At 51.3% G+C, this 56,953-nt stretch carries 55 protein-coding genes (1 of these 55 running past the window's edge); 33 read left to right on the forward strand and 22 right to left on the reverse strand.

Annotated features, from left to right (window positions below; all coding sequences use genetic code 11):
• From DQW12_RS09635 to DQW12_RS09660, 6 genes are all read left to right on the forward strand, one after another.
• A protein-coding gene (locus tag DQW12_RS09635; protein WP_113907649.1) for an ATP-binding protein crosses the window boundary here: on the forward strand, window positions 1-1,334 show its end. Its footprint begins 2,347 nt before the window's first position; 1,334 of the gene's 3,681 nt are visible here — the last part of the coding sequence; its start codon lies beyond the left edge, outside the window; it ends in the stop codon at window positions 1,332-1,334.
• Window positions 1,331-1,951, forward strand: a complete 621-nt coding sequence (locus tag DQW12_RS09640; RefSeq protein WP_113907650.1) for a hypothetical protein — start codon at window positions 1,331-1,333, stop codon at window positions 1,949-1,951. The genes DQW12_RS09635 and DQW12_RS09640 overlap by 4 nt, the downstream gene beginning before the upstream one ends.
• Window positions 1,951-3,231, forward strand: a complete 1,281-nt coding sequence (locus DQW12_RS09645) for a hypothetical protein (RefSeq protein WP_113907651.1) — start codon at window positions 1,951-1,953, stop codon at window positions 3,229-3,231. Before DQW12_RS09640 ends, DQW12_RS09645 begins: the two co-directional genes overlap by 1 nt.
• Entirely contained in the window at window positions 3,228-4,091 is an 864-nt protein-coding gene (locus DQW12_RS09650; protein ID WP_113907652.1) for a DUF7281 domain-containing protein, read from the forward strand. The genes DQW12_RS09645 and DQW12_RS09650 overlap by 4 nt, the downstream gene beginning before the upstream one ends.
• 114 nt (window positions 4,092-4,205) lie before the next feature.
• Window positions 4,206-5,552, forward strand: a complete 1,347-nt coding sequence (gene trhP, locus DQW12_RS09655) for a prephenate-dependent tRNA uridine(34) hydroxylase TrhP (protein WP_113907653.1) — start codon at window positions 4,206-4,208, stop codon at window positions 5,550-5,552.
• A 1-nt stretch (window position 5,553) separates the two neighbouring features.
• The gene (locus tag DQW12_RS09660; RefSeq protein ID WP_113907654.1) at window positions 5,554-5,751 is read left to right on the forward strand and encodes a YfhL family 4Fe-4S dicluster ferredoxin; all 198 of its coding nucleotides are present in this window, start codon (window positions 5,554-5,556) and stop codon (window positions 5,749-5,751) included.
• Here the strand turns inward: DQW12_RS09660 and DQW12_RS09665 are convergent.
• Together DQW12_RS09665 and rnk are read right to left on the reverse strand one after the other, a co-directional pair.
• Window positions 5,738-6,415 (reverse strand): pseudouridine synthase, encoded by a 678-nt coding sequence (locus DQW12_RS09665; protein ID WP_232819942.1) that lies wholly within the window; start codon window positions 6,413-6,415, stop codon window positions 5,738-5,740. The genes DQW12_RS09660 and DQW12_RS09665 overlap by 14 nt on opposite strands.
• A complete protein-coding gene (rnk, locus tag DQW12_RS09670; protein WP_113907655.1) occupies window positions 6,412-6,795 on the reverse strand; it encodes a nucleoside diphosphate kinase regulator in 384 nt (127 codons plus the stop codon). The genes DQW12_RS09665 and rnk overlap by 4 nt, the downstream gene beginning before the upstream one ends.
• Before the next feature lie 420 nt (window positions 6,796-7,215).
• Between rnk and DQW12_RS09675 the strand changes: the two genes are divergently transcribed.
• The 5 genes from DQW12_RS09675 to DQW12_RS09695 all read left to right on the forward strand — a co-directional run bounded on the left by DQW12_RS09675 (window position 7,216) and on the right by DQW12_RS09695 (window position 16,151).
• Window positions 7,216-7,425, forward strand: coding sequence for a cold-shock protein (locus DQW12_RS09675; RefSeq protein WP_113907656.1), 210 nt, complete (start codon window positions 7,216-7,218; stop codon window positions 7,423-7,425).
• Window positions 7,426-7,558: 133 nt separating this feature from the next.
• Window positions 7,559-10,273, forward strand: a complete 2,715-nt coding sequence (locus DQW12_RS09680) for an EAL domain-containing protein (RefSeq protein ID WP_113907657.1) — start codon at window positions 7,559-7,561, stop codon at window positions 10,271-10,273.
• A 49-nt stretch (window positions 10,274-10,322) separates the two neighbouring features.
• Window positions 10,323-10,751, forward strand: coding sequence for a hypothetical protein (locus DQW12_RS09685; protein ID WP_113907658.1), 429 nt, complete (start codon window positions 10,323-10,325; stop codon window positions 10,749-10,751).
• Between the two features lie 64 nt (window positions 10,752-10,815).
• Window positions 10,816-12,549 carry an efflux RND transporter periplasmic adaptor subunit gene (locus DQW12_RS09690; protein ID WP_113907659.1) on the forward strand — a complete coding sequence of 578 codons (1,734 nt, stop codon included), beginning with the start codon at window positions 10,816-10,818 and terminating at the stop codon, window positions 12,547-12,549.
• The gene (locus DQW12_RS09695) at window positions 12,546-16,151 is read left to right on the forward strand and encodes an efflux RND transporter permease subunit (RefSeq protein ID WP_113907660.1); all 3,606 of its coding nucleotides are present in this window, start codon (window positions 12,546-12,548) and stop codon (window positions 16,149-16,151) included. The genes DQW12_RS09690 and DQW12_RS09695 overlap by 4 nt, the downstream gene beginning before the upstream one ends.
• Here DQW12_RS09695 and DQW12_RS09700 read toward each other — a convergent pair.
• From DQW12_RS09700 to DQW12_RS09715, 4 genes are all read right to left on the reverse strand, one after another.
• Window positions 16,132-16,806 (reverse strand): DNA-3-methyladenine glycosylase I, encoded by a 675-nt coding sequence (locus tag DQW12_RS09700; RefSeq protein WP_113907661.1) that lies wholly within the window; start codon window positions 16,804-16,806, stop codon window positions 16,132-16,134. The genes DQW12_RS09695 and DQW12_RS09700 overlap by 20 nt on opposite strands.
• 8 nt (window positions 16,807-16,814) lie before the next feature.
• The gene (locus DQW12_RS09705) at window positions 16,815-18,509 is read right to left on the reverse strand and encodes a GGDEF domain-containing protein (RefSeq protein WP_113907662.1); all 1,695 of its coding nucleotides are present in this window, start codon (window positions 18,507-18,509) and stop codon (window positions 16,815-16,817) included.
• A 98-nt stretch (window positions 18,510-18,607) separates the two neighbouring features.
• Complete coding sequence (locus tag DQW12_RS09710; RefSeq protein WP_113907663.1) at window positions 18,608-19,324, reverse strand: SIR2 family NAD-dependent protein deacylase; 717 nt, start codon at window positions 19,322-19,324, stop codon at window positions 18,608-18,610.
• 1 nt (window position 19,325) lies between these two features.
• A complete protein-coding gene (locus tag DQW12_RS09715; RefSeq protein WP_157957894.1) occupies window positions 19,326-20,378 on the reverse strand; it encodes an Rpn family recombination-promoting nuclease/putative transposase in 1,053 nt (350 codons plus the stop codon).
• A gap of 204 nt (window positions 20,379-20,582) precedes the next feature.
• Here DQW12_RS09715 and DQW12_RS09720 point away from each other — a divergent pair, with 204 nt between their 5' ends.
• Complete coding sequence (locus tag DQW12_RS09720; RefSeq protein ID WP_113907665.1) at window positions 20,583-21,182, forward strand: class I SAM-dependent methyltransferase; 600 nt, start codon at window positions 20,583-20,585, stop codon at window positions 21,180-21,182.
• Window position 21,183: 1 nt separating this feature from the next.
• Window positions 21,184-23,604 carry a DEAD/DEAH box helicase family protein gene (locus DQW12_RS09725; protein ID WP_113907666.1) on the forward strand — a complete coding sequence of 807 codons (2,421 nt, stop codon included), beginning with the start codon at window positions 21,184-21,186 and terminating at the stop codon, window positions 23,602-23,604.
• Between the two features lie 174 nt (window positions 23,605-23,778).
• Here DQW12_RS09725 and DQW12_RS09730 read toward each other — a convergent pair whose 3' ends face one another.
• The 3 genes from DQW12_RS09730 to DQW12_RS09740 are packed head-to-tail and all read right to left on the reverse strand — an operon-like array spanning window position 23,779 to window position 25,228.
• Window positions 23,779-24,441 carry a YoaK family protein gene (locus DQW12_RS09730; protein WP_113907667.1) on the reverse strand — a complete coding sequence of 221 codons (663 nt, stop codon included), beginning with the start codon at window positions 24,439-24,441 and terminating at the stop codon, window positions 23,779-23,781.
• Window positions 24,442-24,485: 44 nt separating this feature from the next.
• The gene (locus DQW12_RS09735) at window positions 24,486-24,677 is read right to left on the reverse strand and encodes a hypothetical protein (protein ID WP_113907668.1); all 192 of its coding nucleotides are present in this window, start codon (window positions 24,675-24,677) and stop codon (window positions 24,486-24,488) included.
• Window positions 24,678-24,703: 26 nt separating this feature from the next.
• Window positions 24,704-25,228, reverse strand: a complete 525-nt coding sequence (locus tag DQW12_RS09740) for a hypothetical protein (protein WP_113907669.1) — start codon at window positions 25,226-25,228, stop codon at window positions 24,704-24,706.
• A 378-nt stretch (window positions 25,229-25,606) separates the two neighbouring features.
• Between DQW12_RS09740 and DQW12_RS09745 the strand changes: the two genes are divergently transcribed.
• Genes DQW12_RS09745 through DQW12_RS09760 form a run of 4 tightly spaced genes read left to right on the forward strand, consistent with a single transcriptional unit; the run spans window position 25,607 to window position 28,403 of the window.
• Complete coding sequence (locus tag DQW12_RS09745) at window positions 25,607-26,827, forward strand: RNA-guided endonuclease InsQ/TnpB family protein (RefSeq protein ID WP_198683940.1); 1,221 nt, start codon at window positions 25,607-25,609, stop codon at window positions 26,825-26,827.
• A 54-nt stretch (window positions 26,828-26,881) separates the two neighbouring features.
• Window positions 26,882-27,358, forward strand: a complete 477-nt coding sequence (locus tag DQW12_RS09750) for a hypothetical protein (protein ID WP_157957895.1) — start codon at window positions 26,882-26,884, stop codon at window positions 27,356-27,358.
• Window positions 27,359-27,377: 19 nt separating this feature from the next.
• Window positions 27,378-27,836 carry a YccF domain-containing protein gene (locus tag DQW12_RS09755; RefSeq protein WP_113907671.1) on the forward strand — a complete coding sequence of 153 codons (459 nt, stop codon included), beginning with the start codon at window positions 27,378-27,380 and terminating at the stop codon, window positions 27,834-27,836.
• 12 nt (window positions 27,837-27,848) lie between these two features.
• Complete coding sequence (locus DQW12_RS09760) at window positions 27,849-28,403, forward strand: NUDIX domain-containing protein (protein ID WP_113907672.1); 555 nt, start codon at window positions 27,849-27,851, stop codon at window positions 28,401-28,403.
• On the opposite strand, the gene DQW12_RS13775 is transcribed toward DQW12_RS09760, so the two are convergent.
• Both DQW12_RS13775 and DQW12_RS09770 read right to left on the reverse strand, forming a co-directional pair.
• Window positions 28,315-28,677 (reverse strand): type II toxin-antitoxin system RelE/ParE family toxin, encoded by a 363-nt coding sequence (locus DQW12_RS13775; RefSeq protein WP_113907673.1) that lies wholly within the window; start codon window positions 28,675-28,677, stop codon window positions 28,315-28,317. The genes DQW12_RS09760 and DQW12_RS13775 overlap by 89 nt on opposite strands.
• 15 nt (window positions 28,678-28,692) lie before the next feature.
• Entirely contained in the window at window positions 28,693-28,950 is a 258-nt protein-coding gene (locus DQW12_RS09770) for a type II toxin-antitoxin system Phd/YefM family antitoxin (RefSeq protein WP_113907674.1), read from the reverse strand.
• Window positions 28,951-29,077: 127 nt separating this feature from the next.
• Between DQW12_RS09770 and DQW12_RS09775 the strand changes: the two genes are divergently transcribed.
• From DQW12_RS09775 to DQW12_RS09800, 6 genes are all read left to right on the forward strand, one after another.
• Window positions 29,078-29,878 (forward strand): CLCA_X family protein, encoded by an 801-nt coding sequence (locus DQW12_RS09775; RefSeq protein ID WP_113907675.1) that lies wholly within the window; start codon window positions 29,078-29,080, stop codon window positions 29,876-29,878.
• A 200-nt stretch (window positions 29,879-30,078) separates the two neighbouring features.
• The gene (locus DQW12_RS09780) at window positions 30,079-31,167 is read left to right on the forward strand and encodes a helix-turn-helix transcriptional regulator (RefSeq protein ID WP_113907676.1); all 1,089 of its coding nucleotides are present in this window, start codon (window positions 30,079-30,081) and stop codon (window positions 31,165-31,167) included.
• Between the two features lie 104 nt (window positions 31,168-31,271).
• Window positions 31,272-32,624 carry an NADP-specific glutamate dehydrogenase gene (gene gdhA / locus DQW12_RS09785; RefSeq protein ID WP_113907677.1) on the forward strand — a complete coding sequence of 451 codons (1,353 nt, stop codon included), beginning with the start codon at window positions 31,272-31,274 and terminating at the stop codon, window positions 32,622-32,624.
• Window positions 32,625-32,876, forward strand: coding sequence for a DUF1653 domain-containing protein (locus DQW12_RS09790; RefSeq protein ID WP_113907678.1), 252 nt, complete (start codon window positions 32,625-32,627; stop codon window positions 32,874-32,876).
• Between the two features lie 192 nt (window positions 32,877-33,068).
• Complete coding sequence (locus DQW12_RS13780) at window positions 33,069-33,152, forward strand: hypothetical protein (RefSeq protein WP_370444362.1); 84 nt, start codon at window positions 33,069-33,071, stop codon at window positions 33,150-33,152.
• Between the two features lie 8 nt (window positions 33,153-33,160).
• Window positions 33,161-33,463 carry a HigA family addiction module antitoxin gene (locus DQW12_RS09800; RefSeq protein WP_113907679.1) on the forward strand — a complete coding sequence of 101 codons (303 nt, stop codon included), beginning with the start codon at window positions 33,161-33,163 and terminating at the stop codon, window positions 33,461-33,463.
• Here the strand turns inward: DQW12_RS09800 and DQW12_RS09805 are convergent.
• A complete protein-coding gene (locus tag DQW12_RS09805) occupies window positions 33,460-34,089 on the reverse strand; it encodes a hypothetical protein (RefSeq protein WP_157957896.1) in 630 nt (209 codons plus the stop codon). The two genes, DQW12_RS09800 and DQW12_RS09805, sit on opposite strands and share 4 nt — an antisense overlap.
• Here DQW12_RS09805 and recC point away from each other — a divergent pair.
• Genes recC through recD form a run of 3 tightly spaced genes read left to right on the forward strand, consistent with a single transcriptional unit; the run spans window position 34,061 to window position 43,477 of the window.
• On the forward strand, window positions 34,061-37,759 hold the full coding sequence (recC, locus tag DQW12_RS09810; protein WP_113907681.1) for an exodeoxyribonuclease V subunit gamma: 3,699 nt from the start codon (window positions 34,061-34,063) through the stop codon (window positions 37,757-37,759). The two genes, DQW12_RS09805 and recC, sit on opposite strands and share 29 nt — an antisense overlap.
• Window positions 37,756-41,550, forward strand: coding sequence for an exodeoxyribonuclease V subunit beta (gene recB, locus DQW12_RS09815; protein ID WP_113907682.1), 3,795 nt, complete (start codon window positions 37,756-37,758; stop codon window positions 41,548-41,550). Before recC ends, recB begins: the two co-directional genes overlap by 4 nt.
• Window positions 41,543-43,477: an exodeoxyribonuclease V subunit alpha gene (recD, locus tag DQW12_RS09820; protein ID WP_113907683.1), complete on the forward strand. Its 1,935-nt coding sequence runs from the start codon at window positions 41,543-41,545 to the stop codon at window positions 43,475-43,477. The genes recB and recD overlap by 8 nt, the downstream gene beginning before the upstream one ends.
• A 148-nt stretch (window positions 43,478-43,625) precedes the next feature.
• Here the strand turns inward: recD and DQW12_RS09825 are convergent, their stop codons facing one another.
• The 5 genes from DQW12_RS09825 to DQW12_RS09835 all read right to left on the reverse strand — a co-directional run bounded on the left by DQW12_RS09825 (window position 43,626) and on the right by DQW12_RS09835 (window position 45,586).
• Window positions 43,626-44,285 carry a GGDEF domain-containing protein gene (locus tag DQW12_RS09825; RefSeq protein ID WP_113907684.1) on the reverse strand — a complete coding sequence of 220 codons (660 nt, stop codon included), beginning with the start codon at window positions 44,283-44,285 and terminating at the stop codon, window positions 43,626-43,628.
• Window positions 44,282-44,437: a CBS domain-containing protein gene (locus tag DQW12_RS13465; RefSeq protein WP_157957897.1), complete on the reverse strand. Its 156-nt coding sequence runs from the start codon at window positions 44,435-44,437 to the stop codon at window positions 44,282-44,284. Before DQW12_RS13465 ends, DQW12_RS09825 begins: the two co-directional genes overlap by 4 nt.
• A 10-nt stretch (window positions 44,438-44,447) precedes the next feature.
• The gene (locus DQW12_RS13470) at window positions 44,448-44,672 is read right to left on the reverse strand and encodes a hypothetical protein (protein WP_157957898.1); all 225 of its coding nucleotides are present in this window, start codon (window positions 44,670-44,672) and stop codon (window positions 44,448-44,450) included.
• An 89-nt stretch (window positions 44,673-44,761) separates the two neighbouring features.
• On the reverse strand, window positions 44,762-44,971 hold the full coding sequence (locus tag DQW12_RS09830) for a helix-turn-helix domain-containing protein (protein WP_113907685.1): 210 nt from the start codon (window positions 44,969-44,971) through the stop codon (window positions 44,762-44,764).
• 9 nt (window positions 44,972-44,980) lie between these two features.
• The gene (locus DQW12_RS09835; protein ID WP_113907686.1) at window positions 44,981-45,586 is read right to left on the reverse strand and encodes a hypothetical protein; all 606 of its coding nucleotides are present in this window, start codon (window positions 45,584-45,586) and stop codon (window positions 44,981-44,983) included.
• A 184-nt stretch (window positions 45,587-45,770) separates the two neighbouring features.
• On the opposite strand from DQW12_RS09835, the gene frdA reads away from it, so the two are divergent.
• Genes frdA through frdD form a run of 4 tightly spaced genes read left to right on the forward strand, consistent with a single transcriptional unit; the run spans window position 45,771 to window position 49,088 of the window.
• Complete coding sequence (gene frdA, locus DQW12_RS09840; protein ID WP_113907687.1) at window positions 45,771-47,570, forward strand: fumarate reductase (quinol) flavoprotein subunit; 1,800 nt, start codon at window positions 45,771-45,773, stop codon at window positions 47,568-47,570.
• Window positions 47,567-48,334, forward strand: a complete 768-nt coding sequence (locus DQW12_RS09845; RefSeq protein WP_113907688.1) for a succinate dehydrogenase/fumarate reductase iron-sulfur subunit — start codon at window positions 47,567-47,569, stop codon at window positions 48,332-48,334. Before frdA ends, DQW12_RS09845 begins: the two co-directional genes overlap by 4 nt.
• Complete coding sequence (locus DQW12_RS09850) at window positions 48,334-48,729, forward strand: succinate dehydrogenase/fumarate reductase transmembrane subunit (protein ID WP_113907689.1); 396 nt, start codon at window positions 48,334-48,336, stop codon at window positions 48,727-48,729. The genes DQW12_RS09845 and DQW12_RS09850 overlap by 1 nt, the downstream gene beginning before the upstream one ends.
• Window positions 48,726-49,088 carry a fumarate reductase subunit FrdD gene (gene frdD, locus DQW12_RS09855; RefSeq protein WP_113907690.1) on the forward strand — a complete coding sequence of 121 codons (363 nt, stop codon included), beginning with the start codon at window positions 48,726-48,728 and terminating at the stop codon, window positions 49,086-49,088. The genes DQW12_RS09850 and frdD overlap by 4 nt, the downstream gene beginning before the upstream one ends.
• 15 nt (window positions 49,089-49,103) lie before the next feature.
• On the opposite strand, the gene DQW12_RS09860 is transcribed toward frdD, so the two are convergent.
• The 3 genes from DQW12_RS09860 to DQW12_RS09870 form a co-directional block, all read right to left on the reverse strand.
• On the reverse strand, window positions 49,104-49,574 hold the full coding sequence (locus tag DQW12_RS09860) for a DsrE family protein (RefSeq protein ID WP_113907691.1): 471 nt from the start codon (window positions 49,572-49,574) through the stop codon (window positions 49,104-49,106).
• A 220-nt stretch (window positions 49,575-49,794) separates the two neighbouring features.
• Entirely contained in the window at window positions 49,795-50,322 is a 528-nt protein-coding gene (locus DQW12_RS09865) for a cytochrome b (RefSeq protein ID WP_113907692.1), read from the reverse strand.
• A gap of 64 nt (window positions 50,323-50,386) precedes the next feature.
• The gene (locus DQW12_RS09870) at window positions 50,387-51,400 is read right to left on the reverse strand and encodes a catalase family peroxidase (protein WP_113907693.1); all 1,014 of its coding nucleotides are present in this window, start codon (window positions 51,398-51,400) and stop codon (window positions 50,387-50,389) included.
• A 170-nt stretch (window positions 51,401-51,570) separates the two neighbouring features.
• On the opposite strand from DQW12_RS09870, the gene DQW12_RS09875 reads away from it, so the two are divergent.
• Genes DQW12_RS09875 through DQW12_RS09885 form a run of 3 tightly spaced genes read left to right on the forward strand, consistent with a single transcriptional unit; the run spans window position 51,571 to window position 54,514 of the window.
• Window positions 51,571-52,437: a pirin family protein gene (locus tag DQW12_RS09875; RefSeq protein ID WP_113907694.1), complete on the forward strand. Its 867-nt coding sequence runs from the start codon at window positions 51,571-51,573 to the stop codon at window positions 52,435-52,437.
• A 16-nt stretch (window positions 52,438-52,453) separates the two neighbouring features.
• Entirely contained in the window at window positions 52,454-53,353 is a 900-nt protein-coding gene (locus tag DQW12_RS09880) for a LysR family transcriptional regulator (protein WP_113907695.1), read from the forward strand.
• A gap of 27 nt (window positions 53,354-53,380) precedes the next feature.
• The gene (locus DQW12_RS09885; RefSeq protein WP_113907696.1) at window positions 53,381-54,514 is read left to right on the forward strand and encodes an SMP-30/gluconolactonase/LRE family protein; all 1,134 of its coding nucleotides are present in this window, start codon (window positions 53,381-53,383) and stop codon (window positions 54,512-54,514) included.
• On the opposite strand, the gene DQW12_RS09890 is transcribed toward DQW12_RS09885, so the two are convergent.
• On the reverse strand, window positions 54,504-56,072 hold the full coding sequence (locus tag DQW12_RS09890; RefSeq protein ID WP_113907697.1) for a glutamate synthase-related protein: 1,569 nt from the start codon (window positions 56,070-56,072) through the stop codon (window positions 54,504-54,506). The genes DQW12_RS09885 and DQW12_RS09890 overlap by 11 nt on opposite strands.
• Window positions 56,073-56,224: 152 nt before the next feature.
• Window positions 56,225-56,854, reverse strand: a complete 630-nt coding sequence (locus tag DQW12_RS09895; protein ID WP_113907698.1) for a hypothetical protein — start codon at window positions 56,852-56,854, stop codon at window positions 56,225-56,227.
• Between the last annotated feature and the right edge of the window lie 99 nt (window positions 56,855-56,953).

The raw sequence follows: 56,953 nt of genomic DNA on the forward strand, positions 1-56,953 counted from the left end.
TCGACAACGAAATTCGTGCAATAGACAGCCAGCGCGACCGTTTGAGCGAATACCAGCAGTTTATGCGCGTAGTTTGGCAGCAAGAGCGGCCACAATGGCTCCAGCAAGAGCAACACGACAAACAGCAAGTGCGTGAAACCAGCGCCGAATTAGAGCAGTTAGAGCGCGATTATAAAGCCGCGCAGAAGGCCGATCGGGCCCAGCAAAACCAATATAAAGAGCAAATTCAAAGGGCCGATAATCAGCTCAAAGACACGATCGAATTGTTACGCCGCTTAAATGGCTTGTCGGCGCCTTCCGTTGCACCAAGCGATGAGCGGTTAAATGCCGGTACAGCGGGCGATGTCATTGAGCGAATTGCACGCTGCCATCAACTGTTTGATGAGCAGGCTAAACTTGAGAAAAGCATTGAGGTAGAGCTTGGTGATTTGGAGCGGGAGCTGCGCAGTGGCGCGAACCCGAAATTCGCCGAATTTATTGACCAAGGCTTCGCCAATGTAACCGACAAAGAAGATTTGCAAGCGCGGGTAGCCGCCATTCACGAAATGATCTTAATTTTAGAAGGTCAGCAGCAACAAGTGGTTTATCAAGGCCATACCATAGGCAACGCGCTCGACAATTTCTTCTCGGTATTTAACGACATTCACAAGCGCGTGGGCGAGTACAGCCGACGCTTAACCGCCGCGGTTACCGACGAGTTAACGCTCGACGGCATCGACCATTCGGAAGTAAAAATAAGCTCCACCATAGACGAGCTGGGCTTTTGGCAGCCGTTGAAACAAACTATTGAACACTACCGGCAGTGGACCGCCTCTGGCCAGCTGTTACCGCCGCCTGAGTATTTGGACTATTTGCGCGACGTGGGCGAATTGCTGAAAGCAGACCAAGAATACAGCATCGAGTCGTTGTTAAAGTTGCAACTCAATATTGTGGAACAGGGCGCTGCGCTGGTGATTAAGAACGACCGGCAATTGGCTGAGTCGTCGAGCCACGGTATGGCGTACCTTATTTTGTGTAAGTTCTTGCTGGCATTTACCCGTTTATTGCGGCCGGAAAATGCGAATGTAGTGATTCACTGGCCTATCGACGAAATTGGCACCCTGGCGTACCACAACGTAGAAAAGCTTTTCGAGGCCTGTAACAGCAATCAAATTCATATTGTTGGTGCGTTTCCAAACCCCGAGTCCGACGTGTTGCTGTTGTTTAAGAATCGTTATTTAATTGAGCCGAGCCAAGCCCACCCGGGCAAAGGGCAATTAAAGCGTATTAAACCGAGGGTGTCGGCACTCGCGGAAAAGTTAGCTGAAAAAGTACAAGAGGAGACACCCGCATGATCCAGTTTCGTCCACTCCTCGAAACGCTATTGGCAGGGCAATTTATTTGCCCTGTAAGTGCACCTGAGCACTACAAAAAGTTGCAAGACATTGCTATTCGCGAGGCTATTGACGATTATCTGCAACCGCTGAATCGGCGGGTAGCCAGCAGCGACGACGAGAGCGTGTACTTCCTGGCTTACCGCGACATAGACAACAACGAAAGAGACCTTTTGAAGCAGCAACTAAGTGTGGTGATGAGTTCGTTGTTGCCGTTGCTCGAATGGCTTACCTATGTGCAAGAGGTGCAAGGCAGTGATGGCGCATTGTCGGCGGGCGACACGCTAAAATTGCAAGAGTTGATTCTTAAAACCGAAGACAACCCAAGTTTGCGCCAGCGCTTACAGGCGTTGGCCACCGACAAGTTTTTTAATTCACAGGCCGACTCCGTAGACGCCCAAGCGCGGCAAATTGCCAAGCGCTTGGTAGAGCATGGCTACTTGCTGCAACCCCACAAAGAGCGGTTGTATTTTCAGGTCACTGGAAAAATTGATTACCTCATTGAGCTTGTGCGTTTTATTAAAGACGAAGAGAACATTCCGTTAAGCGAAGAGCAGGTGCAAGAGGACTTGTTTTAATGGCCAATGACTTTAGCGACAAGCACCATGTGGGCTCTCTTTATGAGGTGGGCGTTGAGCGTTTAGCGCTTGTGGGTAAGCACGCAAAGGCGCTTATGCAGGGGTATTTGCAAGGTGAAGTGGAGCAAGAGGCGTTGTCTGAGCAGGCAGCGCGCAAACTTATCGCGGCGCGGGTGCTGTATCAGCCCGACGACAGCTTAGGCTATAAACTTCGACAGCCCGTTACCCAGCTGATTGCGGCCATGGTGACCGACGAAAACCGCCGCCAAATTAATGCCGACGTTGCCGACAAGCTCACGCAAATTAAAGCGCGGGTAGAGAGTTTCCGCGAGGCGCAGCGCGGCGGTGATTATGTAAAAGCTGAGCTGCAACTTCAGCTTATTCACGAAACCGTGCACGACTTAACCGGGCAATTTGAGGAAGCAATTCACAGTTTGTGGCACCGCTTGAACAGTAACTTTGGTTTTGTCAGCAGTTTGGCCGATAAAATTCGCGAAAACAGCCGCGCCCAAGGGCAAATTCAGCGGCTTATTGCCGGGCTTGCACTGGTCGACTTTAACGAGCTGATTGAGTTTGCCGAGGGCCATGCCGGTTTACGCAAATTGCTGGTTACCAAATTACAGGTGCAATTGAATGGTCACCATGGCAGTTTGCTGGAAGTGCAAAAGCGGCTGGTAGAGCTAATGGGGCGCTTTCGTGAACAACAGGCGCGTAGTTTGCTGGTGATGAATATGGCGAGCTTTTTACGCCAGCACCCGAACTTTATGGTGGGCGATTATTCCTATCGTAGCCAAGTGCCCAGGTTAGTGAACCAAGCGCCAGCAATGCCAATTGCGGCAGCAGTAAGCCTTGATCAGCGCGCGCAACAGCCGCTGGTGGTGAGCTTAGTGCAGCAACTTTACAAGGAGCTGCAGCTGAAAGCCTCGGTACAGCAAGCTACGTCGAATAGCGAGCAGGTGAGCGTACAACAGAAAGACCAAGAGGTAGAGGCGCGCCAGCAACAACTCAAGCAAGACACTGAGCACTTTTTTCTTGCGGCTCTCGACAGCCCAACCCCCTGTTCGGCACTCGACTATTTAGTGGAGCAGCAGCTGGAATGGCCGCCCGAAGCGTGGTTATTCCAAGTAATTGGTGAATACAACAGCTTGCCGCGCGCTCAGCAACAGTTGTTTCGCTTCCAACGCGAAGAAGCAAAAGCCCATGTTTTCAACGAACTCATGATTATTCACGACATTACCTTAGCTTATGTGGCCGAGCCGGCACGGCAGAGGTCGGCATGAAAGGTCAAGCCCTCACGCCGAGTGTTCGTAACTTAGCAAAGCGGCTCGAAAGTAAATGCTTACTGGCCGGCGGTTCTTTAGTGGTCACGTTGCTGCCAACTCACCGGCGCTTGCTACAGTGGTGCATTACTGAAGATTTGCTCAACGAAACGGCGCTGTATGGGCGCCAATTTACCTTCACCAGCGCCTTGTTTCAGAGCGTCAATGAACACCTTGAGCATTTGGGTGAGCCGCGTTTAGAACAGGAGCTTGCTCGCACTTCAATGCAGCAAGCACGGCAAGGCGCAAGCGAGCAGAAAAGTGTTCGCGAAGGGCCTCGCGCACATCGCGTGCTCCGTGCCGTTCAAGTAGGCCAAGCCCAGCATACTTATACCTTTATCGACACCGACTGGCGTGATCTGGACCTAAACGACTACAGCGAACTGGTGGTGGTAGAGAACCTCGACTGTTTTTATGCGCTGCACGAATTCTCGCTACCCCTTGCCGCAAATGCCTTGGTTATCTATCGCGGCGACAGTGTGTACAGCGAAGGCGCAAGTAAGTTGCGGGAGCGCTGGCAGGCCACAGCTAAACCCAGTAAATATTTTGGCGACCTCGACATTGAAGGCTTTCGTATTGCTCAGCATGGCGGTTTTCAGTACATAGCGGTGCCGCCTTTAGCATGGTTTTCGGCAAACCTTGTGGCAGCGGCTTACACACCCGAGCAGCACGAACGTAGGCTGCAATTACAATTAAGTGCCGCCGCTCAAGCTTATCTCGATATGATGGTGCGTGAACAAAAAGCCATGCTACAGCAGCGGCTGAGCAGGGATATTTTGCCCGACCCGCTCATGTGGATACCGGTAATTTCGAATCAATAGCCCGTGCTAAAGTTTGCGATAGATCAACGCAGCCCTACCCCAAAGTAACTACAATTGCGCCACTTTTTTTAGCAACCCGGTTGCTTACTAGAACCTGCGCAAAGAGTAGTAACTATGCACACCAGCCCTGAACTTTTATCGCCAGCCGGCTCACTGCGCGCTATGCGTATGGCTTTCGCTTATGGTGCCGACGCCGTTTATGCCGGGCAACCGCGCTTTAGCTTGCGCGTTCGGAACAACGAATTCGACTTACCAACCCTCGCGATCGGTATTGCAGAAGCCCATGCACAAGGCAAGAAATTCTATGTGGTGTGCAACATCGCGCCGCATAACAGCAAGCTGCAGAACTTTGTGGCGCACATTGAGCCTGTAGTAAAGCTCAATCCAGACGCACTTATTGTGTCCGATCCCGGCGTTATTTTTCTCCTGCGCGAGCATTTCCCTAACATGCCCCTGCACCTTTCGGTACAAGCCAATACGGTGAATTGGGCGGCCGTAAAATTCTGGCACCAACAAGGCATTGAGCGGGTGATTTTGTCGCGCGAGCTTGGGCTGGAAGAAATACGGGAAATTCGCCAGCGTGTACCCGAAATGGAAATTGAAGTATTCGTGCATGGCGCACTGTGCATGGCGTATTCCGGCCGTTGTTTGTTGTCCGGTTACTTTAATAAGCGCGATCCAAACCAGGGCGCGTGCACCAATGCTTGTCGTTGGGAATATAAAGTAAGCCTTGCGGAAGAAGACAACGTAGGCCAGTTTAACCCCACCGCGGTAGTGCTCGAAGAGCCGCAACGGCCCGGTGAGTTTATGCCCATGTTTGAAGACATGCACGGCACCTACATTATGAACTCGAAAGACTTACGGGCGGTTCAGCATGTACAGGCGTTAACCGAAATGGGCGTGCACTCGTTAAAGATTGAAGGGCGAACTAAATCTCCGTACTACGTAGCGCGCACGGCGCAAGTTTATCGCCAAGCCATTAACGACGCGGTTGCCGGCTTGCCGTTCAATCCGCAGCTTTTGCACGAATTGGAGGGCATGGCAAACCGAGGGTTTACTGAAGGCTTTTTACGCCGCCACGTAACCCAAAGTGAGCTGCAAAGTTACCAAACCAGCCACAGCCAAGGCCAACAGCAATGGGTGGGGGAGTTTACCGGCGAAACCACCGATCGCGCAGGGAAAATATACGCTCGCGTTGAGGCTAAAAACCGTGTGGCCGTTGGCGACACCTTGGTGCTCATGACCACAAACGGCAACACACCGATAGCGCTTTCCCAAATGTTCGGCCCAGACTTTGAGCCACTGCGGGTGGCGCCTGGCTCAGGCCATTGGTTTTGGTTCGAGCTGCCGGTTCAACACATCGCCGATCCGCACCTCGACAAGGCGATGTTGCTGTGCAATCTGCCCACGCCCGAGGCGTTAACGGGCCAAACCACTATTGAGATTAAAGAGGTAAATTAATATGGCGCTGGTTATTTTACCCGACTGCATTAATTGCGACATGTGTGTACCGGAATGCCCCAACGACGCGATTGCCATGGGCGCAGAACACTACGAAATTAACGTAAATGCGTGTACTGAATGTGAAGGGTTTTACGACACGCCGCAGTGTATTCCCGTGTGCCCTGTGGAATGCATTGAAGTGCTTAAGGCGGTGTAGCGGATTCGGGCCAAGGATAGGCCCACGGATGCTCAAGCTCTGGGTAGCTTGCCCATGGTAGTGAATAAAAGTCTGGCTCTAAGTGAGCGGGGTGCGTTATGCAAATATCGTTGCTATGCCAGCGAAAGCGCAACGCACTGGCGTGCAGCATAAGCCGCGGCGCGGGCGCGCCTTTGTAACGTGTATCCCCCACAATGGGCGCGCCAATACTTTTTAACGCCACGCGTAGCTGGTGCGTTTTACCCGTCAGCGGCCGCAATATATAAAGCCGCGCACCGGTGCCAGTGCCTTGGCTAAAAAACTGCGTGCGCGCGGGATTAGTTTGGCTTTTAAGCAGTAACCAGGAGCCGTTTCGCCCCTTTTTCATGTCGCCGCTAATCAGGCCCTGCTTTTTCTTCGGCTTGTTGCCGCCCACTGCCACATAATATTTTTCGATCGCTCGGTTTGAAAAAAGCGTTTGAAAGTGTGCCGCCGCCTCAACATTTCGTGCCACCAACAATACGCCGCTGGTGTGTTTGTCGAGCCGGTGCACGGGAAAAAGCGGCTCGCCAAGCTCACTTTGCAGCCGCACCATCACACCGAGCGCGTCATGCTCGGTGTGCATCCCTAAACCTGCAGGCTTGGCGACAGCAAAAAAGTCGGCACATTCGAAGAGCAGCTTCACTGCGGTTGTTGCACCTCAATTACTTCTACGTGCTGTATGTTGCGCTGGGCCGGCCACTCAATGGTTTGCCCTACGGCAATACCAATTAATGCGCTTCCTACGGGGCTAAAAATCGAAATGCCGTCTTCGTGTTGGCTCACATGCTCTGGGTAGCAAAGGGTTTTACTGAATACCTTGTCGGCTTCAGCAATTTTAAAGGTTACGCGGCTGCCCATGCTTACGCGGTCTTTTGGCAGAGCGTTCAGTGCAACCACTGTGGCGCGAGCTAGCTCTGTTTCTAGTGCAGCAGTGGCTGCAGGAGCAAGCTTTGCCTTTTCAATGGCCGCTTCAATACCGTTTAAGTCGTACGACGAAATCAAAACGTCGGGTTGTGTAGTCATGTGTTACTCCCTTTCACCGAAGTGAGGAATTTAGTGTTAAATAAGGTTTTGTTGAATTAAATGCTTGGAATTTATTTTTGAAAAACAACAATGCGCGCCGATCGCACGCTAAGAGCGACCGGCTGGTACAGGCAAGATGAGCGTATAGCTCTGTAAGAAGATATTCGTTTTCATACCCTGATGATATCCGCCCAAGATAAAAACGCAAGATATAGTTTGACTTCTCTGTGGATCAGCGTAACCTACGCCGTGGTTAGAAAATATTATGTTGCTTTACACTTCGTTGCACGATTATTCGTATTAGACACCGTTTTGTTGCAGTTACTACCTTTTATTTCCTCACCGAAGCTATAGAAAAATATAGCTACACCAAAACACCGCCTGAAAAGGCAAAATCGATTATTATTTAGGAAGTTTATTATGTCTGATACTGTAACTGGTACTGTAAAGTGGTTTAACGAAGCGAAAGGCTTTGGTTTCATTGAGCGTCAAGGCGGCCCAGATGTGTTCGCACATTTCAGCGCTATTTCTAGCTCAGGTTTCAAAACTTTAGCAGAAGGCCAAGCGGTTCAATTTACAATTACTCAGGGTGCCAAAGGCCCACAAGCTGAGAACATTGTAGCGATTTAATTCGCCCACAAAATTCCAAAAAGGAGCTCTTGCAGCTCCTTTTTTTGTGCCTGCGGTTCGGGAATTCATTGTATTAGAAAAGCCTTACCTTTTATAATGACATACCTCTTTTGTTCAACTAAAGCGAGAGTAAGTGAGCGCATTTAAACAGCAACTCAAAGCCAGAATAAAAGCATGTTTGTGTCAGTTTGACCGCATGCCGCTAGGGTTGCGTGTGTCGCTTGCGTTTGTGTTGCCGGTTATTGCCATTGTGTGGATGTCGGTGGCAAATATTTTAGAGTTGCAGCAGCGTACTCAAGAACTAAAATTACTGCGCGCTCAAACCCGCATTGCAGTAGACGCCGGCCGCCTTATTGGGCGTTTACAAAGAGAGCGTGGGCTGAGCATTATTACCGTTGAGAGTGGGCTTCCTCAGTACCGAACCCAGCTTGTGATCGCCCGAGAAGAAACCGACGCCATGCGCGGCGAACTGAGCGCACTGTTGCGCGAGCATAAAGGCCACAGCGCCGGTGAAGATTTTCTAGAAAACCTAGGGCGTATTAAGAACACGCTTGAGGACCTGTCGCAGTTTCGCCAACGAGTAGACACCAGCGCGGTGAATCTTGAACAAATTTATTCCTATTACACCCTGCCTATTCAGCGCTTTAACAATGTGCTGGGAGCGTTGTCCAGCGACACCTATTACAACAGCATTGGCCGCGAACTGAATGCCTATTTTATTCTCAATCGTTTTCGAGAACTCCTGGGCCAAGAACGCCTTGCCATTGCACGCGCACTCGTAAAGCAGGAACTGCCCGACCGCGACTATGAGCAGTTGGTTTATATGGCAGGTCAGCAACACACGCTATTAATAGGATTACAAAGCCAAACCGGCTTAATGCGGCAAATGAACTTAGCCACAGAAGCCAGCGAATTTCGCGACCGCTTGCTGAACCGCGCGCAAACAGAGGCGCTGCTGAGTACCGTAAGCTCCGACGACTGGTTCGCATGGCAGTCGACCCGCATTGATCTAACAATACGCATTGAACGGGAACTCGCCAGTATGATCGACAACCAAGTGGCGAGCTTGTACGGCAAAGCCAATAACGCACTATGGCGCCATATTATTATCTCGCCCTTGGTGCTGCTGGTGGGTTTAGGCTTTGCATTGCTTATCTTTCAACATGTTAAGCGCAGTTTGTTAGTGGCGAAAACGGTATTTGAACACACCCATGATCGCATTACCGTAACCGATGCCACGGGCACCATAATAGACGTAAACGCGGCGTTTAAACGGGTGACTGGTTACGATCGCAGCGAGTCGATTGGCCAGAACTCACGCTTTTTACAGTCGGGGCGGCAAAGCAAGGCGTTTTATAAAGCCATGTGGAGCAAATTATTGCAAATGGACCGCTGGCAAGGTGAAATTTGGAACCGACGTAAAAACGGCGAAGTGTATGCCGAGCTCACCACCATTAGCGCGGTACGCGACGAACATGGGCGTTTACAAAACTATATCTCGGTGTCGTCGGACATTACCGAGCGTGCGTTTGAGCACCAGCGGCAACTCGAGCACCGTGCTTATCATGACCCGCTCACAGGCTTGCCCAACCTTATGCTACTGCGCGACCGCTTAGAGCACGCTATCGAAGTAGCGCATCGCGACAACGACGACATTATTGTGGTGTCGCTCGACATCGACAATTTCAAGGCGATTAATGAAGCGCATGGCCATACTTTTGGTGACGCGGTGATAGAAGTGCTGGCCAAACGCTTAAAAGCCACCCTGCGCGAGGGCGACACCTTGGCACGAGTGAGCGGTGACGAATTTATGTTCGTGTTCGAAGAGCGTGAAGGGGCGTCTGTCGCAAACGATATCTTTACCCGTATTCGCCACCAAATTACCGCGCCCATTCGTGTTGAGCATAAAGACGTAGAAGTAACCACCAGCATTGGCGCTACGCGTTATTCCATAGACCCAAACGACGCCGACACGCTCATACGCCATGCCACCCAAGCGCTGCACCAAGCGAAGGTAAGCGGCCGCGATCGGTTGGTGTGGTTTGACCCGCAACAAGACCGCTCGCAAAGCGCCTTAGTGCAGCTAATTGCCCGTTTAGAGCATGCCATTGTAGAGCGCGAGTTAGAGCTTTATTATCAGCCTAAGGTAAATATGAGCACCTTCGAGGTGGTGGGAGTAGAGGCACTGTTGCGCTGGCGAGATCCGGAGCGCGGTATGGTGCCTCCGGGTGAGTTTTTACCCACCATTGAACAGCACCCGTTTTCAATTGTAGTGGGCGACTGGGTGATTGAAGAAGCGATAGCGCAGGCGGAGCGTTGGCAGGCGCAGGGCATTACCTTACCGGTGAGCGTAAACATTAGCGCCATACAGTTGTTAGAGCCGAGCTTTATCGAGGCATTAGAAGAACATTTGGGGCGCCACCCTAACTTTAATCCGGCGCACTTTGAAATTGAGGTGCTGGAGAGCGCTGCCATTGGCGACATCCACCGTGCTGCAAAAGTATTGGCAGACTGCCGCAAGCTCGGCGTGAGTGTTGCCTTAGACGACTTCGGAACCGGTTTTGCTGCGCTGGACTATTTAAAACGCCTGCCGGCGCAAAGCTTAAAAATAGACCAAAGTTTTGTGCGCGATATGCTGACCGACGTAAGCGACCTTACCATCGTAAAAGGCATTATTGGCTTGGCTAAAGCGTTCGACTTTAATTTGGTGGCCGAAGGCGTGGAAACATCGGAGCAAGGTAAAAAGCTGGTGGAGCTCGGCTGTGACATTGGCCAAGGTTACGGTATTGCGCGGCCCATGCCCGCTAAAGATGTTCCGCAATGGTTCCAAAGCTGGCGCGGCTGGTAGTTTACTCGTACGAGGGCCGCAATTGAATTGCAGGCGGGTTGGGGTTATAGTGAAGCCAATTTCGCACGAGGTTGCCATGCGCACATTACTCTATATTTTAATGTTCAGCTCGCTGTTGCTATTGCCGTTCTCTGGCATGGCAGGTGCTGTGCATGCGCCAAGTGCCGCTGTGAGTGAACAGCCGCCAGAACCTCATTGTGAACTTATGGCCAAAGCACAAGCCGCACAGCATAATGAGTCGCCGGTGGTAAAAGCGGATACGCTTAGTAACGCTCACTCCTGCTGCGACGCAAACAGCTGCGGCATGAGCTGCCCAGCCGACTGCGGCAGTTGTGTACTGTCCGGGCATGGCTTTAGCGTGTTTTTAGCGCACGACATGCGTTTGCCTTCTCACCTTGCCGAGCCGCCGTTGGTTTTCTTGGTTATGCAATATCGTTCCTACACAGCTCCACCACCCGCACCTCCTGTAATCGCCTAACACAACGAATTTTCAATGCGCCCGTTTGGGGCTGCTTTTTCGTTTTGTTTAGGAGTTTTTCATCATGTTCCAATTTTTGCTGCTGGCGCTGTGCCTGCCCGTGTTATTTGTCAGCGTGGCTGTGGCCCAACCGCTGCAAGTAACGCAACACCAGCATTCTAGCCTTCCGCACAGCCATTCTGTACAAGAGGCTGAAAGCCAACGCTATACGTGCTCCATGCACCCTAGTTTTGTAACCACAGACCCGAATGAGCGCTGCCCCATTTGTGGCATGGAGTTGGTGCCGGTAAGTAGTAATCGGAGCAGCGGACCAAGTAGCAGTAACCCGCAAATATCTTTTAGTGGGCGAAGCTTAGCGCTACTGCAAGTGCAAACCGAGCCGGTTCGGCAAGGAGCTGTACAGCATGAGCTTGAGGTTATCGGTGAGCTCGACTTCGACGAGCGTTATCTTACCAGCATTAGTGCCTATACCAGTGGTCGTATCGACCGATTGTGGGTGAATTATACCGGCGCCCATGTGGAGCAGCAGGCGCCTCTGGTAGAAATATACAGCCCAGAGTTGCTAACCGCGCAGTTCGACTTGCTGCAAGCTCATCGGCAAGTAAACCCTTCCGATGATCCTATTCGGGGAGCACCAGTTTGGCGCGAAAGCCAGCAAGTTACCTTGCGCGCGGCACGGCAGCGGCTGCGTTTGTTGGGCTTAAGCAACGCGCAAATTGATCAGGTCATCACACGCGGCGAAGCAACGGACCGCATGGTGGTACAGGCGCCAGGCTCAGGCCAAGTGGTGGCGCGGCATGTGCGGCAAGGCGACTATGTAACGACCGGCGAAGTGCTGCTCGAGCTCGTTGACCCAAGCAAAATGTGGGCGGTGTTGCAGGTTTTTGAGCGCGACTTAACTTATTTTAACGTGGGTGATGCTGTTACCGTGCAGCCGCACATTCGTGGCACGCAACTGCGTGAAACGCAACAGGGCGAAGTGGTGTCTATAGCGCCGCGTATTGACCCGCAAACACGCACACGGAATGTGCACGTAGCTCTTGAGAATACCAGCGGGGCGCTTTCTGCGGGTGGCTTTATTCGTGCAACACTCAGCACAGAGCAGGTAAATGTACTCACTATTCCCGCCTCTGCGCCCCTGCTCACCGGTACACGTGCCGTAGTGTATGTGCAGAACCATGCTAACGAAGAGCAATCTACCTTTAGTGCACGAACAGTAACGCTCGGGCGCAAGTTTGGCGACCGTTACGAGGTGTTGTCGGGGCTGAATGCAGGCGACCTCGTTGTAACTCGAGGTGCATTTAGAATTGACGCCGAGCTGCAATTGCAAGGGCACACCAGCATGATGAACCCCGCGCCGCAGCAGCAAGCGGAGCAGGTCAATATCACCTCTTTGGTTGCACCCTATCTTGGCATGTGGGAAGCCTTGCAAAGCGACAACTTAGCGGCGTGGCAGCAAGCGGCTGCCGACTTTTATAACGGCGTAGCAGCAGTTGAATGGCCGCCCTCATTAGCAACTGAACAGGCGCAGCTCGAAATCGGAGCGGGGCATGCCCACCATGTGGCCGATATAAGCACGGCGCGGCAACATTTTTATGAACATTCGCAAGCCATGATAAGCCTTGCGCGGGCGGGGTATCACCAAGGCACTTTGTATTTAATGTACTGCCCCATGGCGCGCCAAGGTGAAGGTGCGTATTGGTTACAGGCCAACGATCAGCTGCGTAATCCTTATTACGGTGCCATGATGTTGCGTTGCGGAGACCTGATCGAGCCACTGGAAGGAGCGCAGCAATGATTGCCGCATTATTGCGCCACAAATTGGTGGTTTTGTTGCTTACTGTGGTGATGATTTTTGCCGGCATTGCGGTTGCGCCGTTCCAATGGCACACCGACTTGCCGCGCAGTCCTGTGGCGGTAGACGCGCTTCCGAATACCGGCGAAAACCAACAAATTGTGTACGCCGAATGGCCGGGGCGCTCGCCGCAAGACGTCGACGACCAAGTAAGCTACCCGCTTTCCGTGCAGCTCATGGGCGTACCCGGTGTAAAAGACGTACGCACGCTGTCGATGTTCGGGTTTTCCAGCGTGTCGGTTATTTTTCACGAAAATGTCGACTTTTACTGGGCCCGCAGCCGCATTTTAGAAAAGCTTGCGAGTATGCCGGCTACCGCCTTACCCACTGGTGTGCAACCCGCCTTAGGGCCCGACGCCACAGGCCTAGGGCAAGTGTACCAATACACGCTTGAAGGGCGCGACCCACAGGGCAAACCTATTGGCGGCTGGGACTTAGACGAACTGCGGTCGGTGCAAGACTGGTACGTACGGTACGCCTTATTAGGTGCCGAGGGTATTAGTGAGGTGGCCTCAGTCGGCGGCTATGTGCGCGAATACCAGATAGACGTAAACCCCGACGCACTCCGGTACTACAAGGTGTCACTAGAGCAAGTAATGCAGGCGGTAGCGGAGTCGAATCTCGACGTGGGAGCCCGCACTACGGAAATTAACCAGGTGGAATACCAGGTGCGAGGGGTGGGTTTTGTGCGCTCCTTGCGCGACATTGAACAAGCTGTTGTAAAGCTTGCGCCAGACAACACGCCCATTTTAGTTGAGCAGCTGGCTAGCGTGAGCTTTGGTGCTGCAGAGCGGCGCGGTGCGTTAGACGTAGCAGGTGCCGAGGCGGTGGGCGGTATTGTTACTGTGCGAGAAGGCTATAACCCGCTTGCCGCAATTGAAAACACCAAAACCAAAATTGCCGAAATGAGCGCCGGTTTACCGGCCCGCGCGGTGGTGGACTGGAGCCGAACTAACAGGGCGGCCATGGAAGATTTTCGCCGAGCGCAAGGGTTGCCTGCGCTCCATAGTGAAACCTTAAACTTTAACAACGAAAGCCAGCAAGCTTGGGTGAATTGGCTGCGCACGCACCCGCAAGAGCGTTGGCCGGAATGGTTAAATCTGAGCCAAATTCAGCTGGTACCGTTTTACGACCGCAGCGAACTTATCAACGAAACCTTGTCGACCCTTAACAGTGCACTCATGCAGCAAATTTTAGTAACCGCCGCAGTGGTGCTGATTATGCTCCTGCATTTCCGTGCGGCCCTAACCCTTGCCTTGATGTTGCCGTTAGCCGTACTTATGGCGTTTATTGGCATGCGGGTACTCGGCGTAGAGGCAAATATTGTGGCCTTAGCGGGTATTGCTATCGCCATTGGCACCATTGTAGATATGGGCGTAATTGTAACCGACAATGTACTGCGCGTTCGCAAACAGCAGCCCGAGCTTGGGGTAACTGAGGCAGTGGTGGAAGGGGCCAAACAAGTGGGACCGGCGGTACTCACCGCCATTGCTACCACCATTATTAGCTTTTTGCCGGTGTTCACCTTAACCGGCGCAGAGGGCAAGTTATTCGCTCCGCTTGCCTACACCAAAACTCTGGTGTTGGTGGCGGCTGCACTACTCGCTTTAGTGGTGGTACCGGTGGTGTTGCGTGTTCTGCTGAGCCGTAAAACCGCAGCCATTGAGCGCTGGCTAGAACAGCACAAAAAGCTTTATCGCGCGGTATACGGCCTGTTAGTGCTGGTGGTTATTCTTACGCTCGGGCAGGTGTGGCAGCCTTTAGGGCCACAAGCCGGCGGGCTGCGTAACAGCCTGTTTGTTGGTTTGCTATTTGCCAGTGTTATTGGTGTGTTTAGCCTGTTGCTGCACTACTACGAAGCCATATTACGTTGGTGTTTGCGTTTTAAAGCGTTGTTTTTGCTTTTGCCTGCCGGTGTCATTGCACTTGGCCTCGTCATTGTGCCGGGCTTGGGGCGCGAGTTTATGCCCGCACTGAACGAAGGCGCGTTTTTGTATATGCCTACCACCATGCCACACGCGTCTATTGGCGAAGCCCTCGACGTACTGAGCCAGCAGAATAAATCGATCGCGGCCATTCCAGAAGTGTCGAGTGTGGTGGGGAAAATTGGCCGCGCCGACACCGCGCTCGACCCTGCACCCGTGTCTATGGTGGAAACCATTATTCACTACCACCCCGAATTTGTAACCAACGAACAAGGTGAGCAGGTGCGCCAGTGGCGCGAACACATAAATAGCGCCGACGACATTTGGCAGGAAATTGTTGCCGCCGCACAGGTACCGGGCGTTACGTCCGCACCCCGTTTGCAGCCTATTGAGGCACGCCAGGTCATGTTGCAAACCGGTATGCGTGCGAGTATGGGCATAAAGGTACAGGCGCCAACTCTGGAAACATTGTCAGCGGCGGCGCAGGCGCTTGAAGGGGCACTTCGCAACGCACCTCTGGTGAATGCGCAGTCGGTAAATGCCGAGCGCGTGGTGGGCAGTCCGTACCTAGAAATACACCTAAAGCGTGAGCAATTAGCCCGTTATGGCTTAAGCGTTGCTGCTGTAAATGAAACGATAGCGGCAGCATTAGGTGGGGTGGAAGTGTCGCGCAGCGTGGAGGGGCGCGAGCGTTACAGCATACGCGTGCGTTATGCGCGTGAACTACGCAACAACCCCGAAACCATGGCGCGTATTTTAGTGACCAGTGCGAATGGCGTACATATACCTCTGGATGAAGTAGCCGACATTGAATTCGCTCGTGGGCCGCAAATGATACGCTCGGAAAATACCTTTTTAACGGCTTACGTAACCTTTGGCGGCCAAACAGGAAACGCCGAAGTGAACGTAGTGGAAGCTGCGCGTGCGTACGTGCAGCAACTGCAGCAAAGTGGCGAGTTACAGCTGCCGAGTGGGGTGAGCTATAGCTTTGCCGGTAGCTACCAACAACAGCAACGCGCTATGGCAACCTTACAGGTGGTTATTCCGCTCGCGCTTACGCTTATTTTTATTTTGCTGTATTTACAATTTAAGCAGGTAAGTACCGCGTTTATGGTATTCAGTAGTATTGCCGTAGCGTGGGCCGGCGGTTTTATTATGCTGTTTTTATACGGCCAAGACTGGTTTAAGAACTTTTCCATTCCTTGGCTTACGCAAGGGGTTACGCTGCGTGAAATTTTCCAATTCCAAACTACGCATTTAAGCGTGGCGGTTTGGGTAGGGTTCTTGGCCTTATTTGGTATTGCAGTAGACGACAGCGTAGTGATGGCTACTTACTTAAAGCAACGCTTTAGCGAGCGTAAAGCTCAGTCGGTGGCGGAAGTTCGTGAGCGGGTGGTAGCGGCTGGTTTGCAGCGTATTCGGCCATGCCTTATTACAAGCGCCACTACCATTCTAGCGCTATTCCCGGTACTCACTGCCAGCGGCCGCGGCGCCGACCTGATGATCCCCATGGCCATACCCACACTCGGCGGTCTCACTTTCGTGGTGATGAGCATATTTGTACTCCCGGTACTTTACAGCTGGCGCGAAGAAAAGAGGCTTAACTGTCGAGACTCATAGAGAGAATACGCGACAAATGGGCGTAGGGAAGCGCCGTTTGTTGGTGCCAGTCGTTGAATACCTGCTGGGCTTGCTTAAGTTCTTTCTGTGAGCCGGGCGAGGCGTCCAGTAAATTATGGTTTCGTAGGGCGGTGGTTACGTCGGTAGACAAAATGAAGCCGTCCCAGCCCACCATGCGCAAAAAGTATTGGGCACTGGCACCGCCCAGACGTGCGCCATTCTTCTTCAGCCACAGCAACAAACCAACTTGATCATTGTTTGGCCATTGGGCAAGAAAGTTACCAAAGCTACCATGGGTTTCGGCGGCTTCCACAATCATGTAAGCATTTTGCGGCACGGTCGCTATTTTTTGCATGTGGCGCACAATGCGGGTGTCGCGCCCTAACGCGTCGAGCCGTTCTGGCGGCACTTGCGCCCAATAAACCGGCACAAATCCACTAAAGGCTTGTTCAAAATCTGGCCATTTGTTTTCAATAATGCGCCACACAAAACCAGCACGAAATACGCATTTGGTGATTGCCGCTAAGTAGCGATCGTCGCCGAGTTGGCGAAGCTCGTTGTCACTAGCAATTCGAGGCAAACGGGCTTGAACAGCTTCTTTGCCGCCATGTCGTGCTTGTGCGCGCAGGTAAAAGTAGTCAAATTGAATGGCCATTTTTCCTCTTAACCGAGCACAATCTGGTTTCTACCGCTGGTTTTACCTTTGTAGAGCGCATTGTCTGCGCGCTCAATACTTTCGCTGGCGCCGTTGTCTGTTGTCATTATTTGGCTGAGGCCGCCGGTAATTGAAATACGGAAGGTGTGCTCGCCATTGTAAAATAACTTACTGGCAATTCGCTCGCTCAACTCTTCCAGCCGCTCAGCAGCTTGCTCAACGGCACAATCTACTAACAGCACTGTGAACTCTTCACCACCGGTGCGGGCAAACACATCGGTAGAACGAAAAACATCGTTGGCAATTTTCACCACGTCTTTTAGCACCGTGTCGCCGACTGCGTGACCATAAGTGTCGTTTACTTTCTTAAAATGGTCGAGGTCAAAGGTGGCCACGGCAACCTGCACATCGCGTGTTTTCACTTGGTGAAATATAGCAGTAAGACGGCTGTCGAAATAGCGTCGGTTGTATGCGCCGGTTAAGCTGTCGGTCAGGCTTAAGCGTTCCAAATCAAGCTCGTATTTCTTTTGCTCGGTAACGTCGCGAACCGTACCTACTAAATAATTATTGTTGTTTTGTACCTGCATATCCGCAAGTTCATGCACCCAGCGAATTTCACCGTTCGGCTGAATAATTCTGTGCACCACGTCGTGCATGCCAGTAACCATTGCCTTACGTTCACTCTCGCGCACCAGCTCAATGTCTTCCGGGTGGACCGCGTTCGAAAAGGCCTCTACCGAAGGTTCGAATTGACCCTTCTCAACGCCGAACATGTCGTAAATCATGTCAGACCAATAGAGCTCACCCGTTTTCATATTGGCGCGCCAGTAGCCCAGTTTCCCAATACGCTGCGCCCGTTCAAGGTTCTGATGGCTTTCTTTTAATTCAAGCTCAAGGCCCTTGTCGTAAGTGGTATCTACAATTTGACCAAACCAAGACACGCTTCCGTCGGCATTTTTCTCAGGAATAGCGTAACCCGTTACCCACTTTTCCTCGCCGTTGACTATGGTGCGGTATTCGCAGTACCACTCCTCTAGCGAGTCGTAAGACTCGGCGATAGACGCTTCTACTAAGGCGAGGTCGTCAGAGTGAATGGCTTTGTATACAAGGCTAGCGTCTTGTTTCGCTTGCTCTGGGCTTACGCCGTAAATAAGTTCTATGCCAGAGCTAGCATAAGGAAAAGTGCCATTACCGTGCTCGTCCATACGGAACTCGTAAATAACGCCAGGAATGGTTTTTGCAATTTTGTCGAGCCGCTCTAAGCTCAGTCGTTGCTCTTTTTCAACGGTAATATCAAGGTGCGACCCCGCCATCCACTCCGGCTCGCCATTCGCAGTACGCGACACCACTTTGCCGTGATCGCGCACCCAAACCCAATGGCCGTTCTTGTGGCGCATACGCGCTTCACAGTGGTAGAACTCGGTTTCGCCTTTGAAGTGGGCTTCAAGCAATGCGCTTGAGTGCTCGAGATCGTCTGGATGTGCAAAGAACATCCAAGTTTCAATGCTAATGGGCTCGAGCTCTTCTAGCGTGTAACCAATGATTTCCGCCCAGCGGTTGTTGAAACGCGTTTCGCCCGTTTGCACATTCCAAAGCCAGGTTCCCACGCCCGAGCCGTCGATAATAGCTGCAAGCCAAAACGGTTCCTTGGGGAGAGTGTCCATAATTACATCCAATAATACTAATGTTCGGTCGACTACCATTCTATCCTTCGCTTGGTTCAGCTGCAAACACCTAAAGTTGTATATCTATAATGGTTCGGGGGAGTGCCACAGTAGCGAGAGGTTCAGGTATTAACGAACTAACGTAATTCACTTAATAACTTGGGTATTTCTACTGTTGCAGGGCCTTGGCGATAATCGTAGCCGTAGGGCACAGTGTCAATATCTTGAGTAATCAAAAAACAATCCGCGTCGGCGCGCGGGCAGTCTGCAAGGCTAGCAAAGGGATACACAGAAAGGGACGTGCCGACGACCAGCACAATATCAGCATTTCGAACTAAGGCTTCAGCTTCCTCGAAGTGGTTGATGGCTTCGCCAAACCAGACCACATGAGGACGCAACTGCGCACCGTGAGGGCATAGATCGCCAAGCGTGATATTTTCATTGCCCAAGTCAATGAGTTCACCGGACACCGAGCTACGCGCTTGAGTAATCAAACCATGCACATGTAGCACTTTGGAAGAACCCGCTCGTTCATGCAAATCATCGACATTTTGTGTCACAACGGTCACATCGAAATATTGCTCAGCTTCGGCAATGGCACAATGAGCAGCATTAGGTATTGCCTTACGTACTTCATCACGGCGAAAGTTATAGAAGTCGAGTACCAGCTTTGGATTAGCGTGAAAAGCCTCCGGCGTTGCCACTTCATACACCGAGTAGTTCGCCCACAAACCGCCATTATCGCGGAAGGTAGCCAAGTCACTTTCCGCGCTAACACCGGCACCGCTTAAAACAACAAGAGACTTTCGCTGCTCCTCATGTACCCTATCGCGTAATGTCCCAGAGTCATTCAATTTAGTGAAAAACCTCGTCAATGCTGTTTGCGGTTAAGAGTTTCAGCGTCCAATTTTGTAGTTGCTCTTCATTTGCATGTTCAATGGTTTTCATAGTGTCGTTTGCTAAAGCACCGAACTTAGCCTCAATGAGTTGCACAAACAAAGCGCGCTGACCCTCAGCCCGACCCTCAGCCCGACCCTCAGCAAGCCCCTCTTGCTTGCCAAGTTCTCTACCTTCTTGCTTACCCAGCTGAATACCTTCTTCACGCCCGGCGGCTAAACCTTCACGCTTCCACTCTTTTTTCCATTGTTCAACAGTCACTTCTAACATGCTTTGTACTCCCTCTAGGTCGCTCACATCGCTCATATCAATGTGTTCCCACTTAGAAGGTAATAATACCCCTTTCATCCATGCAAGAAAGGCCTTGTTCAGCGATTTTTGCCCCTCTTGCTCCAACCATACTTTAAGTGCCTTAAATGCATTAAAAAGTTTTTCCTCATTTGCACTGGTTTCGAGCGCAAACAACGCAGAAACTAAGTTACGCGTGGGTAAAAGAGGATGGTTTTTAAATTTTCGCTCCTCAATAAGGAAGAACTCAAATTCTGGAATGTACTGCTCAATACCACCGGGAATAATGTCGATAAGATCTCGCAGATTGGTGGAATATTTCCAAGGCTGCTTGCCGTTATACAAGACCAGCGGAAGCACAGGCGGAAACTTACCGTGTGGTTTAAAATCTTGTTGTTTTGCGACGCGCTCATACAGTACCGACACATAGGTCATGAGCCGAATAGGCATAAAGCGATCAGGCTTCGACTGAAATTCCAACGCCACGTACACATATAAATAGGTTTCTGAATCACGCCATTTAACGCGCCAAATACAATCACCGTGCCGTTTATCTAAACACTCAGTAATAAAGTCGGTAGGTAACGACTCTAACGAGGAAAAGTCCAGTTTATCCACCCATTCTTGCTTTACATACCCTACCAGCAGGTCAGCAATCATTCGGGGTTCGCTAAAAAGTAATTTATAGCTTTCATCAATACTTCGGCGTTGATTCGCGTCCATGCGATGTTGCTCCTTATTAAGATTTAAAATGGAAATAAGGAGTCTAGAGCGCGTATTCGCAAGCGCAAGCCAGCGAGCAGTAATTACGCAATTGCTACCTTTATTGTTTTTTAGAAGGTAAGAGAATTTGCTGAGTGTTGCTCTGTGGATTAGTAAAGCAAAGTTAGTTAGGATGAATTCAATGTAACTAAAAACTGAGCACGCATGTCGCTTCAAAACAGCATCTCTTATTACAACGAAAACGCTGAAACTTTCCATGCCGATACCGCGGGTGTGGATATGTCGGCGCTTTATGCAGAATTTCTGCCGTTATTGCCTGAGAACGCGCATATTATTGACGCGGGTTGTGGATCTGGGCGCGATGCCGTGGCATTTAGAGCGCAAGGTTTTCAAGTGACCGCGTTCGACGCAAGTGAGGCGTTAGTGGCTAAAGCCAGAGCGCAGCTTGGGCAAGACACGGTACAGCATTGCACCTTTTTAAGCTTTGAAGTGACAACGCCTGCGGATGCAATCTGGGCGTGCGCGTCCTTACTCCATGTGGTGCCCTCACAGCTACCTCAAACGTTCACACATTTAGCCGCGCAGCTTAAACCTAATGGCATTATGTATTGCTCCTTCAAGTATGGAACCGACCAAACCGAACGGAGCGGCCGTACTTTTACCAATTTGAATGAAGTAATACTAGCAGAAACGCTACAAAACACCGGGTTTCGCATTTCTAAAACATGGCGCACCAGCGACGCCCGCCCCGGCCGAGAGCATGAGCAATGGCTGAATGCGATATTGGTGAAGGGTGATAAATAACATGGCGCTTGCAAATGGACATCTACTAACCACAGGGACGGCAGCCGATCCGTTATTGCCTAAGCTTGTACATGCCATTAATCATGCCACTGCGATTGATATTTGCGTGTCTTTTGCGCAGAAATCGGGTGTGTCTTTGTTATTCGAGCCCATTGCTGAAGCACTCGAAAATGGTGCGAGTATTCGCATCATGACCTCGGATTATTTGTTCATTACGCATCCACACGCCCTGAGGCTCCTCTTGATTCTGAAGCAGCGGGGCGCGAATGTTCGCTTGTACACCTGCTCTGAGCGAAAAGCATTTCATTTGAAATCTTATATATTCGTTCGTGAATTTTCTGGAGGTATTGAGGCGGGAACAGCCTTTGTGGGCTCAAGCAATTTGAGTGAGAGTGCGCTCACCTCGGGCATGGAATGGAATTTACGATTCGATTTGGAAACAGCTTCAGAGGCGTCGCGCGCTGAGTTTGCCCATATTAGAAATAGTTTCGAGCACCTATTTCACGCAGAGCAAGCGCTGGAACTTACTTGGGAATTTGTTGAGCAGTATTCAAAGCGCTATGAAGAAGTTACGCAGCAAAATGCGCCTTTAATTCAAGCTCTCGGTGTAGACGATGAGCCAGAGCCGGAACGCCTCACGCCAAACGAAGCACAAATTGAGGCACTCATTGCGTTGCGGGAAAGTAGGCTTGCAGGCTATCAGCGAGGCCTCGTGGTTATGGCGACGGGTATGGGCAAAACGTGGCTAGCCGCATTCGATGCTCAGCAAGTTCAGGCGGATCGTGTGCTGTTTGTTGCGCATCGAGAAGAGATATTAATTCAAGCGCAGCGAACTTATAGTGCTTTATTTCCAAACAAAAGTGTCGGTTTTTACAATGGCGGCGAGAAAGCCATAGACTCTGATTTTGTATTTGCATCGGTGCAGTCTTTAGGGCGTTTGCAACACTTACAAAACTTTCCCCGCGAGCATTTTGATTACGTGGTAGTTGATGAATTTCATCATGCCACTTCAAGGAGTTATCAGAAGCTTCTGAACTATTTCAAACCGGGCTTTCTGTTGGGCTTAACCGCGACCCCAGAGCGAACCGATCAATCAGATATTTTAAGCCTTTGCGATCACAACCTTGTGTTTGAACGCACACTCGTTGACGGTATTTCGCAAGATATTTTGGTGCCATTTCATTACTACGGCATTTTCGATGCCTATGTGAACTACCAAGAAATTCCATGGCGAAGTGGGAAGTTCGATCCTGCAGCGCTCGACAATGCGTTTGTCACCACAAAGCGCGCGAAGCATATTTTTGAGCACTGGCTGAAGCACCGGCAATCTCGTACGCTCGGCTTTTGCATTTCCCAAAAACACGCCGACTTCATGGCCAACTACTTTAGCCAAAAAGGTATTAAAGCAGTGGCTGTATACAGCGGCTCTGAGGTGCGTAGAAATGAAGCACTCAAGGCCCTCGCGCTAGGCGGTATTGAAGTGATTTTCTCAGTCGATTTGTTCAATGAAGGCACTGATATTCCCGAAGTAGATACGGTTCTCATGGCGCGCCCAACAGAGTCGAAGATACTCTTTTTGCAGCAACTCGGTAGAGGCTTGCGACAGTCGCCTGAAACGAATAAAAGCCACGTGGTTGTGCTCGACTTTATCGGCAATCACAAATCGTTTCTGGTGAAACCCGCCAGCCTGTTAGGTACGGTTCGCTATACGCAAACTATTGAAGCAATCCGTAGCCAAGAGAAGCCACTTCCAGACGGCTGCCACTTGAATTTCGATGTTGAAGTTATGGATTTCTGGGAGAAGTTGAAGAAGTCACTTGGACCTACTTTTGCAGAAGACTACGAAACGCTGACTTCCGAGCTTGGGCAGCGCCCCACGGCTACACAATTTTTTCATGCAGGTTTTTATCATAAGGCGAAGATACGCCAAAATTACGATGGTTGGCTCGGGCTCGTTGCTGAGTTTGAGGCAAGTAAAGAACTCAATAAACTGCATAAGCGACATGGAGAGTTCATGCGCCTCGCGATTGAGCAAACCGCAATGACTAAATGTTTCAAAGCCATTTTGTTGCAGGCATTCGTGGAGCTGGAAGGGTTTGCAAATAAGACCGACGGTGTCGATATTGGTGACCTCGCGAAACGAAGCTGGGAAATATTGCACCGCTACCCTAACGCAGCAGCGAAAGACCTTGCACAAAAAGAGCAAAAACTGAAACCAGAGAGCAATGCATGGGTTGCATACTGGAAGGGAAACCCGATTAAAGCCTATACCTCTGAGAACAAAAAAGAAGGCCTTTGGTTCGTTTTAGAAAGAGCACGAATGCTCCCCAATTTCTCCGTAGAAGTGAGCGAAAGAGATCTGTTCGAGACAATGGTTTTAGAGCTTTGTGAATTAAGAATGGCCGAGTATTTGGCGCGTTAACCTAGAGGTAAACCATGTGCGGTCGTTTGAATGTAATTGAAGATCCGCTTTGCGGGTTGGTTACAGAGCAGTTGGGGTTGCGCTTTGATGCCCGCACCAATACGGATTTGCGGCCGACACAACAGGTTGAGATAGTGGCGGCGGCTCCGGAGGGTTTGCAGCAGCTGAGCACGCCTAAACGGCTTGCCCTTGCCGATACCAGCGGTACGACAATGCCAGCACGCCACACATGGCGGCGGGTATGTAGAGGGCGTTGAAGTTGTATTGGCTGAACATGAAGGCGCCGAAGGAGCCGCCGGCAATAAAGCCAAGCACAATTAGGCTGAAGAGTAATGCTTTGCGGGTGTCGAAGGACTCACCGCGGAGTTTTGCGCCGATCATAATACCGATGTCTGTGAAAATGCCGGTTACATGTGTGGTGCGAATAACGGCGCCGCTGTAGGTGGTAACCATGGCGTTTTGTAAACCACAGGCGGCGGAAGCAAAGTAATGGCCGAGCGACGAGTCGAAGTTGAGAAAGCCTACGGCTGCCAGTAGTAATGTACCTTCTAACGCTAATAATCCACTGTAATTGCGGCCCATTTTTAATGCGCCACTGCGCAGGAAAAAGCCTGAAATAACAGCACCTATAATAAAAGACACAACAATGAACGCTAAGTGTGCGGTGTGAACGAAGCTGGAGTTAGCGAGCCCTGTGCCAATGAGTGTGGTTATACCAGAAAGGTGCGAAATAGACTGGTGTTGAAAGCCAAGCAAGCCGACGGCGTTTACGAACCCGGCAATCAGCGCAAGAATAAATGCTCCATATTCCACCCATTTCGGTAACCGAGTGATCACGGCTTATATTCCTTTTTAACATCAGCTTAATAGCTGAGCTTAACTCACCGCGGCCCATACCTCCACTCTGGAATTTTACCGCTGTATGCGCGGCGGTAGAGTTCTTCTGCGTAGCGTTTAAAGGCTATGTTTTTACCCCAAGTAGAGAGCCAGTTTTGGTAGGGGCTTGCGAGTATGCTTTGCATGGCGGCAACAATTTCGGTGTTGCTCATGTTTTCGAGTGTGTCGTTTTCCATAGTCAGTCCTTAAATATAGCGTTGTGTTAAATAAGGTCGGTGAGCACGGCCATTACCGCACGCTGCACTTTCGGGCGGTCGACGAGTTCTTGATCGAACCATGCGGTGAGTTCGTTCAAAATGGCGTGGTGAAGCGCTTCATTTTGCGTCGTTATGCGCTCAACAATACCCAGCGCAATGCGCTCATATTCGTCGGTGCAGTAGTTTGGTACACAACCGGTACCCATGGGGTCGTTATTGAACAGCGCATTGTCGAGCTTTATGGTGAAGTCGCGGGTGGCTTTTTTCAGCGCCCATTGCTGGCTCGAGTTGTCGGTTGGCTTGCCAGCCGCGTCGAGGGGCGTGACTCCCCGTAGTGAGCGATTGATATTGGTGCGTTCAATGTAATCGGCGCGCATTGGGTTTTCGCCGTTTCGTCGTGCTTTCGCATCGGCAATTGAGTCTTGCGTGTGGTCGTACTCTTCTGGAAATTCGTGCAAGTGAATGCGCGCGGCTAGTTTTTCAATCGGGCTGCGTAAATCTCGCTTTTGTTGGCGATAGGAAGCGTTCATAAGGGCCTCTTTGGTAGTAACGGGTATTAATTTTTTAGGTTAGGTGCTTCGGTCGAAGCGGGGGAAGTGGCACTTCCCTGTGCCGATGTAAGCACTTTAAGGGCAGGTGGCGACAGTTGGTGTCGCGCTTTTAAAATTATTTTGAATTTATGTGGAAAACTCGAAACAAAAACTAACCATTTTGCCATGAATCGGAAATGTTATTCCTGTATAACTGAGAACCTATTTGTGAAGAAGAATATTTAATCGGAGCATTTTCAGTCATGTCGTTGGTTCAGCGTATTGTGTTAGCAATCACGCCGTAAACCCTCGCCCAGTCGGGCGGGGATATAAGGCGTTGGTTTTAATGTCGTGAACGGTCTTGATTAAGCGGCACGCATGTGTAAATATACTGTATATAAAACCAGTAGCGAAGTGACGATGTTAAAGGCCACAAAAGTACGCATCTATCCCACACCTGAGCAGGCGGAGTTTTTAAACCGCCAGTTCGGTGCTGTGCGCTTTGCGTACAACAAGGCTTTGCATATCATCAGCAGCCAATACAAGCGTCACGGCCTGAAATTAAAAGCCAAAAAAGACCTCAAGCCGCTGTTGGCTGTTGCGAAGAAATCTCGCAAGTATCACTGGCTCAAAGATTTTGATTCGATTGCACTCCAGCAGGCATGTATCAATCTGGATAAAGCCTTTCAAAGCTTCTTTGACCCCAAGCTGCCTTCTCGCTATCCCAAGCTCAAGCGTAAGCACGGCAGGCAGTCCAGCTATCACTGCATGAGTGTCAGTTGTGGTAATGACTGGATTAAAGTGCCGAAGTTAAAGCAGCCTATCAAAGCACGAATCCATCGCCAGCTTGAGGGCGAACTAAAAAGTATTACCCTGTCTCGCACTGTTACGGGTGAATACTATGCCTCATTACTGTATGAAGATGGACAAAGACCGCCTATACCCATTCAAAGCCTGAATGCGATGCAAGTGCTCGGATTGGATATGGGTTTAACACATCTTGTCATTGATTCAAATGGCACAAAAAAAGCGAATCCACGCTTTTTGAAGAAAGCCAGCGCCAATCTGCGCCGTAAACAAAAAGCCTTATCACGGTGCAAGAAAGGCAGCAAAGGTCGTGCCAAAGCCAGACTTAAACTCGCTAAGGCGCATCAGCGTCTGGCGAATGCGCGTGCTGATTTTCAGCACAAGCTGTCTCGACACGTTATTGACGAAAACCAAGCGGTGATTGTCGAGACACTGAAAGTGAAAAACATGCTGAAGAACAAAAAACTGTCTAGGCATATTGCCGATGCCAGCTGGTCAGCTTTGATCCAAAAGCTTAAATACAAGACCAAAGAGCAAGGCAAACATCTGATTAAAATTGATCAGTGGTTTGCCAGCTCTAAGACCTGCTCTTGCTGCGGACACAAGCTGGAGGAGTTATCGCTAAAAGTGCGCGACTGGCAGTGTCCATCCTGCTCAACACAGCATGATCGAGATATCAATGCTGCGCTCAACATTCGAGCGCAGGGTATTTTGAAATTAAAGGCCGCAGGGCTGTCGGTCTCTGCCAATGGAGGCAAGCGTCAATCTGGTCACGCACCAGTTGCTGCCTGAGAAGTTGGAAGCCTCGCCCGTGGCGCTTGAGCGCTAGGGCGGGGAGCAGTCACTTTGCGTTTCGATGTGGGACCTTGCGGATTGAGCGAGGCAGAAATTGACGATCGACTCTACACCGCAGGTTGTGACGATGCTTTGGTTCGCCATAATCGAAAAGGTGAAGTGCTTGTCGAGTATGAACGCGAGGCAGACAACGCAATGGCAGCTCTTGAAGAAGCGAAGCGCGAAGTTTTGGATGGTTTACCAGGAGCCGTTTTTCTGGAGGCTAAACCCGATTATGTCAGCCCAACTGATATCGCTATTGCTTACGAGATTACGCGGCAACGTGTGCAAAAAATTATTCAAACCAAAGGCGTCGGTGTGCACCCATTGACCAATGTTGGTAATACGCAAATTTTTCGTTTGGCGAAGGTCATTGACGAGTTTGAAAAAGTTGGGACATCGATCCATAACGTAGCACTTTATGAAGCTGCGTCAGCGGCGTTTAAATTAAATCGAGAAGTCGACCACGGCGACTCGCATCTTTTTTAATGTATTAAAAGGACAGTAGATGAGACTCATAGGCAATGTATTGTGGTTTATTTTAGGCGGTTTAGTAATGGGCCTCGCGTGGTGGTTGGTGGGCGTGGTTGCCTTTATTACTATTGTGGGTATTCCCTGGGGGCGCGCCTGTTTTGTTATGGGCAATTTCTCATTCTTCCCCTTTGGTAAAGAAGCGATTAACCGTAAAGAGCTGACCACCCGAGGCGACATTGGCACCAGTGGCTTTGGCATGCTCGGAAATATTATTTGGTTTTTACTTGCGGGGTTCTGGTTAGCCGTTGGCCATGTGTTTTCTGCGATCGCGTGCTTTATTACCATTATTGGCATTCCTTTTGCCATTCAGCATTTGAAATTAGCGGGCATTGCGTTGTTCCCGATCGGCAACACTGTGGTTAGCAAAGAGGTGGCTCGAGCGGCCCGCGCCGCCAACGCACAAGCGCAAGTGAACACTTTGCGTCAGCGTTAGACACCTTAAACTATGCAGTTAATCACTCATTTGGTGCATGAGTCGCTTTCGGGGCATGATTTTTCCAACCCTGAACCGGGCGCAGTTCCGCATTTGCGCATACTTGAGCGCGACGCGGCGCGCGCCATTGTGCGGCAAGAGGGTAAGCTGCTGCTCATGTTTACTGAGCGCTATAACGACTTTAGTTTTCCAGGTGGTGGCATCGACCCTCAGGAATGCCAAATTACAGCACTCAAGCGTGAACTGAGCGAGGAAACCGGTGCCCGGCGTATTCAGGTGTTGGAACCCTATGGTTTGGTAACCGAGTTTATGCCCACCTGGAAACCTGAATTTGATGTTATGTTTCAGCGTTCGTTTTGGTACCACTGCGCCGTAGCGTCCGAACTAGGGGCTGCGAAACTGGAAGACTATGAAAAGAGAAATGGCATGCGCGCCATGTGGGTGTCACCGCAAGAGGCGCTCGCCCATAACCGCTCGATTATTCAACAACGGCCTGCGAATATGGGCGTGAGTATTCACCGAGAGACCCTGGTGTTGGAACGGATCTGTCGTGAAGGTGGTGGCTAGGAACGCTGCTTTTGTGCAATACAGCTATAATGTAAATTTCTGCTACAAGGCACTTGTAATAGATAATGTGACTATTACATGGAAAGCTTAAGGTTTCTTTGTCGACCTCTGGCCGAGGCGTGCCTAACAAAGGATTGGAACAAATAAACTCCATCTTATCCTTAATGCTTGTGAGATATTTTCGAGCTTGGCTAATTCCCCAACGGTCAATGGTGTAGCGTCTTATGCTTACCAGATCCGCTCGAGCAGCAGATGTTAGAAAGTAATTAGGCATCTCTGAAGAGCTTAGTTACAGGTCATCATCGCTATTCAGTAATGATTGAAAAAACGTTTTTCCAGGTACGGTTGTTTCGCTGTGATACTCGATATCAGACTGCTTTGCTCGTTCTTGCAGTAACTCCAGCTTAAGTTGTTCTATACGTTGGTAATCAGAGGCTGATAGTAGAACCGCAACGGTTTTACCGTCTTCACGAATATGAACCGGTGCTTTTTGAGCTTCAGTGAGCATAATACTCAGCTCTGAGTTTGAGTTGTGAGTTAAAAGCATACTTATTCCTTTACCTTTTGAATACGTGAGCCACGAAAGTCCATTATAGTTCGTTCTGTGGTCTACAACATCGTTTTGCTGAAAATTGGCGTATAACGTACAGACTTTTTAAGTGACAATAGTCGTTATGCGTTTACACAAAGAATTTTTCCGAAATGGACCGAATTACCGCGACGGGCAAGACGTTTCCTTTCGCGACATAGTAAACCGCTTTCATTTTTACCATGTGAAGGTTGGCCGTTGGGTGACTGCAGACGAAGAGCAGCGCAGTGCGAATTTGTTATACGACGCGCTCTGTGATTTGCAGCATATTCTCGATGTGCCGCCGATTGTGTTGTCTATGCAAGGTGCGGTGGCGTTGAGTTTTGGTGCAGGTGGGCGACCGGGCGCTTGTGCACATTATCAACCGGCGGGGCGCGTGCTGGCGCTCGCGAAAAACGCCGGCGGTGGCAGTTTGGCGCACGAGTGGTTTCATGCCTTCGACCACTATATTGGCCCGAAGCTTTTTGGTGATACCCTTTATGCTCGCGGTAAAAATGAAATGCTATTTGCCAGCCGAGCGTGGCTAAACGAGCACAGCTATGTTCCTCACCCCCTGAATACGATTTTGTATGGTGCGTTTAAGTTGCTGTTTTTAACACCCAGCGGAGAATCGCCGAATCGCTATGTGCGCCACTGTCAGGCGTTCGATAAAAAAAACGGGCACTTGTATTACGGCTTACCGGAGGAGCTTGCCGCCCGCGCTTTTGAAAACGGCATCCAGCGGCTGCAGCTGAAAAACCACTTCCTTGTGTCGGGTACGTTAAAAAGCGAGGCAGCCGCCGCCGGGCTTTACCCGAGCGCAGACCACAGCCATGCTATTACGCAAGCGTTCTTAACCTATTTCAGCCACCTCGGCACCGCCCTCGAAAACAGCTACGGGGTCTGACCCCAAAGTTGGGTCATCAGCCTCGTTCGCGCGGTATAGCCGCGCATACACGTCGTTTCGTAATACCAGTCGTTATGACCGAATGAGTCGAAATCTGCTTGCGCATTAGTTCATATGCGGAACAGTGCAGAAAGCAGGTGCTACGATGTAAGCTAGTGATCGCGTATAGTTGATTCGAACCCAAATTAAGGAGCGAATTTGTGAACGAGAACAAGGAGATCTTCACACCCGAAGAACAAAAAGAAGGTGCAACAAATAAGCAGGGCGCGCTGCGTATGCTTTATTTGATCCACGCTTTGCACGGCGGTGCGAAGAAAATTAAAGAGCTGGCCGAAATTCTAGAAGACCGAGGGCTAGATCGCGTTTCAGAACGAACGATCCAGCGTGACATGGCGGCACTGGAAAATCACTTTGGGGTGTTTAAGCACGAGGAAGGCGAGCTGAAAGGTAAGTGGGCGATTGATACCACAGACTTTGACACCTTGTTTGAAATTGAAGACGCGGTGGCGTTAGCTTTAATGGTGGCGCAAAAGCAGCTGCAACATACCGCTCCAGACACTATTTTGCGCCGGTTAAGTCGGCTTTTTAATAAAGCAGAGCGGCAACTCAATGCTCGAGACTCGAAGTCGACCCATTGGATGAAGCGGGTAAAAGTTGCGCCACTTTCTCATCAATTGCAAGCTCCTGAAGTTGACCACGATATATCCGAGCGGCTTTTGGCCTTTGCCATGAGCCAGTCGGCCATTCGTATAAGCTACTTTCGCTTTCCGGGTGATCCGGTAAAAGAGTATACGGTAACGGCTTTGAGTATTTTCTTTCGCAGTACCGTGCCGTATTTAATTTGTCGTGACCATGACTCAGGTAAAATTCGCCAGTTGCCGTTTTCACGAATTTTGGAAGCCACAGAAACCGTAACCGCAGAGCCTCAGGTAAAGAATTTCAATTTAGACGAGTATGAGCGCTCCGGCGCGCTTGGTTTCCGTTATGGCGACCCGTTTGAAATTGAGCTGGAAATTTTTGTGTCGGTGATGCGTGAAGTGCAAGACGCACCTGTGGGTGAAAATCAGAATATTGAGGTGATTGACGGTCGACCCAACATGTATCGGCTTAAGGCCACGGTGCCTTACAACTTGAACTTTATTCAGTGGCTCATGGCCCGCGCGCCTTATTTAAAAGTAATAGGCCCAAGCCACTTTAAGGAAAAATTTAATGAAGAGCTGCGCCGGGCATACGCCAATGCGTGCTCTGATCACCTCAAGGTTCCAGAAGAGCGAAACTTCAACTCCTGAGCTCCGTACGCGCGGCACTGCCGCGCTTGCACTTTACACCACTTCCTTGCACTGCACGCGGCTTCCCTGCAGTATAAGTAGCATTGAAAGCAAAGGAGTACGCGATGACTTATCTGCAAGACACATTGGCCCGTTTACAGCAAACCAGCCCGGCGCAAACAGAGTTTTATCAAGCGGTGGAAGAGGTTTTGGAGTCGCTTGAGCCGCTTTTAGAGAAAAAGCCCCACTACTTAAAGCATTCCATTATTGAGCGCATGGTGGAGCCGGAGCGGCAAATTATGTTTCGGGTGTGCTGGGTAGACGACAAGGGCGAAGTGCAGGTGAATAAAGGATATCGCGTGGAATTTAGCTCTACGCTTGGGCCTTACAAGGGCGGTTTGCGTTTTCACCCGAGCGTAAACGCCAGCATTATCAAATTTCTCGGCTTTGAACAGGTATTCAAAAACGCGTTAACAGGCTTGCTTCTGGGTGGCGGTAAGGGCGGCTCGAACTTTAACCCGAAGGGGAAATCCGACAGCGAAATTATGCGATTTTGCCAGGCTTTTATGAGTGAGCTTTACCGCCATATTGGCCCGACAACCGACGTTCCCGCCGGCGACATTGGCGTGGGTAGCCGAGAAGTGGGTTACTTGTTTGGTCAATATAAAAAAATCAAGAACAGCTACGACGGCGTGATTACTGGCAAGAGTGTAGCGAATGGCGGTTCGCTGCTGCGCAACGAGGCAACCGGCTATGGCTGCGCCTATTTTGCCAATTACATGCTGGAAGCGCAGAACAGCGGGCTTGAAGGCAAAACTTGCTTGGTGTCGGGCGCGGGGAATGTAGCTCTACACACCATAGACAAGCTCTATGAGTTGGGCGCCATTCCCGTGAGCTGTTCAGACTCCAGCGGCACCCTGTACCATGCCGACGGTATTGACGTTGACCAGATTCGTAAAATAAAAAGCGACGGTAATGCCAGCTTGAAAGATTATTTGAGCACCCACAGTAAAGCCAAATATGTGGCCCGCGACGACAACCCTAAAAACGGCAATGCGGTGTGGCATTACAAAGGCGACTTGGCATTTCCTTGTGCGACTCAAAATGAACTCACCGAGGTAGACGCGAGAGCCTTGGTGGAGGCCGGCTGTGTGGCTGTGGTGGAGGGCGCGAATATGCCGTGCACCCGCAAAGCGGTGAATACCATTGTGAAAGCCGAGCGCTTGTTTGCGCCGGGCAAGGCGGCGAATGCCGGTGGTGTGGCCACGAGTCAACTAGAAATGGCGCAGCACGCAGGTATGCAAAGCTGGAGTGAAGAAAAAGTAGACAGTAAGCTGCAAGATATTATGCACGGTATTTATACCCGTAGCCACCAAGCCGCCGAGGAGTTTGGCCAGCCGGGGAACTTGTTGTTAGGTGCTAATATTGCGGGTTTTCGCCGCGTGGCCGACGCCATGATCGAGCAGGGAGTGGTGTAAATGAGTGCACAAAAGCCAGATTTGCAGCCGGGCCTGTACCAGCATTACAAAGGCAACGACTATGAAGTGCTTGATCTAGTCCGCCATTCTGAAACCGAGGAGTGGTTGGTGCTCTACCGGCCGCTCTACGGCGACCGCGCCTTGTGGGTCCGCCCTTATGCCATGTTCACGGAAAGCGTCGAGGTGGTCGGTCAATCCATACCGCGGTTTCGTTTGAGCTCTGTAATTACCGAGCACACAAATACGAAATAAGCGAGTAAATCTCTCCTAGAATCAGCATCGGCCTGCACTAAACTTATATTTTCTTTTATTGGTTAGAGGGATAATACCATCCCAATGGTAACGCCTTGCGTTATTGTTGAGGTGCGTTACTATAAGAATGATCAAGTCATATCGATGTAAGGATACTGAGCGGTTGTCTCGTGGCGAGCGAGTTGGTTTAGTATTCGAGTGAATAAGCAGTTTCGTTTATGTTTTAAATGGGAGCTCGACGCGGCCTATGACGTGGAGCTGGTAGATTATCATTAGAGGTCAGTATGAGAACGGTAGATGCGGTCACGCCCGGTGAATTATTGTTTGAGGAGTTCCTTAAGCCAATGGAAATTACAAATTATCGATTGGCAAAAGAAATTGGTGTGCCGGCTCAGCGCATCGGTCAAATTATTGCCGGCCGACGTTCGATTACGGCGGACACCGACTTGCGGCTTTGTCGATTTTTCGGGCTGTCTAACGGCTATTGGTTAAGAGCTCAAGCTGCCTATGATCTTGATGTTGCGGCAGACAAAATAGCTGATCAGCTCGACAACATTCGGCCTTGGACGGAGTTGAGGAACAGCTAGCCCTTACACACCTGTTCGCGGCCGTTGGGATCTGTGGCGCGCTCTTTAAAGCGTTCCGCTTCGCCGCTTTGAAACACCTTGTGGTTGTTGTCGATAATGAGTTGCGCAGACTCGGCATCAACGACTTTCCTGATGGGAATGCCGTCAAACTCGCCTTCGGGTACGTTGAAGCGCTCGGCAAGCCGGCGGTTGCCGTAACGTAGGTCGTTTTGCTCTTGCAGCTTGCGTTCCATGTGTTTACGTTCGGTAATGTCGGTGGAAATGCCGTACATGCCAATAATTTCCCCTAATTCATTACGAAGGGGTTTTTTTACCGACCAAAAAATGCGAATTTCGTTAAGTTCGCGCACAAAGTTGCGCTCTTTACATTCGCGGGTTTCGCCGTGTTCAATTACCTGAATGTCGTTTTGGCGGAGCTGGCAGGACACTTCCAAATCAAAAAAGGCGTGGTCCTTTTGGCTCTCGTAAAAACTCTGGGAGCGATCTTTAGCGTATAGGGCAAAAAAATTAATTGCAGGCGACACGGTTTGCCGCCAATGGCTGTTATGCTTCTTATCAGGCTTAGAATTCGAAAAAACATTCGCATAAGGAACACGCATGTCGAACGCGCTCGTACCCGGACTCATTGCAGCTCATAGCCACCGATTAGAAGATCTAACTGCGGTGGCGGTACAGTTTATGGGCAATTACCCGTTGGCGCCGTTAGAGGAAGAAACGGTGTTGGTGCAAAGCAACGGTATTGCTCAGTGGCTGAAAATTGAGTTGGCCAAAGCCAGTGGCATTGCCGCCATGTTAAACGTAACTTTGCCGGCCCGCTTTGTGTGGAAGGCGTACCGTACGGTTTTGGGCAACGACATTCCGAAAACCTCGCCGTTCGACAAAGATCGGCTGAGCTGGCGTATTATGCGAGTATTACCGGAGCTGATTGAGCAATATCAAGGCTCGGAGCAGGGCGAATTTAAAGCTTTACACAATTATCTTTCTCCAGCGCTGTCGGGTAACGAGGAGGCGCAGCTAAGCCTGGCCTTTGACGAGCGCAAGCTGTTTCAGCTCAGTGCACGCATTGCCGATTTATTCGACCAGTACCAAAACTACCGCGCTGATTGGCTCGACCACTGGACCCAAGGCCGGCATTGGCTCGACTCGGAGGCTGCGCCTGTTACCGCGGACAACAAATGGCAGCCTATTCTTTGGCAAGCCTTGGTGAACGACATTGGTGCCGACTTGTATTGGACGAACCGTGCGGAATTGCACCGCCGTTTTGTGGCTACAGCAAAACAGCTCACCACGCCCCCGCAAGGTTTGCCCAAGCGTTTGGTGGTTTTTGGTATTTCTTCGCTGCCGCAACAAACCTTGGAAGTGCTCGACGCCTTAAAAGGCTGCATGCAAATTGTGCTCTGTGTGCACAACCCGTGTATGCATTACTGGGCGAATATTGTCGACGGCAAAGAAGCGCTGAAAGAAGCCTTGAAACATGCCACTCAGCAACGCTTAGGCACAAAAGCAGGTATGAGCGAAGAAACCCACGACGACGAGTTGCACTTGCATGCTCACCCTTTGCTCGCCAGCTGGGGTAAGCAGGGGCGCGATTATATTCACCTGCTCGACCTCTACGACGAAACCCTGGAAAAACAAGCGGCATTCGATGCCATGAAATTCGAGATTTTCGATGAGGCCCCGGCAGCAAACATGCTGCAACAGCTGCAAAGCGACGTGTTGAATTTACGCCCAGTACATGAAACGCGGCAAGCTTGGCCTGCTCAGCCTCGCCCCGACGGTTCAATTCAGTTTCACATTTGCCACAGCATTCAGCGCGAAGTAGAAGTGTTGCACGACCAGTTGCTCGCTGCTTTTGAGCGTGACCCTGCATTAGAGCCTCGCTCCATTATGGTGATGGTGCCCGACGTAAATGCTTACGCGCCACATATCGACGCGGTGTTCGGCCGCTTCGACTACAACGACAGTCGCCGCATTCCTTACACCATTGCCGACCAAGGGCAGCGTCGTCAGCAGCCGCTTATGGTGGCGCTGGAGTTGCTACTGAGCCTTGAACAGTTGCGTGTAAACCAAGCCGACGTGCTCTCGTTACTTGGCGTGCCGGCCATTCAGGAGCGTTTTAACTTGAGCGCACAAGAGCTGGTGCAAGTGCAGCAATGGTTCGACGCGGCGGGTGCGCGTTGGGGGCTGGAAGGCGAACATCGCGCGCAGTTTGGCATGCCGGAAAATGAAAAAACCAACAGCTGGTGGTTTGCTTTAGAGCGTATGGTTTTGGGTTACGCTATGGGGCGGCCTAACAGCGACGAACAACAGCGCTGGCAGCACATTGAGCCCTACCACGAGGTGGGTGGCCTTTCGGCCGACGCTGCCGGCAAGCTGGGTGTGTTTATTGAGGTGCTTAGTGAGTGGCGGCAGTTTGTTTGTGGTGAGCACTCACTAACCGACTGGGTTGCGGGTGCAGAGGCGTTGTTAGAGCGTGTGTTTGCCCCAGTAAACGACGACGATTTGGTGTTATTAAGTAAGCTTCGCGAGCAGCTTACCGAGTTACTGGCGGTTGCCAACGAAGGTGGCTTTACCGCGCCTTTGGCTATTTCGACATTCCGAGAAAGCTGGTTGGCGCGGGTCGATCAGCCGAATTTGAACCAACGCTTTTTGGCCGGTTCGGTGAATTTCGCCACATTGATGCCCATGCGCGCTATTCCGTTTCAACATATTTATGTGTTGGGCATGGACGACGAGGCGTACCCGCGGCGGCAGTCTTCGATCGACTTCGACTTAATGCGCACGAGTTATCGGCCGGGCGACCGTTCGCGGCGCGACGACGACCGCTATTTATTTTTAGAGGCGTTGCTCTCGGCGCGTACCCAATTTTACGTGAGCTGGGTGGGCCGTAGCGCGCAAGATAACAGTGAGTGGCCGCCTTCGGTGTTGGTGTCGCAACTGCGCGAGCATTTGGTGAAAGGCTGGTGCCCTAGCCATGTGGAACCTAAGCAGTTCCTTGCTGCGCTCACTACGGAACATAAATTACAGGCGTTTCACCCAAGCTACATGACCGCTAATACCGGGTTGTTTACTTATGCTGCGGAGTGGCAGGCAGCGCGCAGTTTTTCCTCGGCGGCGGAAGATTCGGCAGCGCTAAAACCGTGGCAAGCGGAGCAAGGGCAGCGTTTGCAGCTTAACCTTCGAAACTTAATGAACTTTATGCGTCAACCGGCGCAGCCATTCTTCAATGAGCGTTTGAATACCTACTTGAGCAGCGAGGAAGCTGAAACCCACGACAGCGAAACCTTTGTGCTCGACAGCCTGCAACAGTGGCAGCTTAGCAGTGACTTGTTGGCCAGAGGCGTGCAGTTTATGCGCGAACAGCTGCACGCGGGCAGTTTTGTGGAGTTAGCCGATATTGAGCCGCTGCAACCGGCGTTTTCACCCATCTTTGCTAGGCTTCAGCGCGAAGGCGCTCTGGGTGCTGCGGTTATTAGCGAGTCGATAAAGGCGCAAGCCTTGGAGCGCGTGGCCGAACCCTTGGTGGAAATGTCGAAAGCCTTGGTAGGCTGGCGGCCCATTACCGACACTTATTTAGCGTACGAGAGTATGCCGGTAAACGGCTTAACCCTAGTGGTTGAAGAGCGGGCTACTCAGTTGTTTCAGAATGAGCACGGCGAAGTGTTGCAGGTGTATGTAACGGCCAGCGAGCGTAAATCAAAGCATGAATTTCTGCCTTACCTGAAACACTTGTTGTTGAGCGCGGTGCGCGACAAGAAACCCGAGTTGGGTGCGGTAACCACCTATGCCTGCTTTAGGAAAGGCAATGGGGGCTCTGAAGCCGTAAGCTTGCCGCCAATTAATGCAAGTGCTGCGCGCTTTGTGTTGAACGAATTGCTTGCACTCTATGTACAGTCGTTGTCGGCGCCTGCTGGCGTAGTGGGCGAACTGGCACTCGATTGGCTCGATGCTTATTTAAGGAGCCGCTCAGGAAGTGTGCCGCGTAAAGACGGTAGCCAAAAGACCGAGCCCGCACCCGAGCATGAAGCGCGACATGCGGCAACTGCAGAAGTTCTGAAAACAAGGGCGGACAAAGAGCCGAATGGCCAAGCGGAGTGGCCTTATGCGGCCCGTATTGAGCGCTCCGTTGAAGCCATGCTGGAGTCGGCAGACTTTGCAACCTACATTGAAAAACTATACGCCCCGCTACGGCGGCTTGCGCATGGGCAGGAATTTAGCACGGGCATGCCTGAGCCACTTTATGCCCAGAGCGACAGCGAGCAACATAGCACTCAGCAACAAGGAGGTGCGGTATGAATGCGCCCGTATTAACCAGCCCACTCAACTTTCCTTTAAACGGCAGTCGGCTTATTGAAGCCAGCGCGGGAACCGGGAAAACCTATACCATTGCAGCGCTGTACGTGCGCTTGGTGCTTAAACACGGTGCTGATGGCTTTTGTTTTGAGCGCGAATTACTACCGAAAGACATTTTGGTAATGACCTTTACCCGTGCGGCCACTGCAGAGCTGGGCGACCGCATTCGCGCGCGCTTAAGCGAAGCGGCCAGTTACTTTCGTTCTGGTGCCGACAGCTCGGGCGACGAATTTCTCGACCAGCTGAAGAACGATTATGTAAAAAATGGAAGTGATGAAGCCGAACTGACTCGGTTGGCGCGGCGGTTAGAGCTTGCTGCGGAGTCGATGGACGAGTCGGCGGTGTACACCATTAACGGTTGGTGCCAAAAAATGCTGACCGAGCATGCGTTTGCGAGTGGTAGTTTGTTCGACCAAGAGGTGCAAACCGACGAAGACGAGCTGAAGTTAGCGGCGGCGGAAGACTATTTTCGGCGTTTTGTGTACAGCCTTGAGCCCGACACGGCGCGCAGCGTAATTGCGGAGTTTAAGTCGCCCGACGCCTTGGTGAAAAAAGTAGGGCGTGCTGCCGAGGGAACGATAGCGAGTACGCAAAGCTTTGTGTCGCTTCCGGAGGCGCGCGAGCAGGCATTGGCGCACGTCGGTGAAAGTATTGAGCGGTTGAAAGAGAAATACCGAGCCGCAACAGACGTGCTCGACATGCTGCTGGCACTGCCCGACAGTAACAACAAAGGGCGCAAGTACGCAGCGCAAAGTGTAATGGACTGGCTGAGCAGTAACAGCGTAGCCATGGCAGAAAAAGTTGATGCGAAGTACCTTACCGTAGAGGATTTGACGAAAAGATTTAAAGCCAATTTGCCAGCCAGCGCTCAGGTATTTGCTGACTTTGGCGCGGATTACGAAGCGTTGAAAACCTTTGCGAAAAAAGTAGAAATGAGTGTGCTACAACACGCCAGTGGTTATATTCATGCACGCTTTCAAGAGCTGAAACAGCAAGCTGCGGTGATGGGCTTCGACGACATGCTGACACGACTACGCGACGCTTTGCGTGGGCCCAACGGCAAGCAGCTTGCGGCCACCATTCGCGAGCAGTTCCCCATTGCATTGGTCGACGAATTCCAAGACACAGACCCCGTGCAATACGAGATTTTCGATACTGTGTATCGGGTGGAAGAAAACCTCCCGACCACCGGTATTTTTCTTATCGGCGACCCTAAACAAGCCATTTATAGTTTCCGCAATGCCGACATTTTTACCTATTTAAAAGCCCGTAAAGCCACAGAAGGGCGGCATTACAATTTGGCAACCAACTTCCGCTCCAGCGAAAAAATGGTTGCAGCCATTAATGCGCTGTTTCGTAATGCGGAAAATAGTACCGAGCGTGGCGCCTTTTTGTACAAGCAGGAAATTCCTTTTGTAGAGGTGCGAGCGAACGGTCAAAAGCGCATATTTAGAGGGTTAACCGGAACCGAAGAGGCGGCATTGCATTGGCATGTGGGCGCGGAGCCGGCGGAGAATAAAGATCACTACCAACGGGCGTCTGCACATTACCACGCCAACCTCATTGCCGAATTGCTCAATAGCAACACCGCCGGCTTTTATCTGGGCGAAGAGCGCAGCCCTGTTGTTTCTAAAGACATTGCAGTTTTGGTGGCGAATGCCGGTGAGGCGCGGTTAATTCGTACTGAGCTGGCAAAACGCGGGATTCGCAGCGTATACCTTTCGGAGAGTGACTCGGTGTATTCACAACCCGTGGCCGCAGACTTGTTGGCCTTGGTACAAGCCTGTGCGCAACCGCGCGATCCGAGCCGCATTCGCACAGCCTTGGCGGTGCCTTTGCTGTGTGAGCCGTTGAGCAAACTTATTGAATATCAGGAAAACGAACTGGAATGGGAAGCGGCAGTAGACCGCTTTATTGGCTATCACGAGCTGTGGGAAAAGTTCGGCGTACTGGCTGCGCTTCAGCGTTTGCTGCACGACTACCGGGTACCGGCTCGGCTATTGGCCGACGCGCTGGAAGGTGAACGGCAATTAGCCGACACCCTGCATATTTGTGAGTTGCTGCAGCAAGAAAGTATGAAGCTTGAGGGCATGGCGAGCTTGGAAGATTACTTTGCAGTGCAAGTGCAGGAGTATTCAGCGTCGGGCGGCTTTGCGGGCAACAGTTCACGGACGAATAGCGAAGCGTTGCAACTGCGGCTAGAAAGTGACGAAGATCTGGTGAAAGTGATTACTTACCATAAGTCGAAGGGCTTGCAGTATCCGCTGGTTTTTATGCCTTTTCCGGCTTACACCACAGAAAAGCACCATCGCTATAAAGACCATAAATTTCCGCTGGGTTACCACGTAGTAAGCGCGCAGGGTGAGCGCGAGAAACGTGTTGCATGGAGCCCGAAAGACAACGAGGCGATGCGCTGGATTCAAGAGGAAGCTCTGGCCGAGGACTTACGCAAAATGTATGTGGCACTGACCCGTGCGGAGTTCGCCACTTTTGTGACCTTGCAGGCGTTGGGTGACCCTGCGCATAACCCACTATTTTATTTTCTGTATGGCGACAACCCCGCAGATAAAAAGCAAGCTGATGTGCTAGAAAAAGCGCGTGCAGTCTGGCAAGCGGAAGACAGCGATCACACCAAGGTGTCGCTCATTCGCGCCGACGCGTTAGTGCCGTTGAGCATGCAAGTAACAACGAGTACAGAACTGAGGGCGCTAACTTTTACTGGCAATTTTAAACGCAGCTCGTGGTGGGTCAGTAGTTACAGTGCGCTGAGTTATGGAAGTGAGATTCGCACTCCCGATACCCCGCAAGAAATGAACACGCTGGAAGGCGCTCGCGAGGGTGTGAATGAGAGCGTAGGAGAGGACTCGGGTGGCAGCTTTCATGAGCAGTTCAACGAGCACTCCACCAATCACTCCGCCAAGCACTCCGTCGGAAACGAAGCGGTATCGCCCGTAGCCGAAACGCATGCTGAGCGTGAAATCAGAACCGACCATGGCCGTATTCATGCTCTTCCTAAGGGCGCGGGCCCTGGTACCTTCCTGCATAATATATTGGAAGACGCAGCGGAAATAGGCTTTGCGGAAGTGGCGACGACACAAAATGCGCGCGACGACATACTCGACAAGCGTTGCAGCAGCCCGTTTTGGCAGGAGCACCGCGACACCTTAAATAGCTGGTTAACACACTATTTGCAGGTTCGTTTTTCGTTGGCTGAAACGTCGTTCTCGCTAGCCGATTTAACCACCTTTAAAGCCGAGCCAGAGTTCTGGTTTGAAACGCGGCAGGTTAGCACCACCCGTATCGACGACCTGATTGCCCGCTATATTCAGCCTGAGTATGAGCGCCCTAAGCTCGACGCCAGCACGCTTAACGGTATGCTAAAAGGCTTTATCGACTTGGTGTTCGAGTATGAAGGCAAGTATTACGTGGCCGATTACAAGTCGAACTGGTTAGGCACGCACGACGAAGACTACAGCTTGGAAAATATGCGCAAGAAAATACTCGCGAGCCGCTACGACTTACAATATGTAATTTACACCCTTGCCCTGCACAAGCTGCTGAAAGCTCGGCTAGGCAACGCTTATAACTACGACACCCATGTGGGCGGTGCCGTTTATTTGTTTTTGCGCGGCCACCATGCCGACACCGCCGGGGCTTTTTTCGACCGACCGCCGCGTGCGTTAATTGAAGCCTTAGAGCGCGAGTTTTTAGCACAAGGAGAAGGCCATGAGTAGTGCATTGTTTAGTGCCAATACGCTTGTTCGTCAGCTACACGAGATGGGCGTTAGCCGAGCCATCGACTCCCATTTCGCTACCTTGCTCATGCGTACGGGGTGCGCGGAAATCCTTGCGTTATTAGGCGCGTTGGTGTCGCACCAAGTGGGGCGTGGGCATACCTGTTTGTCGCTAACTCAGTTACTGGATAACCCACAAAGCAGTTTAGGTTTGGAACCAGAACATGCAGATTTAGCTGCGCAAATTGCGCAAGCGCTCGCGAGTAAGCAGCACGTTGTTGCGGCGCTCGAGCAAAGTGCTGCGGTAATGGTGTTAGGGCATGGCGATGAAACGGCCGATACATTGCAGCCCTTGGTGTGGGACCCCAAACGGGAATTGCTCTACTTACGCCGCTATTGGCAGCATGAACAGCGTATTCGAAACTGGTTAGTTGCGCGCACCGAGCAAGCTCAAACGACCGTTGCACCAGAGACGTTACGCGAAGTGATTACGCGATTATTTGACGAGAGTGACGCGGAAATAGCATGGCAGCGGGTTGCCTGTGCTAATGCCGCAAAGCAAAACTTTAGTGTCATTACAGGTGGCCCTGGCACAGGTAAAACCTATACCGTGGTGCGTGTGCTTGCCACCTTGCTCGCTTTCGACCAAGGCTTACGTATTGCCTTAGCCGCACCTACAGGGAAAGCGGCGGCGCGCATGGACGAGTCGGTTAATAACGCGTTGGCGGAACAGCATGCCGACTTGGAACGAGTAAAGCAGAACCTGCAGCGTAAGGCGTCTACTTTACACCGCTTGCTCGGCTCTCAGCGTAATAGCCGCTACTTTCGTCATAACCAAAACATGCCCTTGCCTTATGACGTGGTAGTGGTTGACGAGGCGTCGATGATTGACACGGAAATGTTCGACGCGCTGCTCGACGCGACAGGGCCAAATACGAAACTTATATTGCTCGGGGACAAAGATCAGCTGGCACCCGTTGAAGCGGGCTCTATTCTGGCGACTCTCTGCCGAAATGCAGACCAACGCCATTATTCTGCTGCGCACGCGCGTTGGTTGGCCGAGGCTAGTGGTGAACCCTTGCCCGAAGGGGCTGGTGCTGTAGGTTTGGCGGACCATATTGTCATGCTCGAAGGGTCGCAGCGTTTTAAGGGCGGGATTGCGGACATTGCTCATGCTGTGAATGCCTGCAACGTAGAAGCAGCGAATGCAGCGCTGCAAAAGGTGAAGCATATCGTTCCGCCCATGCGTGGGGCCGATGTTGCGTCCATTCATAGCGACGCAGTTGCGCGTGAGTTTTGGCGTGGTTTAGCGCGGGGCTTCGAGCCGTATGTGGCGCTTTGTAATGCGGGGCCGGTGGCGAGTGACGACTTAACCGAGGACGCAGTAAATGCTTGGGCTGCGCAAGTGTTGGCGGGCTATGCAGACTACCAGCTTCTAACGGCATTGCGTTCAGGGCCGTGGGGTCAGCAGCAAGTGAACCAAACTATGGAGCTGATTTTCCGCGCGGGAACGGGTGTTTGGTATCATGGCCGGCCCGTTATGGTGAGTAGTAACGACTACAGTTTGAACTTGAACAACGGCGATATTGGCATTGTGTTGAAACACCCTATAGACCAGAAACTGCGCGTAGCCTTTGCAGCACCGGTGTCGGCACTAAACCCTCATGGCGTACGCTGGGTGCTACCGAGCCGATTAACCTCGGTGGAAACCGTTTACGCCATGACCGTGCATAAATCGCAAGGCTCGGAATTTCGCCATGCGGTGCTGATTTTGCCGGATCGGCCAACGCCTGTGCTTACCAAAGAGCTTATTTACACCGGCGTAACCCGCGCCAAAGAAGAACTAAGCCTGGTAATCCCGAACCTAAAGGTGTGGCAACAAGGCATAACCACGCGCATAGAACGGCTGGGCGGTCTCGCTCCCTAACTCTAGGTTGAATTCAACATCGGATCTCCTTTCACACGCCCGCGGGCCGGTGGTTGGGGTTTGTTTTGCGCATCGCCGTAGGCACGGCACTGCCGCGCGTTAATCAAGGTTTGAATTCAACATGGTGGAATGTACGGCGGTGCCGTACCTACGGAGAATGCTGCGTCTTTTCTGAATTGCTCAACATTATTTCGCGGATTGCAATACCATTTTTTGCCCGCTTGGCTTTGCCTTTAAGCTCGGCGGCGATGGTTGCAACTTGTTGATGAGAGTGTGCAGTGTGCGGGGCGATTTTTACAATAGCCACGCTGTAGTCGAGCAGCGGAAAGCGCTGAAAACGGCCGTCGCGGGCGCGTGCGAAAATGGCATGCTCCGCTAAGTGTTCGGCACGATAAAAGTTTACAATGTCGCGTTGGAATTGATTCTTGAGTGTGTCGAGTAAAGACTCGAAATGTTCTTGATCGTGAATAACCACAATAAAGTCGTCGCCACCAACATGGCCTACAAAGTGCTCATTCGGGCTGAATACTTCATAAAGTAGTTGTGCAAACCATTGAATAATTCGGTCACCTTGGTTGTAACCATAAACGTCGTTGTAAGGCTTGAAATTATTAAGGTCGAAATACAGCACACTAAAGGGCGCTTCCGCCAAAATGGCGTTATCGATCGCTTGATTAATGGGCACGTTGCCAGGCAAAAGAGTAAGCGGATTCGCGTATCGTGCGTTCTGAATTCGCATTTCGGTGATGCGTCGTAACAGGCTTGGCACGGGAATAATACCCACATAACGATCGCGCTTGGTGATCAATAAAATAAGTTGCTCGACATAAGCTCCATAAACTGTCCGCGGCGAATAATACCTTGTATAGCACTGCTGTTTACCACGGGTATGGCGATAAGGCGTTTATTCTGTTGAAAATAATCCAGCACGTCGGACACTTTACGGCTTGAATCAACCACAGTTGTTTCTTCAATTAAGCTGTCGAGAGCGTCGTAGCCTATGCACAGCCCCTTTTAACGCGGTTAAGTTTTCTGTCGCGTGTTGCTCCGAAAGTTCGAGTACCCAACTAGACGACGCTGTTTGGAACAGTTGAATGAGGCTTTCATAACCAATAATTGCCGACCGATAGGTGTCTACGATCGGTTGGTAAACTGAGTGCAGAGATTGTGTCTGAATGAGCGATTGCAATACCATGCGCTACAACAACGAGAGCTTTGAATATTGCAACCATAAGCTACGCAGGTGACAAAAATATGAAATTGGAAGGTACGGCCATGCCGTACCTAAGCTTTCTTTTCGTATACCAAGATGTCGCCGGGTTGGCAGTTTAAGGTTTCACATATCGCTTCTAGGGTGCTGAAACGTATGGCCTTTACTTTGCCATTTTTGAGCAGAGAGAGGTTGGTCATGGAAACTCCAACGCGCTCCGACAACTCGGTGAGTGACATTTTGTTTTTCGCAAGTTCAATATCGAGGTTAATTCGTATACTCATGGCGTTTCGCTATACGACCTCCACGTCTTGGTCGTTGCGCAGGAATTGCACGGCGAGCACAACTAGAAGTACAGGGAAAAGCAGGGTATTGATGACACCTAGAATGACGGTGAACTGAAGAACTGCAGCTGTTAGTAACCCTACGGCAAATATTTTTAGTAGCATGGAAAGGCTGGCTAAGCGAATTAATAAGCTAATAGCGAGAATAAACGCCAGTACGCTGTATACAAACAGGCAAACCATGCTGAACAGTAAAGCGAGTTCTCCCACTGCCTCAGGATCACGCACAAGATTGAAAGCAATACTTACATCGACCAGCACAGCTGCATGAAATAGCACCACAACAGCAGCCATGAGCAATAATAAAGTAGCCGAAACACCGCCATTGATGTGGTTTCGGCAAAGCTGACTTAGCTTTACATAAATATAAACTTCGAGTGCGCCAATGAGCACGAATAGAGCGTCCCATGCGTTCAGGGTTGCCATGTCGGCCAACAAACCGGCCTCTAAAGACTGTGTGCTGTACAGATGAATAACGTAAAACCAGTAAATGGGAAAAAGCACGGCGAGCACCAGTGCCGCAATACCCGCGTTTCGGTAGGGATTTTGATTCATAACAAGGCTCCGTGTATAAATTTTGTTTATAGTGTGCCTAGGTTAAGGTGTGTGATTTCACCTAGGTCGATTTATTTGAACAGGAATAGCGTAGCGCTCGATTTGTTGTTTTGCAAATATTATTTTACGTTTTTCATAAAATAATATTTGATTAGCATTAATTCAGGAGCGTTTAAGGGAGCGCATGCAACAACATAATTTTGATGTAATAGTGGTCGGTGGCGGCGGTGCAGGGCTGCGTGCAGCGATTGCGGCAGCAGAAGAAGGTAGCAAGCAAGGTCAGGCTTCACTGCGTATTGGGCTATTGTCGAAAGTGTATCCGATGCGTTCGCACACGGTTGCAGCCGAGGGTGGGGCGGCGGCGGTTACGCGTGCTGATGACCGGCTTGAGGACCACTTCCACGACACGGTGGCAGGCGGTGATTGGCTCGCTGAGCAAGGCGTGGTGGACTACTTTGTGCGCCATGCGCACCAAGAATTGGTGCAAATGGAGCACTGGGGCTGCCCGTGGTCGCGCAAGGCGAACGGCGACGTGCAGGTGCGCCGGTTTGGCGGAATGAAAATTGAGCGCACTTGGTTTGCCGCCGACAAAACCGGTTTTCACATGTTGCATACGCTGTTTCAAACCTCGCTGAAATACCCGCAAATTAAACGCTTCGACGAATATTTTGTGCTCGACTTATGGGTGGAAGAACACAAGGTTTGCGGTGTGATAGCGCTTGAAATTAGTACCGGCAAGCTGCACGTATTGCACGCGCCTGCGGTAATTATGGCCACGGGCGGGGCGGGTCGGCTGTTTCGCTTTAATACCAACGGCGGCATTGTAACCGGCGACGGTATGGCCATGGCCTATCGGCGTGGTGTGGCCTTGCGCGACATGGAGTTTGTGCAATATCACCCTACTGGCTTACCCGGCAGCGGCATTCTCATTACCGAAGCAAGCCGCGGCGAAGGTGGCGTGTTGGTAAATAAAGACGGCTATCGCTATTTGCAAGATTACGGCCTAGGGCCGGAAACACCTTTAGGCGCGCCGCAAAATAAATACATGGAACTGGGCCCGCGCGACAAGTTGTCGCAGGCGTTTTGGCATGAACAGCAAAAAGGCCGCACCGGCAGTTTTCAAGGCTCGAGCGTGGTGTACTTAGACCTTCGCCACTTGGGTAAAGCCTATTTGCATGAACGCTTGCCGTTCATTTGTGAACTTGCGCAGTCGTATGTGAACGTTGATCCGGTGCGGGAGCTTATTCCAATACGGCCTGCGGTGCATTACACCATGGGCGGCATTGAAACCGATGCACAGTGCGAAACGTCTATTGCCGGTCTTTATGCTGCAGGCGAATGTGCCTCTGTTGGCTTGCATGGAGCGAATCGGCTGGGCTCAAATTCCTTAACCGAATTGCTGGTTTTTGGTCGGCTAGCGGGTGAAAACGCAGCGCAGCGGGCGCTGAACAAAAAGGAGAGCAATGGTGCAGAAGTACAGGCTGAGGCGTTATTAGCTGAATGGCAGACGAAATTAGCGACGCTCACCGACACCGCAAAACCGGAAAGGTCGTGGGTGCCACTGAAGCGTGCGTTGGTACAAACCATGGAAGAGGGCTGCGGAATTTATCGAACCCACGACGGTATGACTCAGGCGCTTGCAAATATTCGCAGTTTGCGCGCCGAGGCTCAGGGTTTGCGTGTGGCCGACACGTCTGGTGCCTATAACACAGACCTGCTGCATGGGTTGGAGCTGTTGTTTGGCCTTGATGTAGCCGAGGCAACCTGCTTAGCTGCGCTAGAGCGAAAAGAGTCGAGAGGCGCGCACCAGCGGCTAGACGAGGACTGCACGGAACGCAACGACACAGCATTTTTACAACACAGCCAAGTGCATTACCAAGGCAATGGACCAGCTCGCATAGCCTGGCAAGCGGTCGACACCCATTTGTTAGCCCCAGCTGTTCGCGCTTATGGCGCAGAAGGGCAGCAAGGAGAAAAACCATGAGTGAACAGCGTTTTGTTCAGGTTGAGGTGGTGCGCTACCTGCCCGAAAATAAAACACCCGAGAAAGACGAGCCCTTTAGCCAGTTTTTTGAAGTGCCGTATACCGAAAGCACGTCGATACTTGACGCGCTGCAGTACATTAAAGAAGAGCTCGACTCGAGTTTGAGTTTTCGCTGGAGCTGCCGTATGGCGATTTGTGGGTCATGTGGTTTTATGGTGAATGGTACGCCAAAGCTGGGCTGCAAAGATTTTTTACGGAATTACCCGAATGGTGTGCGTATTGCGCCGTTGGCGCACTTTACTGTTGAGCGCGATTTAATGGTGAACATGGAGGAGTTTCTCGTTCATTTAGAAGCGGTGCAGCCTTTTTTGGTCGAAGAACAGCAAGCAAAAGCGCAAGGGGTGCAAAAATATACCGAAACTTACCAGCAAACACCCGCCCAGTTGGCTAAGTACAAGCAGTTCTCAAATTGCATTAATTGCGGTTTATGTTACGCCGCTTGTCCTCAATTTGGCCTTAATCCGGAGTTCATAGGGCCCGGCGCTTTGGCGTTAGCGCACCGGTACAACTTAGACAGCCGGGATCATGGTAAAGCACAACGGATGAAGGTATTAAACGGCCATAATGGCGTTTGGAGCTGCACTTTTGTTGGCTTTTGCTCAGACGTGTGTCCGAAAAAAGTTGATCCCGCAGCAGCGGTTAACCAAGGCAAAGTGGAGTCGGCCAAAAGCATGTTGATTCAAATGTTTAAGGGGAATTCGTAATGGCTTATAAAGCGCCTATGAAGCGCTCATGGTGGTTGCAACATGCCGCTTTTCGGCGCTACATGCTGCGAGAAGCTACGGTATTGCCTTTAGTTTTTGCCCTTTGCTGTTTGTTAGCGGGGCTCTGGAGTTTGCAAACGAGTGCGCAGTTTCATGCTTGGCAGCAGTTTATGGCGCAGCCCTGGGTAGTGGCCTTTAATCTGCTCGCACTTGTTGGTGCGTTGTACCACGCGCTTACCTTTTTTCAGCTATTTCCCCGGGTTATGCCGATTCGGCTTGGTGAAAAACAAGTGCCGGCAGCGTTGATGGTGGTGGCGCAGTGGTTGGGCGTAGTCGCCGTATTGCTCGCCATGTTGTGGTTGGCAACCAGCGGTGTACTGGGAGCTTGGCAATGAGTCGTTTTAAGGGGCTTCATTTAGAGCCACTCTGGTGGGGCTTATTTAGTGCCGGTGGGGTGTGCTTTGCGGTGTTTTTACCGGCGGTATTGTTGGTTTTTGCTGTGCTAGCACCGCTTGGTGTGATCCACTTGAATATGAACGCATTGGCCACTGCAGCCGGTTCAATTTGGGGTTTGCTGTTTGTGGGCGCGGTCATTTGCTTGCCGGCCTTCCACGCGGCTCACCGCATCCGCCATGGTTTGCATGACCTAAAACTGGGCGGTGGATTGTGGAGTGTGGTGTTGTGTTACGGTGCTGCGGCTTTAATAAGCGCCAGTGCCTTGTGGGGCTGGCTGGCGCTCACGTCGTGGTTTTAACTCAACGAGTCGTGTTTAAAAAGTAAATACGCGCACTTCTGGGCTGAGCATCATACGTGCAATTTCTGGCGGCTGTGCTCGGCCCACAACACCCGGTAAAATTTGCTCGGGGCTCACCTCATTATTTGGTAAGAACAAGGCGCATAGCTGAACATTTGCGCCGCGCTCAATTAAGCCGGCAAGTTGCTGAGACGGCGTTAAGTTAAACGGTTTTAGCGATTCACCTTGGTGGCCCGCTACGGCGATATAACCGCCCTCATTGCACAGCAAAATGGTTAAGTCGGCACCTTGCGCGAGCATTTGCCCCGACAAAACCAATGCCATACCTTGGGTTTGCGACGATTCACTGGTTATCGTTACCAAAACTTTTTGGCGTTCGCTGTGTTCAGTATCGGCCTGTGTAGTTGCCACTGCGCTACATGCGGTAGCGGTGAATAATGTTGCGAAAGCGAACAGAACGCTTTTTAACGATTTTGAAATAGCCATAGTAATTACCCTTACGATCAGTCAATGTGTTATAACATAACACAATTAATTAGGCATTGCTAATGTAGCGGATGTGAATATTTAGAGTGCCAGCGAAGTGCTGTCTTTAGTGTGGAAATTGGTGTTGTTGGGAGTTCTGGGCCTTAGAGAGCCCCGAAAAGTTCAGTGCCGTCTGGTGAAGCGACGGCACTGGTCGGCACTGGCGAACGGTTTGCGAGTATTAACGCAGCATAGAACGAAGTAAGTTGTCTTTACGAATAAGGCCGTGGTACACCGCGGCGGTAACATGCATGACAATAAGCAGCATAAGTAACACGGCGGTAATGGCGTGAAGTTCGCGGAAAAAGCTATAGCCCACTAAACTAGGCTCACCAATAGGTGGAAGGGTAAACAGGCCGAGCATGTTGATACCCTGGCCCGACGCACTCACCATAAGAAAGCCGGAAATTGGCATGGCGAACATGCAAATGTACAGCAAGGCTTGGGTAACCATAGCGGCCAGTTTTTGCGCTGCTGGCAGATCCGCAGGGAGCGCCGGAGACTTAAAGCGAAAGCGGTTGGCAAGCCGAGCAATAACGGCAATAAGCGCGAGCACACCAAAAAACTTGTGCGCTGCAACAATAGGCGCATGCCAAGCTTGTAGGGTTTGGACCATCGACAGGCCGGCGAGCAACATAGAAAAAATAAGTGCTGCCATACCCCAATGAAAAATACGCGCGCTCAGTGGAAACTGTGCTGGGTTGTTCATAGTAGTGTCCTTTCCATGTTTCTCATGGTGCTAAAAAATGGTTCAAAAAAGTAGCTCGGTACCCTTATTGGGCGTGTTGTGCGGCAACTTCCCGTGCTCTACGACGATAAGACTCAGCGTAAGCGGCGGAGCGTGCGCGCAAAATTGGGTCGGCGGTTGCTTGTACACCGGCAGGCAAAATAAGCGGATCGTATAATATTTCGCTGCAGGCGCTGTCGGGTTCAATGCGGGTAATTACAATTTGCCCCGCTATTTTTTGTTCGTTCGACTCCGGCCACAGCTGCGTTGGGTTGTTCTCGTCGTCGTTCGCGCCGGCAAAGGTGAACTGCCAGTCGAATGCTACTGGCGCCTGCGCTAACTGTGCTTCAAGTTCGAGGCGCAGAGCGTCGTTTTGTTCAGCAAAAGGATTGCTGGCTACTTGTGTTTTAGGCACAGCAGCCCAGCGCACGGCCTGCCGCTCGCCAGCTGAATTAACCAAATAAAAAGCGTTAATGCTGTGGTACTGCTCGGCCGCTAAGCTGCCCGTTGCTTGGTAACTCGCAGACCAATTACGGAAGGTTTGCGACTCTGGGTGCTGCTGGAAAAAAGCCTGAATGCGGCTTGGGTCGCGTTGGCCGGTAGCAGGGTCGGGCGATAACGCCGACAGCTGCGCGTAAAAGGCTTCCGGTGTGGCAACGGCCATAACCGGTGGGGTGTTCATGGCAATGCGCCAATTCTGCTCTGGGCTTTCGGAAAAGCTTAGGGCGAGGCTGCGCACGGGTGAGCTTAAATCGGGTGCGAGCGGGTTGTTGCCACCGGTGGAAAAGCGACCAATAAAAGGCGTTGTGGTGCTTTGCAATACAGCGGCAACGCTATGTTCGGCCAGAGCGCCATTAGAGCGCACCTCGCCGGCCACACAGAATCCTTTGGCATGGGCTCGGCGAAAACCTGCATGCGGGTTAGCGCCTTGTTGTAGGTTTACAAATTCTTGTGCGGTAAGTTGGCTATTGCCAAAAAAACCACCGGCATAGAGAAAAACGCCGCTAATGGCAGCAGCTACGCCAGCAAGGGCAATATATTTCGAGAGGGGTGCGCGCATGGTGAGCGTCCTTTTATTGAAAAGGTGGAGCGTTAACTTAGAGTGTACGTGAACTTACTAAATTTAGTTCGCCGGTACTGCAAAATTAGGCTTTTATTTTGCGGGGTGTTAATTTCAACGCTGTTACCGAAAAAAGTATATGCCCATTTACTAAAAACGTGAGCCGCTTTATGAGTGAAGAAAGCAAAATTGTGCAAGTATTAGCGCCGAAAACCGCCGACATTGGCGGCATGTTAGTACGCCGACTTTTCCCAGTGGTGGGGCGCAAGCATATTGGCCCTTGGGTATTTTTAGATGAAATGGGCCCCGTGCGTTTTGAACCGGGGCAAGGGCTGAATGTAAAGCCACACCCGCACATTGGCTTAGCTACTGTTACCTATTTGTTTGCTGGCGAGATTTTGCACCGAGACTCGCTCGGCACAGTGCAAGCTATTCGCCCCGGCGACATTAATTTAATGGTTGCCGGCCGTGGCATTGTGCATTCGGAGCGCGAGCGCGCAGAGGTGACCGAACAGCAACATGACTTGCACGGATTACAATTGTGGCTGGCGTTACCAGAAGCCGAAGAAGCATGTGATCCGGCGTTTTTTCATATTGCGGCCAGCGACATACCGCAGTTCGACGTGAACGGCGTGAAGTTACGGCTAATTATGGGTGAGGCCTATGGCCACCGCTCGCCGGTGCCGTTGTATTCCGAAACACTTTATTTTGAGGCCTTTTTAGCCGGCGGACAACGCCTTGAGCTACCCGCTACTCAAGAGCGGGGGGTTTATGTGTGCAGTGGCGAACTCCACGTTGAGGAGCAGACTGTTACGGCCCATAATCTCGTGGTGTTAGCGGAAGGAACAGTGTGCCTGCAAGCACAAGCCGACACGCATATTGTGGTGTTAGGGGGCAAGTACCTCGGCACGCGACACATGAATTGGAACTTTGTGTCGTCGAGCCGGGAGCGCATTAGCCAAGCTCGCGAAGACTGGAAAGCGGGTCGTTTCCCTGCCGTGCCTGGTGACGACGAGTTTATCCCGTTGCCGGAATAACAAGGAGAAGCTGTGCATGGCACGTTCAACGATAGAACAATGGCGCATGTTTAAAGCGGTTGCGGATCAGGGTGGATTTTTACAGGCGGCGAAACACATTCATAAAAGCCAGTCGACGGTGCACCATGCGGTGAACAAACTTGAAGAGCAGCTTGGGGTGCAACTTATTCAGGTCGACGGGCGTAAAACAGAGGTTACTGAGGCCGGTCGGCAATTGTTACGGCGTATTAATTACTTATTGGCGGAAACTGAGCGCTTCGAGAACGTTGCGCGAAATTTACAGCACGGTGTGGAGTCTACACTGAGCATTGCGGTAGACGAGGCATTTCCAAAAAATATGCTCTACCAAGTACTCTCTTTGGTTTCTGAGCAGCACCCTCTGGTGCATTTAGAAGTAACAGAAACCATTCTTACTGGCGCTAATGAAATGCTCGAAAGAGGTTTGGCGCAAATTGCTTTGTCGCCTTTCACGCTCACCAACGACTTGAGTGAACCGCTTTGCACGGTTGAGTTTGTGGCGGTTTGTGGGGCTATGCATCCGCTCGCGGAGCCCGAGGAACAAACACTGGAGTCACTCAAGTCGTGCCGCCAAATTGTGTTGCGAGACTCGGCTTTGCAACGCCGCTCAGACGTGGGTTGGCTCGGCTCCGAGCAGCGCTGGACGGTAAGCCATGTAAGCACCTCGGTGGAGTTAATTCGAAAGAACTTAGGCTTTGCATGGCTGCCCAGCAATGTGGTGCAGCCTTATTTGCAAGACGGCAGCTTGGTGGCCATTCGGCTAAACCGCGGCGAGAAACGCAACATGCCGTTTTACCTTAACTTTCAAGACCCAGACACCCTTGGCCCGGTGGCTCAGGCCTTTATCCGTCACATTCGCCAACTTACATGGTCTGAACACGGCATACTTACGGACTAATATGAGAACACAAGAGAAGGCAGGTTTATGCGTTGGTTAGTGGCTATTTTTATTTTGTTGTTGGGTTATTTACTTTTTTGGCCCGTGTCGGTGGCGCCGGTTGCGTGGCAGGCTCCGGTCAATCAAGGCTACGTTGGGGCGTTTGCACCCAATACCATACTTGCTCGACTGGAGCCTATAGAGTTTCCTGATGCGCTAGGCGGAGCAAGCCAACAAGGCCCAGAAGACACAGCAGTGGACGCGCAAGGGCGGGTGTATTTTGGCATGCTCAATGGTGATATTTTGCGCCTCAATAACGACCGTAGTTTCAGCCGTGTGGTGAACACTGGCGGCCGGCCTTTGGGGATTAGTTTTGATAGCGAAGGCACGTTGTGGATTGCCGACGCTTACTTAGGGCTAATGCGCTGGCAGGAAAGCACCGGGCTAGAGTTGGTCGTTACTGAGGTAGACGGGCTAGCGGTCGCCTACGCCGACGACGTCGATGTAACCCACAATGGCTTAGTGGTGTACAGCGACGCTTCCACTAAGTTTCATGCCCGTGATTATGGTACTTACCCCGCGAGTTTGCTCGATATTATGGAGCATGGTGGTCATGGCCGGGTATTAACCTATAACCCCGGAACCGGCGAGAGCACAACCTTAGCCAGTGGGCTCAATTTTGCCAACGGCGTTGCCATTAGCCATGATCAGCGCTGGGCGCTGGTAAATGAAACCGGCACCTATCGTGTGTTGAAGATGGGTATTGCGCCCGATAATTATGGCGAGGTAGACGTAGTGATTGATAACTTACCGGGTTTTCCCGATAACATTACGGCGGACCGTGTGCAGGGTAACGACATATTTTGGGTGGGTTTAGTAAGCCCTCGCAGCAAGATTCTAGACAAGCTTTCGAATGCGCCGTGGCTACGCAAACTAACCCAACGCCTGCCCGCCTTTGTGCGGCCGCAAGCGCAAAGTTATGGGCATATTATTGGCGTGAACATTGCGGGCGAGGTTGTTTATAACCTGCAAGATCCGGCGGGAGCATACGCTAACACCACCGGGGCAGAAATGACCGCCCATGGGCTGGTAGTTACCAGCCTGCACGAGCACCATGTGGCCATTCTGCCCGCCGCAGCGCTTTTACCCGCCGCAGCACTTAACCCGAACGTTAATCCGTAAAGTTGGTTACGGGAATGCCGGTGAATGGAATGCCCGCGAGCCTTGCTAGCTCGTAGTTCCAGGTGCCGATGTCGTTGATGTTAAAGCCACTTAACGTGTTATGACCGCAGGCGCGAGCCATTACTTTCATTAACTCTGTTGAGGCGGTGAAGTAATTGCTCAGCCGTTCGGCAGCATTGTCCACCTGCAGGCGTTTGCGTAAGTCTTCGCGCTGCGTGGCAATACCCGCTGGGCAGTTGTTGGTGTTGCACATGCGGGCGCCGACACAACCAATGGCTTGAATGGCACTGTTGGCAACGGCAATACCGTCTGCACCAAGCGCCATGGCCTTTACAAAGTCGATAGGCACGCGCAGGCCGCCGGTAACAATAAGGGTAACGCGGCCGCTTGCGCCTTGTTGGTCGAGGTAGCGCCGCGCTCGTGCTAGTGCGGGAATCGTCGGCACGCTAATATGGTCGCGGAACATGGCGGGCGCTGAGCCGGTGCCACCACCGCGGCCGTCGAGAATAATGTAGTCTGCACCCGCGTCGAGTGCGAATTGCACGTCGCGCTCGATATGGTTGGCACTTAACTTAAAGCCAATCGGCACGCCGCCACTGATTTCTCGTACGCGGTCGGCAAATTTGCGGAAATCGGCGACGGTCGACAAATTCTTAAACGTAGGCGGTGAAACCGCGGGTTCGCCTTCTGGAATACCTCGCACTTCGGAAATGCGCTTGGTGTTCTTGCTGCCCGGCAAATGCCCGCCGGTGCCGGTTTTAGCGCCTTGGCCGCCTTTAAAATGGAAGGCTTGAATGTCGCGTAACTGCTCTTCATGAAAGCCAAACTGGGCGCTGGCAAGTTCGTAAAAATAGCGCGAACTTTCGGCTTTTTCCTCCGGCAACATGCCGCCTTCGCCCGAGCAAATTCCAGTTCCCGCTTTGTGCGCCCCGCGAGCGAGCGCTACTTTAGCCTCGAGAGACAATGCACCGAAACTCATGTCTGACACAAACAACGGAATGTCGAGTTGCAGTGGCTTTTTCGCTTCGGGGCCAATGATCAGTGTGCTGCTTACCTCGGTATCTTCCATTAAGGGTTTGGTGGCCAGTTGCGCGACCATTACTTGAATGTCGTCCCATTTTGGCAGTTTGTCTCGTGGCACACCCATGGCCACCATGGGCCCGTGCGCGCCCATATTTTTTAAGCCATTTTTAGCCAGGTCGTGAATAAATTCGACCGACGGCTCCTCTCTAGTGGCTTCCGGTGTTGGCATTTTGTTCTGGTCTTGGTCTTGGTCGTCGCTGCCTACGCCTGGGCCTTCTTCACCCACTTGCTCACTGTCGAACTGTTTGTGGCTACCGTCGCAGTAGGGAGGGTTTTTCGTATGTTTGCATTTACATAAGTAGGCATCGCCGCTTTCTTCGGCGGTAAAAGACTGCGGGGTAAAGTCAGTATTTTTATGTGAGCCGTCGCAGAAGGGCTGATCTTTCGAGCGCCCGCAGGTGCAAAAATAATAAGTTTCGCCTTCTTTGAGGTCTACTTTCGCGGGCTTATTGTCGGCAATAATTGGCTTGTCCATACAGAATCCTTGTTGCTGAGAATTTATTGTTCTTGCTATTACCTTAGCGCAAATAATAGCCTACTGCTCTTAAAGGGCTACGTAGATTCTCAGCATAGGGTTCATATTGGGGAAACTGCGGGCTCCCAACCACTTGGGGTTGGGAGGCCTACTTACTTGAGTGCAATCTTGGCGTCGCCGACACCCACACTGACTTCAATTGAACGCGCGCCGTCGCCGTTTGCTTCTACGCTTGCGGTCACCATTGCGCGCTGGTGTGACGCTTGGGTTGCGCCGCTCACTGAGGCGTCGCCCACTCCAGTATTCATTTCTATGCGCCCTGCCGAAGATTTTGCTGCGCTCATGTTAACGTCGCCAACACCAAGGCTGATCACCACATTTGAATCGCCAAGTTCACCTTCAATAGTGCCTACGCCCAGTGAAATAGTGAGCTGCTCGGGTGCTGGCATGCGAATTTCCATGTCGGCGTTCACTTTGTCTTCGTTAAATTCAATGACCAAGCGATTGCCACGGCGAGTGAGGGTGATGTCGAGGTTGTCGACATCTTTGTTGCCACGAAACCAACCCGACTTTTTGCCTTCGAGGGTGGCGTTTACCATTAGGCTGTCGCTGTTGTTGTCTTGAATCAGTGTAATGGTGCCTACGCTATTGCTAATTTCAACATGCTCAATGCCATGCATGCTTTCACTATGGCTTACCGATTTTTCGTCGGCGGCCCATGCTGAGGTACCAACGCTCGCAAAAGTTAAGCAGGCTGCGACAAGTAGTAAAATTTTTTTCATGATATTCCCCGTTTTATATTTAATGATGCTCAGAGAACAGCAATTCATATGCCAATATTTAAGTTATTGATTTTAAGGGGTTTGTGAGTTCGACTTTGT

The sequence above is a fragment of the Aliidiomarina celeris genome, assembly GCF_003316875.1.
GTDB lineage: Bacteria > Pseudomonadota > Gammaproteobacteria > Enterobacterales > Alteromonadaceae > Aliidiomarina > Aliidiomarina celeris.

Bases quoted from the DNA above. Each gene is read 5' to 3' on its own strand.
- DQW12_RS09660 (WP_113907654.1), top strand. From the start codon at position 5,554: ATGGCGCTGGTTATTTTACCCGACTGCATTAATTGCGACATGTGTGTA.
- frdD (WP_113907690.1), top strand. From the start codon at position 48,726: ATGAGTCGTTTTAAGGGGCTTCATTTAGAGCCACTCTGGTGGGGCTTA.
- recB (WP_113907682.1), top strand. From the start codon at position 37,756: ATGAATGCGCCCGTATTAACCAGCCCACTCAACTTTCCTTTAAACGGC.
- DQW12_RS09790 (WP_113907678.1), top strand. From the start codon at position 32,625: ATGAGTGCACAAAAGCCAGATTTGCAGCCGGGCCTGTACCAGCATTAC.
- DQW12_RS09875 (WP_113907694.1), top strand. From the start codon at position 51,571: ATGAGTGAAGAAAGCAAAATTGTGCAAGTATTAGCGCCGAAAACCGCC.
- DQW12_RS09775 (WP_113907675.1), top strand. From the start codon at position 29,078: ATGCGTTTACACAAAGAATTTTTCCGAAATGGACCGAATTACCGCGAC.
- DQW12_RS09645 (WP_113907651.1), top strand. From the start codon at position 1,951: ATGGCCAATGACTTTAGCGACAAGCACCATGTGGGCTCTCTTTATGAG.
- frdA (WP_113907687.1), top strand. From the start codon at position 45,771: ATGCAACAACATAATTTTGATGTAATAGTGGTCGGTGGCGGCGGTGCA.
- DQW12_RS09745 (WP_198683940.1), top strand. From the start codon at position 25,607: ATGTGTAAATATACTGTATATAAAACCAGTAGCGAAGTGACGATGTTA.
- DQW12_RS09890 (WP_113907697.1), bottom strand. From the start codon at position 56,072: ATGGACAAGCCAATTATTGCCGACAATAAGCCCGCGAAAGTAGACCTC.
- DQW12_RS09640 (WP_113907650.1), top strand. From the start codon at position 1,331: ATGATCCAGTTTCGTCCACTCCTCGAAACGCTATTGGCAGGGCAATTT.
- DQW12_RS13775 (WP_113907673.1), bottom strand. From the start codon at position 28,677: ATGCCTAATTACTTTCTAACATCTGCTGCTCGAGCGGATCTGGTAAGC.
- DQW12_RS09700 (WP_113907661.1), bottom strand. From the start codon at position 16,806: ATGGCCATTCAATTTGACTACTTTTACCTGCGCGCACAAGCACGACAT.
- DQW12_RS09845 (WP_113907688.1), top strand. From the start codon at position 47,567: ATGAGTGAACAGCGTTTTGTTCAGGTTGAGGTGGTGCGCTACCTGCCC.
- DQW12_RS09895 (WP_113907698.1), bottom strand. From the start codon at position 56,854: ATGAAAAAAATTTTACTACTTGTCGCAGCCTGCTTAACTTTTGCGAGC.
- DQW12_RS09870 (WP_113907693.1), bottom strand. From the start codon at position 51,400: ATGCGCGCACCCCTCTCGAAATATATTGCCCTTGCTGGCGTAGCTGCT.
- DQW12_RS09675 (WP_113907656.1), top strand. From the start codon at position 7,216: ATGTCTGATACTGTAACTGGTACTGTAAAGTGGTTTAACGAAGCGAAA.
- DQW12_RS09800 (WP_113907679.1), top strand. From the start codon at position 33,161: ATGAGAACGGTAGATGCGGTCACGCCCGGTGAATTATTGTTTGAGGAG.
- DQW12_RS13470 (WP_157957898.1), bottom strand. From the start codon at position 44,672: ATGGTATTGCAATCGCTCATTCAGACACAATCTCTGCACTCAGTTTAC.
- DQW12_RS09650 (WP_113907652.1), top strand. From the start codon at position 3,228: ATGAAAGGTCAAGCCCTCACGCCGAGTGTTCGTAACTTAGCAAAGCGG.
- DQW12_RS09885 (WP_113907696.1), top strand. From the start codon at position 53,381: ATGCGTTGGTTAGTGGCTATTTTTATTTTGTTGTTGGGTTATTTACTT.
- DQW12_RS09740 (WP_113907669.1), bottom strand. From the start codon at position 25,228: ATGAACGCTTCCTATCGCCAACAAAAGCGAGATTTACGCAGCCCGATT.
- rnk (WP_113907655.1), bottom strand. From the start codon at position 6,795: ATGACTACACAACCCGACGTTTTGATTTCGTCGTACGACTTAAACGGT.
- DQW12_RS09860 (WP_113907691.1), bottom strand. From the start codon at position 49,574: ATGGCTATTTCAAAATCGTTAAAAAGCGTTCTGTTCGCTTTCGCAACA.
- trhP (WP_113907653.1), top strand. From the start codon at position 4,206: ATGCACACCAGCCCTGAACTTTTATCGCCAGCCGGCTCACTGCGCGCT.
- DQW12_RS09770 (WP_113907674.1), bottom strand. From the start codon at position 28,950: ATGCTTTTAACTCACAACTCAAACTCAGAGCTGAGTATTATGCTCACT.
- DQW12_RS09760 (WP_113907672.1), top strand. From the start codon at position 27,849: ATGCAGTTAATCACTCATTTGGTGCATGAGTCGCTTTCGGGGCATGAT.
- DQW12_RS09850 (WP_113907689.1), top strand. From the start codon at position 48,334: ATGGCTTATAAAGCGCCTATGAAGCGCTCATGGTGGTTGCAACATGCC.
- recC (WP_113907681.1), top strand. From the start codon at position 34,061: ATGTCGAACGCGCTCGTACCCGGACTCATTGCAGCTCATAGCCACCGA.
- DQW12_RS09880 (WP_113907695.1), top strand. From the start codon at position 52,454: ATGGCACGTTCAACGATAGAACAATGGCGCATGTTTAAAGCGGTTGCG.
- DQW12_RS09830 (WP_113907685.1), bottom strand. From the start codon at position 44,971: ATGAGTATACGAATTAACCTCGATATTGAACTTGCGAAAAACAAAATG.
- DQW12_RS09720 (WP_113907665.1), top strand. From the start codon at position 20,583: ATGTCGCTTCAAAACAGCATCTCTTATTACAACGAAAACGCTGAAACT.
- recD (WP_113907683.1), top strand. From the start codon at position 41,543: ATGAGTAGTGCATTGTTTAGTGCCAATACGCTTGTTCGTCAGCTACAC.
- DQW12_RS09835 (WP_113907686.1), bottom strand. From the start codon at position 45,586: ATGAATCAAAATCCCTACCGAAACGCGGGTATTGCGGCACTGGTGCTC.
- DQW12_RS09805 (WP_157957896.1), bottom strand. From the start codon at position 34,089: ATGAGTCCGGGTACGAGCGCGTTCGACATGCGTGTTCCTTATGCGAAT.
- DQW12_RS09735 (WP_113907668.1), bottom strand. From the start codon at position 24,677: ATGGAAAACGACACACTCGAAAACATGAGCAACACCGAAATTGTTGCC.
- DQW12_RS09725 (WP_113907666.1), top strand. From the start codon at position 21,184: ATGGCGCTTGCAAATGGACATCTACTAACCACAGGGACGGCAGCCGAT.
- gdhA (WP_113907677.1), top strand. From the start codon at position 31,272: ATGACTTATCTGCAAGACACATTGGCCCGTTTACAGCAAACCAGCCCG.
- DQW12_RS09865 (WP_113907692.1), bottom strand. From the start codon at position 50,322: ATGAACAACCCAGCACAGTTTCCACTGAGCGCGCGTATTTTTCATTGG.
- DQW12_RS09715 (WP_157957894.1), bottom strand. From the start codon at position 20,378: ATGGACGCGAATCAACGCCGAAGTATTGATGAAAGCTATAAATTACTT.
- DQW12_RS09690 (WP_113907659.1), top strand. From the start codon at position 10,816: ATGTTCCAATTTTTGCTGCTGGCGCTGTGCCTGCCCGTGTTATTTGTC.
- DQW12_RS09755 (WP_113907671.1), top strand. From the start codon at position 27,378: ATGAGACTCATAGGCAATGTATTGTGGTTTATTTTAGGCGGTTTAGTA.
- DQW12_RS09705 (WP_113907662.1), bottom strand. From the start codon at position 18,509: ATGGTAGTCGACCGAACATTAGTATTATTGGATGTAATTATGGACACT.
- DQW12_RS09695 (WP_113907660.1), top strand. From the start codon at position 12,546: ATGATTGCCGCATTATTGCGCCACAAATTGGTGGTTTTGTTGCTTACT.